The sequence below is a fragment of the Vreelandella nanhaiensis genome (assembly GCF_003990185.1).
In the GTDB taxonomy this organism is placed as follows: domain Bacteria; phylum Pseudomonadota; class Gammaproteobacteria; order Pseudomonadales; family Halomonadaceae; genus Vreelandella; species Vreelandella nanhaiensis.
Genome location: NZ_RZHF01000016.1, coordinates 171,759 through 226,266, shown reverse-complemented (window position 1 = coordinate 226,266; position 54,508 = coordinate 171,759). Strand labels below are relative to the sequence as shown.

General features: G+C 53.8%; 62 protein-coding genes (2 of these 62 only partly in view). 41 read left to right on the top strand and 21 right to left on the bottom strand.

Features of this window, described 5'->3' with window-relative positions; genetic code table 11:
• The 4 genes in view from ELY38_RS13350 to ELY38_RS13335 are tightly spaced (at most 26 nt apart) and all read left to right on the top strand, a layout consistent with a single transcriptional unit that may run on beyond the window.
• Nucleotides 1-200: the end of a TonB-dependent receptor domain-containing protein gene (locus ELY38_RS13350; RefSeq protein ID WP_127062770.1), read on the top strand. Its footprint begins 1,606 nt before the window's first position; the window shows 200 of its 1,806 coding nt (coding positions 1,607-1,806); its start codon lies beyond the left edge, outside the window; the stop codon is at nt 198-200.
• A complete protein-coding gene (locus ELY38_RS13345; protein ID WP_246009142.1) occupies nt 181-1,104 on the top strand; it encodes a cobalamin-binding protein in 924 nt (307 codons plus the stop codon). Before ELY38_RS13350 ends, ELY38_RS13345 begins: the two co-directional genes overlap by 20 nt.
• 26 nt (nt 1,105-1,130) lie before the next feature.
• Complete coding sequence (locus ELY38_RS13340) at nt 1,131-2,084, top strand: FecCD family ABC transporter permease (protein WP_185858984.1); 954 nt, start codon at nt 1,131-1,133, stop codon at nt 2,082-2,084.
• Nucleotides 2,084-2,860 (top strand): ABC transporter ATP-binding protein, encoded by a 777-nt coding sequence (locus tag ELY38_RS13335; RefSeq protein WP_127062768.1) that lies wholly within the window; start codon nt 2,084-2,086, stop codon nt 2,858-2,860. Before ELY38_RS13340 ends, ELY38_RS13335 begins: the two co-directional genes overlap by 1 nt.
• On the opposite strand, the gene ELY38_RS13330 is transcribed toward ELY38_RS13335, so the two are convergent.
• Complete coding sequence (locus ELY38_RS13330) at nt 2,857-3,621, bottom strand: ABC transporter ATP-binding protein (RefSeq protein WP_127062767.1); 765 nt, start codon at nt 3,619-3,621, stop codon at nt 2,857-2,859. The two genes, ELY38_RS13335 and ELY38_RS13330, sit on opposite strands and share 4 nt — an antisense overlap.
• Nucleotides 3,618-4,673: a FecCD family ABC transporter permease gene (locus tag ELY38_RS13325; RefSeq protein WP_127062766.1), complete on the bottom strand. Its 1,056-nt coding sequence runs from the start codon at nt 4,671-4,673 to the stop codon at nt 3,618-3,620. The genes ELY38_RS13330 and ELY38_RS13325 overlap by 4 nt, the downstream gene beginning before the upstream one ends.
• 407 nt (nt 4,674-5,080) lie before the next feature.
• On the opposite strand from ELY38_RS13325, the gene ELY38_RS13320 reads away from it, so the two are divergent.
• From ELY38_RS13320 to cobJ, 9 genes are read left to right on the top strand one after another with little or no spacing between them, the layout of a single operon-like run.
• Nucleotides 5,081-6,808 carry an AAA family ATPase gene (locus ELY38_RS13320; protein ID WP_246009149.1) on the top strand — a complete coding sequence of 576 codons (1,728 nt, stop codon included), beginning with the start codon at nt 5,081-5,083 and terminating at the stop codon, nt 6,806-6,808.
• Nucleotides 6,805-7,398: a cob(I)yrinic acid a,c-diamide adenosyltransferase gene (gene cobO, locus ELY38_RS13315; RefSeq protein ID WP_127062764.1), complete on the top strand. Its 594-nt coding sequence runs from the start codon at nt 6,805-6,807 to the stop codon at nt 7,396-7,398. Before ELY38_RS13320 ends, cobO begins: the two co-directional genes overlap by 4 nt.
• Nucleotides 7,398-8,762: a cobyrinic acid a,c-diamide synthase CobB gene (locus tag ELY38_RS13310; RefSeq protein ID WP_127062763.1), complete on the top strand. Its 1,365-nt coding sequence runs from the start codon at nt 7,398-7,400 to the stop codon at nt 8,760-8,762. The genes cobO and ELY38_RS13310 overlap by 1 nt, the downstream gene beginning before the upstream one ends.
• A gap of 11 nt (nt 8,763-8,773) precedes the next feature.
• Nucleotides 8,774-9,874 carry a cobalamin biosynthesis protein CobW gene (cobW, locus tag ELY38_RS13305; protein ID WP_127062762.1) on the top strand — a complete coding sequence of 367 codons (1,101 nt, stop codon included), beginning with the start codon at nt 8,774-8,776 and terminating at the stop codon, nt 9,872-9,874.
• Nucleotides 9,874-13,704 (top strand): cobaltochelatase subunit CobN, encoded by a 3,831-nt coding sequence (gene cobN, locus ELY38_RS13300; protein ID WP_127062761.1) that lies wholly within the window; start codon nt 9,874-9,876, stop codon nt 13,702-13,704. Before cobW ends, cobN begins: the two co-directional genes overlap by 1 nt.
• A complete protein-coding gene (locus ELY38_RS13295) occupies nt 13,701-14,861 on the top strand; it encodes a cobalamin biosynthesis protein CobG (RefSeq protein WP_127062760.1) in 1,161 nt (386 codons plus the stop codon). Before cobN ends, ELY38_RS13295 begins: the two co-directional genes overlap by 4 nt.
• The gene (locus ELY38_RS13290; RefSeq protein ID WP_127062759.1) at nt 14,851-15,480 is read left to right on the top strand and encodes a precorrin-8X methylmutase; all 630 of its coding nucleotides are present in this window, start codon (nt 14,851-14,853) and stop codon (nt 15,478-15,480) included. The genes ELY38_RS13295 and ELY38_RS13290 overlap by 11 nt, the downstream gene beginning before the upstream one ends.
• A complete protein-coding gene (locus ELY38_RS13285) occupies nt 15,477-16,214 on the top strand; it encodes a precorrin-2 C(20)-methyltransferase (RefSeq protein WP_127062758.1) in 738 nt (245 codons plus the stop codon). The genes ELY38_RS13290 and ELY38_RS13285 overlap by 4 nt, the downstream gene beginning before the upstream one ends.
• A complete protein-coding gene (gene cobJ, locus ELY38_RS13280) occupies nt 16,211-16,960 on the top strand; it encodes a precorrin-3B C(17)-methyltransferase (protein WP_127062757.1) in 750 nt (249 codons plus the stop codon). The genes ELY38_RS13285 and cobJ overlap by 4 nt, the downstream gene beginning before the upstream one ends.
• Here the strand turns inward: cobJ and ELY38_RS13275 are convergent.
• A complete protein-coding gene (locus tag ELY38_RS13275) occupies nt 16,949-17,689 on the bottom strand; it encodes a cobalt-precorrin-6A reductase (protein WP_127062869.1) in 741 nt (246 codons plus the stop codon). The genes cobJ and ELY38_RS13275 overlap by 12 nt on opposite strands.
• On the opposite strand from ELY38_RS13275, the gene cbiE reads away from it, so the two are divergent.
• The 9 genes from cbiE to rho all read left to right on the top strand — a co-directional run bounded on the left by cbiE (nt 17,688) and on the right by rho (nt 25,737).
• A complete protein-coding gene (gene cbiE, locus ELY38_RS13270) occupies nt 17,688-18,896 on the top strand; it encodes a precorrin-6y C5,15-methyltransferase (decarboxylating) subunit CbiE (protein WP_127062756.1) in 1,209 nt (402 codons plus the stop codon). The two genes, ELY38_RS13275 and cbiE, sit on opposite strands and share 2 nt — an antisense overlap.
• Nucleotides 18,893-19,300 carry a cobalamin biosynthesis protein gene (locus ELY38_RS13265; RefSeq protein WP_127062755.1) on the top strand — a complete coding sequence of 136 codons (408 nt, stop codon included), beginning with the start codon at nt 18,893-18,895 and terminating at the stop codon, nt 19,298-19,300. Before cbiE ends, ELY38_RS13265 begins: the two co-directional genes overlap by 4 nt.
• On the top strand, nt 19,297-20,097 hold the full coding sequence (gene cobM, locus ELY38_RS13260) for a precorrin-4 C(11)-methyltransferase (protein WP_127062754.1): 801 nt from the start codon (nt 19,297-19,299) through the stop codon (nt 20,095-20,097). Before ELY38_RS13265 ends, cobM begins: the two co-directional genes overlap by 4 nt.
• The gene (cobF, locus tag ELY38_RS13255; RefSeq protein WP_127062753.1) at nt 20,094-20,858 is read left to right on the top strand and encodes a precorrin-6A synthase (deacetylating); all 765 of its coding nucleotides are present in this window, start codon (nt 20,094-20,096) and stop codon (nt 20,856-20,858) included. Before cobM ends, cobF begins: the two co-directional genes overlap by 4 nt.
• A gap of 79 nt (nt 20,859-20,937) precedes the next feature.
• A complete protein-coding gene (locus ELY38_RS13250; protein WP_127062752.1) occupies nt 20,938-21,378 on the top strand; it encodes a YtoQ family protein in 441 nt (146 codons plus the stop codon).
• Nucleotides 21,379-21,925: 547 nt separating this feature from the next.
• Nucleotides 21,926-23,236, top strand: a complete 1,311-nt coding sequence (locus ELY38_RS13245; protein ID WP_127062868.1) for an SIR2 family NAD-dependent protein deacylase — start codon at nt 21,926-21,928, stop codon at nt 23,234-23,236.
• Between the two features lie 94 nt (nt 23,237-23,330).
• Nucleotides 23,331-24,236: a toll/interleukin-1 receptor domain-containing protein gene (locus tag ELY38_RS13240; protein WP_127062751.1), complete on the top strand. Its 906-nt coding sequence runs from the start codon at nt 23,331-23,333 to the stop codon at nt 24,234-24,236.
• A 59-nt stretch (nt 24,237-24,295) separates the two neighbouring features.
• Nucleotides 24,296-24,694 carry a GFA family protein gene (locus ELY38_RS13235; protein WP_127062750.1) on the top strand — a complete coding sequence of 133 codons (399 nt, stop codon included), beginning with the start codon at nt 24,296-24,298 and terminating at the stop codon, nt 24,692-24,694.
• Between the two features lie 86 nt (nt 24,695-24,780).
• Nucleotides 24,781-25,737 (top strand): transcription termination factor Rho, encoded by a 957-nt coding sequence (gene rho, locus ELY38_RS13230; RefSeq protein WP_127062749.1) that lies wholly within the window; start codon nt 24,781-24,783, stop codon nt 25,735-25,737.
• Between the two features lie 114 nt (nt 25,738-25,851).
• Here the strand turns inward: rho and ELY38_RS13225 are convergent, their stop codons facing one another.
• The gene (locus ELY38_RS13225; protein WP_127062748.1) at nt 25,852-27,048 is read right to left on the bottom strand and encodes a DEAD/DEAH box helicase; all 1,197 of its coding nucleotides are present in this window, start codon (nt 27,046-27,048) and stop codon (nt 25,852-25,854) included.
• Between the two features lie 299 nt (nt 27,049-27,347).
• On the bottom strand, nt 27,348-27,806 hold the full coding sequence (gene soxR, locus ELY38_RS13220) for a redox-sensitive transcriptional activator SoxR (RefSeq protein WP_127062747.1): 459 nt from the start codon (nt 27,804-27,806) through the stop codon (nt 27,348-27,350).
• A 95-nt stretch (nt 27,807-27,901) separates the two neighbouring features.
• Here soxR and ELY38_RS13215 point away from each other — a divergent pair, with 95 nt between their 5' ends.
• The 5 genes from ELY38_RS13215 to ELY38_RS13190 all read left to right on the top strand — a co-directional run bounded on the left by ELY38_RS13215 (nt 27,902) and on the right by ELY38_RS13190 (nt 31,659).
• Nucleotides 27,902-28,327 carry a VOC family protein gene (locus tag ELY38_RS13215; protein ID WP_127062746.1) on the top strand — a complete coding sequence of 142 codons (426 nt, stop codon included), beginning with the start codon at nt 27,902-27,904 and terminating at the stop codon, nt 28,325-28,327.
• A gap of 365 nt (nt 28,328-28,692) precedes the next feature.
• Nucleotides 28,693-29,586 carry an MBL fold metallo-hydrolase gene (locus ELY38_RS13210; RefSeq protein WP_246009141.1) on the top strand — a complete coding sequence of 298 codons (894 nt, stop codon included), beginning with the start codon at nt 28,693-28,695 and terminating at the stop codon, nt 29,584-29,586.
• Between the two features lie 185 nt (nt 29,587-29,771).
• Nucleotides 29,772-30,530 carry a class I SAM-dependent methyltransferase gene (locus ELY38_RS13200; RefSeq protein ID WP_127062745.1) on the top strand — a complete coding sequence of 253 codons (759 nt, stop codon included), beginning with the start codon at nt 29,772-29,774 and terminating at the stop codon, nt 30,528-30,530.
• A gap of 123 nt (nt 30,531-30,653) precedes the next feature.
• The gene (locus ELY38_RS13195; protein WP_127062744.1) at nt 30,654-30,977 is read left to right on the top strand and encodes a DUF7709 family protein; all 324 of its coding nucleotides are present in this window, start codon (nt 30,654-30,656) and stop codon (nt 30,975-30,977) included.
• 220 nt (nt 30,978-31,197) lie between these two features.
• Nucleotides 31,198-31,659: a GNAT family N-acetyltransferase gene (locus ELY38_RS13190; protein WP_246009140.1), complete on the top strand. Its 462-nt coding sequence runs from the start codon at nt 31,198-31,200 to the stop codon at nt 31,657-31,659.
• A gap of 12 nt (nt 31,660-31,671) precedes the next feature.
• Here the strand turns inward: ELY38_RS13190 and ELY38_RS13185 are convergent, their stop codons facing one another.
• Nucleotides 31,672-33,180: a mechanosensitive ion channel family protein gene (locus ELY38_RS13185; protein WP_222845159.1), complete on the bottom strand. Its 1,509-nt coding sequence runs from the start codon at nt 33,178-33,180 to the stop codon at nt 31,672-31,674.
• A 393-nt stretch (nt 33,181-33,573) separates the two neighbouring features.
• Here ELY38_RS13185 and ELY38_RS13180 point away from each other — a divergent pair, with 393 nt between their 5' ends.
• From ELY38_RS13180 to ELY38_RS13140, 9 genes are all read left to right on the top strand, one after another.
• Nucleotides 33,574-34,452 (top strand): class I SAM-dependent methyltransferase, encoded by an 879-nt coding sequence (locus ELY38_RS13180; protein WP_222845158.1) that lies wholly within the window; start codon nt 33,574-33,576, stop codon nt 34,450-34,452.
• A gap of 123 nt (nt 34,453-34,575) precedes the next feature.
• Complete coding sequence (locus tag ELY38_RS13175; protein ID WP_127062741.1) at nt 34,576-35,631, top strand: MerR family transcriptional regulator; 1,056 nt, start codon at nt 34,576-34,578, stop codon at nt 35,629-35,631.
• Between the two features lie 357 nt (nt 35,632-35,988).
• Nucleotides 35,989-36,489, top strand: coding sequence for a GNAT family N-acetyltransferase (locus tag ELY38_RS13170; protein WP_127062740.1), 501 nt, complete (start codon nt 35,989-35,991; stop codon nt 36,487-36,489).
• 211 nt (nt 36,490-36,700) lie between these two features.
• Nucleotides 36,701-37,126: an N-acetyltransferase gene (locus ELY38_RS13165; RefSeq protein ID WP_127062739.1), complete on the top strand. Its 426-nt coding sequence runs from the start codon at nt 36,701-36,703 to the stop codon at nt 37,124-37,126.
• Nucleotides 37,127-37,188: 62 nt separating this feature from the next.
• Nucleotides 37,189-37,623, top strand: coding sequence for a GFA family protein (locus ELY38_RS13160; RefSeq protein ID WP_127062738.1), 435 nt, complete (start codon nt 37,189-37,191; stop codon nt 37,621-37,623).
• Between the two features lie 261 nt (nt 37,624-37,884).
• Nucleotides 37,885-38,307 carry a tetratricopeptide repeat protein gene (locus ELY38_RS13155; protein WP_127062737.1) on the top strand — a complete coding sequence of 141 codons (423 nt, stop codon included), beginning with the start codon at nt 37,885-37,887 and terminating at the stop codon, nt 38,305-38,307.
• A gap of 84 nt (nt 38,308-38,391) precedes the next feature.
• Complete coding sequence (locus ELY38_RS13150; protein WP_127062736.1) at nt 38,392-38,877, top strand: YehS family protein; 486 nt, start codon at nt 38,392-38,394, stop codon at nt 38,875-38,877.
• 168 nt (nt 38,878-39,045) lie between these two features.
• Complete coding sequence (gene fos, locus ELY38_RS13145; protein WP_127062735.1) at nt 39,046-39,444, top strand: fosfomycin resistance glutathione transferase; 399 nt, start codon at nt 39,046-39,048, stop codon at nt 39,442-39,444.
• Nucleotides 39,445-39,526: 82 nt separating this feature from the next.
• Nucleotides 39,527-39,931: a DUF4019 domain-containing protein gene (locus tag ELY38_RS13140; RefSeq protein ID WP_127062734.1), complete on the top strand. Its 405-nt coding sequence runs from the start codon at nt 39,527-39,529 to the stop codon at nt 39,929-39,931.
• Between the two features lie 49 nt (nt 39,932-39,980).
• Here ELY38_RS13140 and ELY38_RS13135 read toward each other — a convergent pair whose 3' ends face one another.
• The 4 genes from ELY38_RS13135 to ELY38_RS13120 form a co-directional block, all read right to left on the bottom strand.
• Entirely contained in the window at nt 39,981-40,724 is a 744-nt protein-coding gene (locus ELY38_RS13135) for a class I SAM-dependent DNA methyltransferase (protein ID WP_127062865.1), read from the bottom strand.
• Between the two features lie 225 nt (nt 40,725-40,949).
• On the bottom strand, nt 40,950-41,138 hold the full coding sequence (locus ELY38_RS13130) for a YrhK family protein (protein ID WP_127062733.1): 189 nt from the start codon (nt 41,136-41,138) through the stop codon (nt 40,950-40,952).
• Entirely contained in the window at nt 41,138-41,590 is a 453-nt protein-coding gene (locus ELY38_RS13125) for a carboxymuconolactone decarboxylase family protein (protein ID WP_127062732.1), read from the bottom strand. The genes ELY38_RS13130 and ELY38_RS13125 overlap by 1 nt, the downstream gene beginning before the upstream one ends.
• 51 nt (nt 41,591-41,641) lie before the next feature.
• On the bottom strand, nt 41,642-42,445 hold the full coding sequence (locus ELY38_RS13120) for a helix-turn-helix transcriptional regulator (protein WP_127062731.1): 804 nt from the start codon (nt 42,443-42,445) through the stop codon (nt 41,642-41,644).
• A gap of 206 nt (nt 42,446-42,651) precedes the next feature.
• Between ELY38_RS13120 and ELY38_RS13115 the strand changes: the two genes are divergently transcribed.
• Nucleotides 42,652-43,074, top strand: coding sequence for an MAPEG family protein (locus ELY38_RS13115; RefSeq protein WP_127062730.1), 423 nt, complete (start codon nt 42,652-42,654; stop codon nt 43,072-43,074).
• Nucleotides 43,075-43,175: 101 nt separating this feature from the next.
• Here the strand turns inward: ELY38_RS13115 and ELY38_RS13110 are convergent, their stop codons facing one another.
• A complete protein-coding gene (locus ELY38_RS13110; protein WP_246009139.1) occupies nt 43,176-43,331 on the bottom strand; it encodes a hypothetical protein in 156 nt (51 codons plus the stop codon).
• A 195-nt stretch (nt 43,332-43,526) separates the two neighbouring features.
• On the opposite strand from ELY38_RS13110, the gene ELY38_RS13105 reads away from it, so the two are divergent.
• Nucleotides 43,527-43,844 carry an antibiotic biosynthesis monooxygenase family protein gene (locus ELY38_RS13105; RefSeq protein ID WP_127062729.1) on the top strand — a complete coding sequence of 106 codons (318 nt, stop codon included), beginning with the start codon at nt 43,527-43,529 and terminating at the stop codon, nt 43,842-43,844.
• A 34-nt stretch (nt 43,845-43,878) separates the two neighbouring features.
• Here the strand turns inward: ELY38_RS13105 and ELY38_RS13100 are convergent, their stop codons facing one another.
• The gene (locus ELY38_RS13100) at nt 43,879-44,481 is read right to left on the bottom strand and encodes a YqaA family protein (RefSeq protein WP_127062728.1); all 603 of its coding nucleotides are present in this window, start codon (nt 44,479-44,481) and stop codon (nt 43,879-43,881) included.
• A gap of 9 nt (nt 44,482-44,490) precedes the next feature.
• Nucleotides 44,491-45,306, bottom strand: a complete 816-nt coding sequence (locus ELY38_RS13095) for a DUF1206 domain-containing protein (protein WP_127062727.1) — start codon at nt 45,304-45,306, stop codon at nt 44,491-44,493.
• A gap of 234 nt (nt 45,307-45,540) precedes the next feature.
• Here ELY38_RS13095 and ELY38_RS13090 point away from each other — a divergent pair, with 234 nt between their 5' ends.
• Nucleotides 45,541-46,332, top strand: a complete 792-nt coding sequence (locus ELY38_RS13090) for an AraC family transcriptional regulator (RefSeq protein ID WP_246009138.1) — start codon at nt 45,541-45,543, stop codon at nt 46,330-46,332.
• Here the strand turns inward: ELY38_RS13090 and ELY38_RS13085 are convergent.
• Entirely contained in the window at nt 46,318-46,911 is a 594-nt protein-coding gene (locus ELY38_RS13085; protein WP_127062725.1) for a LysE family translocator, read from the bottom strand. The genes ELY38_RS13090 and ELY38_RS13085 overlap by 15 nt on opposite strands.
• 147 nt (nt 46,912-47,058) lie before the next feature.
• Here ELY38_RS13085 and ELY38_RS13080 point away from each other — a divergent pair, with 147 nt between their 5' ends.
• Both ELY38_RS13080 and ELY38_RS13075 read left to right on the top strand, forming a co-directional pair.
• On the top strand, nt 47,059-47,922 hold the full coding sequence (locus tag ELY38_RS13080; protein WP_127062724.1) for a methylated-DNA--[protein]-cysteine S-methyltransferase: 864 nt from the start codon (nt 47,059-47,061) through the stop codon (nt 47,920-47,922).
• A 19-nt stretch (nt 47,923-47,941) separates the two neighbouring features.
• Nucleotides 47,942-48,454 (top strand): O-acetyl-ADP-ribose deacetylase, encoded by a 513-nt coding sequence (locus ELY38_RS13075; protein ID WP_127062723.1) that lies wholly within the window; start codon nt 47,942-47,944, stop codon nt 48,452-48,454.
• Here ELY38_RS13075 and ELY38_RS13070 read toward each other — a convergent pair.
• The 7 genes from ELY38_RS13070 to ELY38_RS13040 all read right to left on the bottom strand — a co-directional run.
• Nucleotides 48,435-49,265, bottom strand: a complete 831-nt coding sequence (locus ELY38_RS13070) for a phosphodiesterase (protein ID WP_127062722.1) — start codon at nt 49,263-49,265, stop codon at nt 48,435-48,437. The genes ELY38_RS13075 and ELY38_RS13070 overlap by 20 nt on opposite strands.
• Nucleotides 49,258-50,349, bottom strand: a complete 1,092-nt coding sequence (locus ELY38_RS13065; protein WP_127062721.1) for an ABC transporter ATP-binding protein — start codon at nt 50,347-50,349, stop codon at nt 49,258-49,260. The genes ELY38_RS13070 and ELY38_RS13065 overlap by 8 nt, the downstream gene beginning before the upstream one ends.
• Nucleotides 50,350-50,401: 52 nt before the next feature.
• Nucleotides 50,402-51,190: an ABC transporter permease gene (locus tag ELY38_RS13060; protein WP_127062720.1), complete on the bottom strand. Its 789-nt coding sequence runs from the start codon at nt 51,188-51,190 to the stop codon at nt 50,402-50,404.
• The gene (locus tag ELY38_RS13055; RefSeq protein ID WP_127062719.1) at nt 51,187-52,077 is read right to left on the bottom strand and encodes an ABC transporter permease; all 891 of its coding nucleotides are present in this window, start codon (nt 52,075-52,077) and stop codon (nt 51,187-51,189) included. Before ELY38_RS13055 ends, ELY38_RS13060 begins: the two co-directional genes overlap by 4 nt.
• Nucleotides 52,078-52,079: 2 nt before the next feature.
• On the bottom strand, nt 52,080-53,096 hold the full coding sequence (locus tag ELY38_RS13050; protein ID WP_127062718.1) for an ABC transporter substrate-binding protein: 1,017 nt from the start codon (nt 53,094-53,096) through the stop codon (nt 52,080-52,082).
• The gene (locus ELY38_RS13045) at nt 53,093-54,130 is read right to left on the bottom strand and encodes a substrate-binding domain-containing protein (protein ID WP_127062717.1); all 1,038 of its coding nucleotides are present in this window, start codon (nt 54,128-54,130) and stop codon (nt 53,093-53,095) included. Before ELY38_RS13045 ends, ELY38_RS13050 begins: the two co-directional genes overlap by 4 nt.
• Before the next feature lie 222 nt (nt 54,131-54,352).
• Nucleotides 54,353-54,508 carry the final stretch of a glutaminase gene (locus tag ELY38_RS13040; RefSeq protein WP_127062716.1) on the bottom strand. Its footprint extends 765 nt past the window's final position, so 156 of the gene's 921 nt are visible here — the last part of the coding sequence; its start codon lies beyond the right edge, outside the window — the gene reads right to left on this strand; its stop codon occupies nt 54,353-54,355.

Here is a 54,508-nt window from a genome sequence, read left to right as displayed (position 1 = left end):
ATGCACAAAACCAGGATCGGCTAAGTGGTTATGGGCTGGTAAATCTGCGCGCCGGCTGGCAGTTTGCTCCACTGTGGAGTGCTCGCCTTTCATTAGAGAACGTTTTGGATCAGGATTACGTGACCACGCGGTCCTTTGACGGTGCGGACTATTTAAATGCAGGACGGGCAGGCTTTCTGAGTGTTCATTTTGGTCAATAAGATGCATAACCTGGCGCGAGCGGCGCTAATTCTCATGCTGTTAGTGCCTGCGGGTATGGCGCAGGCGCATCATCACGCGCGCTGCGTGGTGGATGATCGCGACCGCGAAGTCTGCCTGTTCAACCCAGCCCGGCGCATCGCCACGCTGTCGCCGGGTGCTACCGAGCTTACCTATGCCGCCGGTGCGGGTGAGCAGGTGGTGGCGGTGGTCTCCTATAGCGATTATCCGCCCGAGGCAAAGCAGGTTGCCTCGGTGGGCAGCCATACCCGTATTGATCTTGAAGCATTGGTAAGTCTGGCGCCAGACCTGGTTATTGGTTGGGTAACCGGCAACCCGGCCGAGCAGTTGGAAACGCTGGAAGCGCTGGGGATGCCGGTGTTTTATATCGAACCCCGCACTATCGAAGGCGTGGCGAGCGCTATTGAGCGTCTGGCGCGCCTGGCGGGAACCGAGGCGGCCGGTCAGCAGGTGGCGGATAGCTTTCGCCATCAGATGGCGCAGCTAAAAACGCGTTACGCCGAGCGCGAGCCGGTCACCACCTTCTATCAGGTATGGGATGAGCCGCTAATGAGTGTGAATGACCAACACCTTATTGGCCAGGTGATGCAGCTGTGTGGAGGGGTTAACGTAGTGGGCGAGCAGTCCCGCCTGGTGCCACGCCTGGATGATGAGGCCGTTCTGGCCGCCAATCCCGAGGCGATCGTGGCCGGTGGAATGGGCGAGGAGAACCGCCATTGGCTGACCCACTGGGAACAGTATCCACACCTTTCGGCAGTGGCCAATAATCACCTGTTTTTTGTGCCGCCTTCACTGATTCAGCGCCCAACGCCACGCTTGGTTGAGGGCACAAGAATTCTCTGCGAACAGCTGGATAGCGTTCGCCAACAGCGTGAAGCCCTGTGATGAGCCAGAGGGGCGGTCGTTCCAGCATGCCATTAGGGTTGCTTGCGTTGGCCGCGTTTATTGCCCTTTTGCTTGCACTAAGTGTGGGCAGTGCTTCGCTTTCCATTGCTCAGTTATGGGCGGTCGCCCAAGGGCAGGGCGAGCTTTTGGCCAGTACGCTGGTATGGGAGTTGCGTTTGCCCCGGGCGCTTTCTGCGTTTGCAGTCGGCGGCTTGCTGGCGGTGGCGGGGGCGCTGATGCAAGTATTGCTGCGCAACCCGCTGGCCGACCCTTACGTGCTGGGGCTTTCCGGCGGGGCCTCCATTGGCGCGCTGGCAGCCATGCTGGCCGGCCTCGGGAGCCTGCTGGTATCAAGCGCGGCCTTTGCAGGGGCGCTCTTTTCGACGCTGCTGGTGTTTGGCCTGGCGCACGGGCGCGGCGGCTGGACACCGGCTAGGCTACTGCTCACTGGCGTGGTAGTAGCTTCGGGCTGGGGAGCGGTTATAACCCTGATGCTGGCAATGAGTCCGGCCGAGCGTTTGCCGGGCATGCTTTACTGGTTGATGGGGGATCTCTCCTACGCGCGTGCGCCTTGGCCACCGCTGTTTCTCCTTTTGGCGGTAAGTTTAGTCTTGATGCCGCTAGGGCGTAGCCTGAACGTACTGGCCCGTGGCGCACCCCAGGCCGCGGCACTTGGCGTTAACGTGCGCCCGCTGGAATGGGGTATCTATATTCTTGCCAGCCTGTTGACGGCAGCGGCAGTCACCACCGCAGGCAGTATCGGATTTGTAGGCCTTGTGGTACCCCATATGTTGCGTTTGCTGCTAGGCAACGACCAGCGGCTTATCCTGCCCGCCTGCGCACTGGCGGGTGGCACACTGCTGGTATTGGCCGATACCCTGGCGCGCACCATGATTGCTCCGGAACAGCTGCCGGTTGGGGTCATTACCGCATTATTGGGCGTGCCCACGTTTCTGTTTTTACTGCACCGGAGCCGCTGATGAGCATACTGAGTACTCAGCAGTTGGTGGTTGACGTGCCCAACCGCCCAGGCGGCACGCCGCTAAATTTAGCCATTCAACCGGGGCAGGTGTGGGGCGTGCTGGGCCCCAATGGGGCGGGCAAAACTACGCTTCTGCATACCCTGGCGGGGTTGCGCGCGCCGCGCTCTGGGAGCGTTCATCTCAACAAAACTCCGCTTGTCAGCTTACGCCGCCGGCAAATTGCTCAGATATTAGGAATTGTATTTCAGGAGCGGATGGACAGCTTTCCGGCCACGGTGCTGGAAACGGCACTGATTGGCCGCCATCCGTTTCTTTCCGCCTGGCAGCGGGAAAGTAGCGCTGACTACGCTCTTGCTGAGCAGGCATTGGCCCGCCTGGATATCGCCTCTTTAAACGAGCGTTTGGTCAGCACGCTTTCCGGCGGTGAGCGCCAGCGCGTTGCTCTGGCTACAGTGCTTACTCAAGCTCCCGCTATCTGGCTTGTCGATGAGCCGACCAATCATCTGGATCTCCGTCACCAAAGTGCAGTCATGGCATTAATGGCCGAGCAGGCGGCAAGCGGTAGGAGCGTGGTGATGTGCCTGCATGATCTTAATTTAGCCGCGCGGTGGTGCGATCAGATACTGCTTCTATACCCCAATGGGGAAGCCCGCTGGGGGCCACGCAGTGAGCTGTTGGTGACTGATGTACTTGAGCCGCTTTATAACCAGCGGCTAGCCGTTGCCGAGATCGACGGTGCACCTGTCTTTGTTCCCGTCCATCAGCGAGCCTAAATAGCGCTTCTAAAACGCATGATTCGCTTGCCATCAATCGGATCATCCAGCACATGTGCATGCACGCCAAACGTTTCCTGCAGCCGCTGAGCGGTTAACACATCATGCGGCTGGCCGCTGGCGATTAGTCGCCCGCCGTCCATCACGCCAATACGGTCGCACTCCATGGCCTGATTCAGATCGTGCAGAGAAATCACAACGGTGATGGGCAGCTGCCTGACCAACTCAAGAATCGACAGCTGGTGGCGAATATCCAAGTGGTTGGTGGGTTCATCCAGCAGTAGAATTTTCGGCTGTTGGGCAAGCGCCCGGGCAATATGCACGCGCTGGCGCTCGCCGCCGGAAAGCGTGTGCCAAAGCCGGCCCGCCATATGCGTCATATCCACGTCATCCAGCGCCTGATCCACAATCGCGTCATCGTGAGTAGACCAGGGGCGAAGCGCCGAAAGAAAAGGCGTGCGGCCAAGTGCCACGACTTCGCGCACATAAATTCTATCGGTGGTTTCCGCCTGCTGTTCAACCAGCGCGACTGACTGGGCAATATGTCGCTGGCGCATTTTGGCGAGGGGCTGGCCGTCGATACGAACGTGGCCCTTTTTGGGTTTGTTCAAACCTGCCAGCAGGCGTAATAGCGTGGTTTTACCGGAGCCGTTTGGGCCAATCAGGCCAAAGGTCTGGCCGGGCGCAACGTCAAGAAAAACGTCTTCTAATAGTGTTCGCCCATGAACGCTCCACCCCAGCTGTTCGGCGGTTAATTTCATCGGGTCCTCGTACCGCGAACAAGAATAAGCGCAAAGGCCGGAGCGCCAATCAGCGAGGTAATCACTCCAATCGGCAGCACTTGGCCGGGCACGAGCGTGCGCGAAAGAATATCCGAGCCAATCAGAAACACTGCGCCGGCGAGCGCCGAGGCGGGTACCAGGCGCGTGTGCTGGGTACCCACGATAAAACGCATGGCATGAGGGATGACCAGGCCCACAAAGCCAATAGCGCCCACTATCGACACCATAATGGCCGTGACCAGCGCCACCGCGATAATTAACAACCCGCGAGTCGGGCGCACGGAGATGCCCATGGAAGCCGCGCTGTCGGCGCCAAAGGTAAAGGCATCCAATGCGCGGCGGTGCCAGAGGCAAATCAGCAGGCCGCCCAGGGCCGCAGGGAAGGCGATGGCTACATCACTCCAGCGTACGCCGGAAAGATTGCCCAGTAGCCAGAACATAATGCCGCGCGCCTGCTCGGCGCTGGCGGACTTGGTGATGATAAAGGCGGTCAGCGCGTTAAACAGCTGAGAGCCTGCGATACCTGCCAGAATAATGGCCCCGGCCGCCTGATTGCTGCGTCCACCGCCGGTCCCGCTACTGGCCGCATGGGCAAGCAGTACCACCAAGCCAAATGCAAGTCCTGCACCTGCAAATGCCCCGGCAGATAACGTGAAAGCACCCGCGCCAAGGCCTGCCACCGTGACCGCCACAGCTCCGGTTGAGGCACCGGCCGAAATACCCATCAAGTACGGGTCAGCCAGAGGATTGCGCAGTAGTGCCTGAAGCACGACTCCGGCCAGAGCAAGCGCAGCACCACAGCAAGCCGCGACGATGGCGCGGCTTAGCCGGTAGTTCCAGATAATCCCTGCATCGATTCGGTCAACGGCGTAGTTGGCCCCCAAAAGATGGTTGGCCAATACCTTGAGAATCGTATCCACGGGTATCGACGTTTCACCAATCGCCGTGCCGGCAAGCAGCGCGATCAGGAGCACCAAGGGCGCAAGCCAAAGCCAGTGCGCCTGGGTGCGCGCCATTGGGGTGCTGTGCATGGCGATAGCTTTCATTGTGTGAAAGACGTATTAAATAGGGCGGGGGCGAACTTCATGAGATGGTGTTCCGGGTACCGATGGACATAAAGCTCGACAGACTGCTGAAGATGCAAGGATAAAGCACTAAAAACCTTTGAAATTGACGACTTGCTGAAGTGGCGAGGTGGCTTCCACCTGGTGCCATCCTCTATAATGCGCGGTTATTGTAGCCATTTTCGCGGCGTTTGGCTCTATCGTTATTCTCTTGTCAGTGATGAATAACTTTCACGTGTATGGCAGTGTCCTTGCGCTGCTTAATGTATTAGTTTTACCCGCTTGTAAAGAATGAGTTTTACGCGCTTGGTGCGGCTCTCAGTCGCTGATTATCTCCTTGTTAAATCAAGTCAATGTTCCTTTTGCCCATGGTGATGCCTGTGGTCGAGTTTCCCTTTACCGCCGTCGTCGGCCAGGCATCGCTTAAAAAAGCGCTGCTTTTGAACGTGATTAATCCGCGCATTGGCGGGGTCCTTATCAGCGGCCCGCGGGGTAGCGCCAAGTCGACCCTCGCCCGCGCGCTGGCGGCATTGCTTCCAGAATCTGACAAGGGCGGCAAGTCGCCGTTTGTGACCCTGCCGCTAGGCGCTAGCGAAGATCGCCTGACCGGCAGCCTGGACCTTCAAAAGGTATTGAGCGAGCGCGAAGCCACTTTTCACGAAGGGCTTTTGGCCAAAGCCCATGGCGGCGTTTTGTACGTTGATGAAGTCAACTTGCTCGCCGATACCCTAGTCGACCTGCTGCTGGATGTTGCCGCAAGCGGGGTCAATATCGTCGAGCGTGACGGTATCAGCCACTCCCACGCGGCGCGTTTTAGCTTGATTGGTACCATGAATCCGGATGAAGGGGAACTGCGTCCGCAGCTTCTGGACCGTTTTGGCCTCTGCCTTGAACAGCCAGCTTCCATGAGTATCGAAGAACGCATCGCCATTGTGCAGCAGCGCGATGCCTTTGACCGCGACCCCGAGAGCTTTATCGCTGACTACGCCGCTGAGCAGGTAGCCCTGCGTGAGCGCATCGAGCGTGCCCGGCATGCGCTTGCCACGGTAACGGCGCCTGCCTGGGTCTACGCGCATATCGCCCGGCGCTGCGAGGAGTCAGGGGTCGAAGGTCTACGTGCCGATGTCACCTGGCACCGTGCAGCCCAGGCTCATGCCGTCTGGCGGGGTGGCGATACGATCAGTCAGGAAGATGTGGATACCGTTGAGCCTTGGGTATTGGCCCATCGGCGTACGCGTGAAGAAGCGACACCGCCATCAACGCCGCCATCTTCTCCGCCGCCTTCATCCACGCCAAATGAAAAACCTTCTGGCGGCCAGTCGTCTGCCGATAGACGTTCAGACGAGCAGGGGCAGTGGGGCGCCATGCCGCCCTTGGCGCAGAACATGCTGGATGGCCAGCCGCTTGACCTCCCCGCGCTACGCCTGCCTACGCCAACCAACCGGCCTGCGGCTAAGCAGCCGCTATCACTCGGCGGTACGCGCAAGGGCGGTGAATTGGGCCAGGGGCGAGCTAATGCTGCGCTTACCTCGCGGCCGGACTGGTTTTCCACGCTGATCGCCAATCGCGGCCAGTGGCCCTGGCGGCAGCTGCGCTATCGTAAAGCGCGCGCCGGGCAGCCGGTACTGCACTTGGTGCTGCTGGATACCTCCGGCTCGACGCTGGGTAAGCGCCTGCTGGGCCAGGCCAAGGGCTGGGTGGATAACCTGACCCGACAGGCGTATGTCGCTCGGGAGCAGATGGCCGTGCTGGGTTTTGGCAACGATGCGGTGACACCGCTACTAACCCGCCAGCGTGCACCCAAAAGCCTGGAGGCCACGCTGAATAGCGCCGATGGCGGGGGCGGTACACCGCTGCGTAAAGCGGTCGCCCAGGCGGGGCGGTTGATTCGCCAGTGGCAGCGGCGTGAGCCCGGCCTGCATATACGCACCTACTTGATCACCGACGGGCGCACCCGTGAATCCGTTTCAGACCTGCCGAAGCTCGGCGACTGCGTGGTGATGGATACCGAACACTCATTTGTAAAACGCGGCCAGGCGGCGCGCCTTGCCCAGCAGCTGGGCGCCTTGTATTGGACACTGCCCACCCAGGAGTCAGCATGAGCGATAGCAATCACCAAAACCGCATGCAGCGCAAAAAAGAGGTGGTCGATGAGCGCATCAGCCGCGCCACCGAAGAGCGTGGGGTGTTAATCCTGCTCAAAGGCAATGGTAAGGGCAAAAGCAGCTCCGCGCTGGGTACGCTGGCGCGCTCGCTGGGTCATGGGCAGAAAGGCGCAGTCATTCAGTTTATTAAAGGGCGACGCGAAACCGGCGAATACCTGTTCTTTCGCGATCACCCAAGGCTTGACTGGCACATCATGGGCCAGGGCTTTACCTGGGAAACCCAGGACCGCGAGCGCGATATACAAGCCGCCGAAGCCGCCTGGGAAATCGCCAAGGGGCTTTTGGGAGACCCGGCCTATAACATCATCGTGCTGGACGAAATGAGCTACATGTTCAAGTACGGCTATCTGGACGCGGTGCCGGTGGTGGAAGCACTCAAGAACCGCCCGGCACACCAAAACGTGATTATTACCGGGCGTACCATGGCCCAGCCGCTTCAGGAAATCGCCGACACCATCAGCACCGTGCAGGATGAACGCCACGCGTTTCGCGGCGGCGTCAAAGCCCAGGCAGGGATCGAATACTGATGAGCACGCCTTCTGCCAGCTGCCCCGCGCTGTTTATCTCGGCACCCGCATCAGGCCAGGGTAAAACCACCGTAACGGCCGGTCTTGCGCGACTGCTGCGTAACCAGGGCAAGGTCGTCCGGGTATTTAAAACCGGCCCGGACTACCTGGACCCGCAAATACTCGCCCAGGCCTCCGGCCAGCCGGTCGACCAGCTCGACTTATGGATGGCAGGCGAAGCCTACTGCCGCCAGCGCTTTTATGAAGCCGCTATTGAGGCCGATTTAATCCTCGTGGAAGGCGCCATGGGCCTGTTTGACGGCGAGCCTTCCAGTGCCGATTTAGCCGCGCTATTTGGCATTCCCATGGCCATCGTGATGGATGTCAAAGGCATGGCCCAAACCGCCGCCGCGCTGGTAACGGGGCTGGCTGGCTTTCGTGACGACATTCAAATTGCCGGGCTGATTGCCAATAACTGTGGCTCGCAGCGCCACCGCGAGCTGATTGAAGGCGCGTTGCCTGCAACCATTCCGTTTTTGGCCGCCGTACCACGAGACCCAGAACTGGCACTTCCCGAGCGTCATCTGGGCCTGGTGCAGGCGGAAGAAATCCGCGACGACTTGGAGGTTCGTTTTGAAGCCGCGGCGCAGGCGCTGGAGACTGCGGGGCTGCTGGAGGCGCTCGCCACGCTTTCGCCGGTCAGTTTTAGTGCTTCTACTGAAGCGCTTCCTGCTGTGCCGCAGGCACTGGCCGGGCAGACGATAGGTGTTGCTCGCGATGCCGCGTTCAGCTTTATCTATCAGGCCAACCTGGATGTACTGGCGCAGATGGGCGCACGTTTACGCTTTTTCTCACCGCTGACCGATGCTGGCTTTCCTGAGTGTGATGCCCTTTGGCTACCCGGCGGCTACCCGGAGCTACATGCGCAAACTCTGGCAGAGAACACCGCCATGCGAGATGCCATAAAGGGCTTCTTTAGCACAGGCAAGCCTATCCTCGCCGAGTGTGGCGGTATGCTGTATAGCCTGGAAACTTTGACCGACTACGCCGATAACACCCACACCATGCTTGGCTTACTGCCCGGGCAAGGCGCGATGCGTGGGCGCCGTGGCTGCCAAGGGATGCAGACCGCAGAGCTGCCTGAAGGCTCAATTCGTGGCCATGCCCACCATCGCTCCATGGCCGAGCAAACACCTGAACCCATCGCGCACGGCCGCCGACAGCGCCATCCCGCACCCGGTGAGCCGATCTACCGCGAAAAGCGCCTGACGGCGACGTATTTACATCTATTTTTCCCGAATAATCCTGCCGCGGTGGCGCGCTTGTTTGCCAACGATTCAGCGCTGCCCGTGCCAAGTCCCCAGATTGAGGAATCTATCCATTGAAGAACTCAGCCATGCAGTTAAATAAAATTCCCGCTACGGTCGTGACTGGTTTTCTGGGCAGCGGCAAGACCACCTTGCTTGCCAATATTCTGCGTCAGATTACCGGTAAGCGGATTGCGGTTATCGTCAACGAGTTCGGCGAGCAGGATATCGATTCAAGCCTGCTGCGTAGCTGTGCACTTGATTGTGAGGAGGGCGAGCAAGTCGCCTCCGGTGAAGACGGCAGTATTTATGAGCTGGCCAATGGCTGTATCTGCTGCACGGTAGAAGAAGAGTTTCTACCGGTGATGAAAAAGCTGGTTGAGCGGCGTGATGATATTGACCACATCCTGATTGAAACCAGCGGGCTAGCCTTGCCAAAGCCGCTGGTGCAGGCGTTTAACTGGCCAGAAGTACGTCAACACTGCACCGTGGATGCGATTATTACCGTGATCGATGGACCTGCCGTAGCCGCTGGCCGGTTTGCCAATGACGAAGAAAAAGTCGCCGCCCAGCGCTTGGCCGACGACAGCCTTGATCACGACCCCAGCCTGCGCGAGCTGCTGGATGACCAGCTAAGCGCCGCGGATTTAGTGCTGGTCAGCAAAACCGACCTGCTTAACGCCGACGAAAAAGCCCGTGTTGAAGCGCTGGTGCAAGCGCGGGTGCCCGCATCGGTGAAAACGCTGTTTATTGACCAGACGCTGGCCACCGACACGGCTCAGCTGGAAGCCTTGATGGGCATTGGTGCGGCAAGTGAAGAGCATATCGACAAGATTACCAACCATCACGACAAGCACCATGCCGAAGGCGCCCACCACGATCACGCCCACGATAACTTCGACTCCTGCGTAATTACGCTGGGTGAAGTCGATGGCGATGAGCTGGCGGCAAAGCTTCAACATCTGCTGAAAACCCAAGAGATCTATCGCGCCAAGGGCTTTGCGGCCATTCCGGGTAAACCCATGCGCCGGGTTATTCAGGCCGTAGGTGAGCGCCTGGACGGCTATTTTGACCGTTTATGGCGCCAGGACGAGCTGCGCCAGACTCAGCTGGTGATTATCGGTAAAACGCTTGATCGCGATGAGATTCATGCAGCGCTCGCCAGCGCTGAGCGGTTGGTAAACGCCTAATGCATCTTTTCGCCGCCAAACCGGGGGGCTTTGTTGATGATGAAGGCATCATCGACCTGCAGCAAAGCCCCGCTGAGGTTGTGATTATGTCCGCCGCTGACAGTAATTTGTCGGCGTTGGCTCAGGCGGTTGATCGCTTGGGCGATGACTACCCCTCGGTGCGACTGGCGAACTGGATGAACCTGGTGAAACCGGCGGCCTTTGATCTTTACGAAGGCCGCGTGCTGGAAAAGGCCCGCGTGGTGGTGGTATCACTGCTGGGCGGCAAGGGGTACTGGCAGTACGGCTACGAGCGGCTTCTGGCCTGGGCCGCAGCGCAACCCGAGCGCCAGCTGATTCTGGTACCCGGCTGCGACGCCCCGGACGATGCCCTGCTAGAAGACTCCAGCATTGCCTTTAACGATGCCTACCGCGTATGGCGCTACTTGCGCGAAGGTGGCGTGGATAACGCCGAGCAGCTGCTGCGGTTTATCGGAAGCGAGTGCCTGGCGCATGAGTATTCGTGGCAAGAGCCTAAAGTGATTCCGGCGGCGGTGATTTACGCACCCCAAGCGAACGGCCAGCAGGCAGTCAGCCTAAGTGAGTGGCGCGAGCAGCGTGTTGCAGAGCGCCCGGTGTGCCTGCTGCTGTTTTATCGCAGCCACCTGCAAGGCGCGAATACCGCTGTGCTCGACGGCATGATCGACGCGCTTAAAGCCGAAGGACTTGAGCCGTTAGCCGTTGCGGTGGCCTCACTCAAAGAAGGCCCCTGCATTGCGTTTGCCAATCACCTCATCGAGCAAACCGGCGCCATGCTGGTGGTCAATACCACCAGCTTCTCGGTAAACCGCACGGCTGATAAAGCCAATGCCACAGATGAGCTGGGCAGCAACCTGCAGGAAAGCCTTTTTGTGGGGCGGCCCGTGGTGCTACAGGCGATACTCGCCAGCAGCACCTTGGATGACTGGCAGGGAATGGCTGCCGGGCTGCATAGCCGCGATGTCGCCATGCAGGTGGTGCTGCCCGAAATGGACGGGCGGATTATCACCCGGGCCGTTGGGTTTAAAGCCGAAGCGCACTACAACGCTCGTGCCCAGCTCTCAGTCACGCACCACACGCTGCACCCCGAACGTGCCTCCTTTGTGGCCAAACTGGCCCGGCGGTTTTGCGCGCTGCGTCAAACGCCCAATGCTCAAAAGCGCATCGCGCTAATTATGGCCAACTATCCCAATCGCGATGGGCGTATCGGTAACGGGGTGGGACTGGATACACCGGCCTCTACGCTGCAAATTTTAAATGCCATGCAGAATGCCGGTTATCCGATAAGCGAATTGCCTGAAAGCGGCGATGAGCTGATTCGTCAGCTTCAGGACGCAGTCACCAACGATCATGACAGCCTGGATCAGCGTGCCTGCTGGCAAAGTATCAGTGTTGACGACTATCTGGCCTGGTTTCAAACCCTGCCCGCCGCGCTTCAAAAAACGATATGGACGCGCTGGGGCGCGCCTCAAAACGATCCCAAGTGCCGCCAGGGGCGGCTGATGATCTCAGGTATTCGCTTGGGCGAAACCTTTGTAGGCATCCAGCCCGAGCGCGACTTTATTGATGACCTTACCCAGTCCTACCACGATATGGAGCTGGCGCCGCCGCATAGTTACCTGGCGTTCTACCTCTGGCTACGTGAGCACTATCAGGTCGAGGCGGTGATTCACGTGGGCAAACACGGCAATCTGGAGTGGCTGCCGGGCAAAAGCACCGCGCTAAGCGCCGAGTGCTGGCCGGATATCGCGCTGGGGCCGTTGCCGCATTTCTATCCGTTTATCGTCAATGACCCCGGTGAAGGCGCCCAGGCCAAGCGCAGAAGCCAAGCGGTAATTATCGACCACCTGATGCCACCGCTGGCGCGCGCCGAACTCTACGGCCCCATGGCCGAGCTTGAAGCGCTTACCGATGAGTATTATCAGGCGCTGGATATGGACCCTAAGCGCGAGGCGCTGATTCGCGAGCAAATATTAGCCCACCTGAGGGCAACCGGCATCGACCAGGAGCTTGCTCACGCGGTGGATAGCAGCTGTGACAGCGAAATTCTCAACGAGCTGGATACATTCCTGTGCGATATCAAGGAAGCCCAGATTCGCCACGGCCTGCATGTGCTGGGTGAGCTTCCGCCCGAGGAAAAACGCGCGGCCACGCTGGTCGCGCTGCTAAGGCTGCCGCGTGGCGAAACCGTGGCAAGCCGGGGCCTCCTGCATAATCTTGCCGCCGATCTGGCGCTGGATGAACACTTCGACCCGCTGGCGGCGGGTAGCGAGCCTTGGCTTGGCCCTAAACCGGCCGTGCTAGCAGGCAAACTAACCGCTGCCTGGCGAACCGGCGCCGATACCCGAGAGCGGCTGGAGCTTCTCGCCGAGGAGCTGGTGGCCAACTACGTATTGGCCCAAGGCAATCTGGCAACGCTGGCCCGAGATTACCCCGCCACGGCCGAACAGCTTAAATTTGCCCGCGAGCAGCTGTGGGCCGCTATGCAGCAGGGCGTGAAAATGGAGATTGGCTCGCTGCTGGATGGGTTAGAAGGGATTTTCGTACCCGCCGGGCCCAGCGGCGCGCCCAGCCGGGGGCGGCTGGATACGCTGCCCACCGGGCGCAACTTCTTTAGCGTGGACAATCGCTCGATCCCATCGCCTGCTGCTTGGACGTTGGGCGAAAAATCCGCCCAGGCGTTTGTCGAGCGTTACCTGCAGGATAATGGCGACTACCCGCGCCGCTTGGGACTCTCCATCTGGGGTACCGCGACTATGCGCACCGGCGGCGACGATATTGCCCAGGCCTTTGCACTGATGGGCGTGCGGCCCAAATGGTCGCTGGGTTCTCAGCGGGTGATCGATTTTGAAGTGATCCCTTCAATGCTTCTTAACCGCCCACGGGTGGATGTCACGCTGCGGGTATCCGGATTCTTTCGCGATGCCTTCCCCAACGTGATTCGCCTGTTTGATGCCGCAGTGCAAGCGGTTGCCAACTATGCCGAGCCGGGGGATAGCAATACCATTCGTGCCGCCGTGCTTGAACGCAAGCGAACCCTTGAAGCGCAGGGGTTAAGTTCCGAAATGGCCGCTCAGGAAGCGAGCTACCGTATTTTTGGCAGCAAACCCGGCGAGTATGGCGCGGGCCTGAACCGGTTGATTGAAAACCGTAGCTGGGGCGATGCCGATGATCTGGCCGAGGCCTACCTGGGCACCGGTGCCTACGCTTACGGGCAGTTTAAGGAGTCGGGCACTGCCGCACGCGGCGCCTTTGAGCAGCAGATCAAAGGGCTGGATGCGGTGATGCAGAGTCAGGATAACCGCGAGCACGATATTCTCGATTCCAACAGCTATTACGCCTTTCAGGGAGGTATGGCCAACGCCGCTCGCGCGCTAAGCGGGCAGGCGCCGGTGATCTATCACGCTGATCATGCCAACCCCGCCGTACCCAAAATTCGCACGCTGAAAGAGGAGTTGGCTCGGGTAATTCGCTCGCGGGTGCTCAACCCCAAGTGGATCAACGCTATGCGTGAACACGGCTACAAGGGCGCGTTTGAGATGGCCGCCACAGTGGATTACCTGTTTGCTTACGATGCCACGACTGACCTGGTCGCGGATTATCAGTACGCCCAGGTGAGCGAAGCGCTGGTGTTGGATAAGGCCAACCAGCAGTTTTTACGTGACCATAACCCGGCAGCGCTGGAAGAAATGGCCGAGCGGCTACTGGAAGCCGCCCAGCGCGGTATGTGGCAGGAACCCGGCGAGCACGGCGACGTGCTGCAAGACCTGCTGCTGGAAATGGACGAAGCCAGGGAAACCGGCAGTCTATGAGCACTGGCCCACTGACTAAAGGCTGGTGCCCCGGTGCCTGGCGGCCCATGGAAACCGGCGATGGCTGGCTTGTGCGCGTGCGCCCGCCGCTAGGCCAGCTTTCCAAAGCGCAGGTAGTCGCTCTATGTGATGCAGCGGAAACCTATGGCAACGGACTGATTGAGCTAACCAGCCGGGCCAATATTCAGCTGCGTGGCGTTACGGAAACCACGTGGCCACCGCTAATGGATTTTTTGGTCGCACACGAATTGGTCAGCCCGGATCCGACCATTGAGCAGCAGCCCCAGTGTCTGCTGGCGCCCGGCTGGCAGGCGGGCGATGACACGCATCAACTCGCCTGCTTGTTACTGGCGCGAGGCAGCGAACTGGCTACGATGCCCAGCAAAGTTGGTATTGCCATTGATGCTGGTGAATTAGCGGTGTTGGGTGATACGTCCGCTGATTTTCGAGTTGAGCGTTCAATAGACGGCAGTCTGATAGTGCGCGCCGAAGGCCATGCCTGCGGCACGCCGGTGGGCTCTATTGAGGCTGCCGTTGAGCATTTAATACGCCTGACGCACTGGTTTGTGGAAAGTGGCGGAAATGACGTCGGGCGGATGCGACGGCATAAAGTGCCGCTTCCCGCGTGGTCACCTGCTAAAATGCGCCCCGCGGTAAGTGCGGGTGAAATGCCAAGCGCGGCGCTGGCGCTTGGAGAACACCAAGCGGGCATGGTTTATGGGCTGCCGTTTGGTCGCGCAGCCGCTACTGCGTTGCGGGCAGTTGTTACGCCTGCGCCGGTGAGCCATGTACGCGTAACGCCGTGGCGGCGTTTATGGGTCAAGGGCGCAAGCGGGCCGGTTGAAGGATTAATCAATGATAACCAGGATACGCGTTTATTGATGGATGCCTGCCCCGGCGCGCCTTACTGCGCTCAGGCAAACGTTGCCACCCAACCGCTCGCCAGGCGGTTGGTGCCCGAAGTTAAAAGACATAGCGTTCATATATCCGGCTGCGCCAAGGGGTGCGCCCGCCGTTCATCGGCCGACGTATGCCTGGTCGGTCAGGCAGGCCGATTTAATCTTATTGTTAAGGGTGGTGCGCAGAGCACGCCCGTTAAGACAGGCCTCAGCGAGACTGAGGTCGTCGAATATTTGGAGAGTTTGGGTGCCCTATAAGTACGAAACAAGCGGCCCGGCGATTTACCGGGAATCCTTCGCGATTATCCGCAGCGAGGCCGACCTTGCGCGCTTTTCTGCCGAGGAAGAGACCGTTGCGGTGCGCATGATTCACGCCGCCGGGCTGGTGGAGCTTGCCGCGCATATCCATTTTCAAAATGACGCGGTCAATAAGGCACGTTCAGCACTCGAACGCGGCGCGCCGATTCTTTGCGATGCGCGCATGGTCTCTGAAGGCATCACCCGCAAGCGCCTACCGGCCAATAACGAGATCATTTGCACCCTGAACGATGAGCGCACGCCACACCTCGCTCAAGAAATGGCCAATACCCGCTCGGCCGCAGCGCTTGAATTATGGCGCCCGCACCTGGAAGGCGCCGTGGTGGCAATTGGCAACGCGCCCACCGCGCTGTTTCATCTTTTGAACATGCTGGAAGACCCAAACTGCCCGCGCCCGGCAGCGGTGATTGGCTGCCCGGTAGGTTTTGTAGGGGCCGCCGAATCCAAGGAAGCGCTCTGGGCGACGCCTGAAATTCCCAGCTGCATCGTACGTGGCCGTTTGGGCGGCAGTGCGGTAACGGTCGCGGCCATCAACGCCATGGCGGACCGCGTCGAATGACACAGGCATCCACACAGGGCACTGTTTACGGCGTTGGCCTGGGGCCGGGCAGCCAGGACTTGATGAGCGTGCGTGCCGACCGGCTGATTCGTGGCGCCACACATATCGCCTATTTTCGTAAGAAGGGCCGCAAGGGTCATGCGCGCAGCATTGTTGAGGGGCTAATCGCACCCGGCGCCATCGAGCTGCCCATGGAGTACCCGGTCACCACGGAGATCCCTTTTGAAGACCCGCAGTACAACGCGTTGCTCTCAGAGTTTTACTCGCGATGCGTGACCCAACTGATCGAGATAGCCAACGCCGGTTGCAACGTGGTCGTACTCTGCGAGGGCGACCCCTTCTTCTATGGCTCGTTTATGCACCTCTACACGCGGCTGCTGAACCAGGTGCCAGTGTCCGTAGTGCCGGGGATTACCGGCATGTCGGCCGCCTGGACGGCTACCGGACAGCCCATCACCTGGGGCGACGATATTCTCACCGTGCTAATGGGCACGCTGCCCGAAGAGATGCTCGCTCAGCATATCGCTGATACCGACGCGCTGGTGGTCATGAAGATTGGGCGTAACCTGAAAAAGCTGCGCCGGGCGCTTAAACAGGCGGGCCGGGAAGATCAGGCGTGGCTGATCGAGTACGCCGCCATGGAACAGCAGCGCGTGCTGCCGCTTGTGGAGGTTGGCGAGAGCGTGCCTTACTTCTCGATTGTGCTGATTCACGGCAACGGGAGGCGCCCATGAACGGCTGGCTTAAAATCGTCGGCTTGGGGCCGGGGGCGGAGGCGATGATTACCCCCGAAGTGTCCGCCGCGCTTTCGGATGCCACCGACGTTGTGGGTTACGTGCCTTACGTTAACCGTGTAGCGCCGCGCTCAGGCCTGGTGCGCCACGGCTCAGACAACCGTGAAGAGATTCGCCGGGCCGAGCAGGCCCTGAAACTGGCACTTGAAGGCCACCGAGTCGTGGTGGTTTCCTCCGGCGACCCCGGTGTATTTGCCATGGCATCCGCGGTGTTTGAAGCGCTGGAAGCGGGCGATGCCGCGTGGCGAACGCTGGATATTCAGGTGCTGCCGGGGATTTCTGCGATGCTCGCGGCCAGCGCCCGAGCGGGCGCACCGCTGGGGCACGACTTCTGCTGCATCAATTTATCCGACAACTTAAAGCCCTGGGCGCTGATCGAAAAACGTCTGCGCCTAGCAGTTGAAGCCGATTTCGCCATGGCGTTTTATAACCCGCGCTCCAAGTCACGCCCGGTAGGGTTTGAACGCACCTTGGAAGTGCTGCGCGAAGCGTGTGAGCCTGAACGGTTGATCATCTTCGCCCGGGCGGTTTCAACGCCTGAAGAGTCGATCCGCGTAACGGCATTAAAAGATGCCACGCCGGAGATGGCGGATATGCGCACGCTGGTGATCGTCGGCTCCCGGCAAACGCGGTTGATTGATCGAGATGGCGAGCCGCTGGTTTATACGCCGCGTTCAGCCTCGTGAATCATTAAGCCAGGCCAGCACCTCATTAACGCTATACACTTCATGGCGAGCGGGCAGCGCCGGGCGGTCAATCATGATGACTGGCACGCCGAGCGCGCGGGCGGCGTCAAGCTTGGAACTGGCACCTTCGCCGCCGGCGTTTTTGCACACGATGTGCTCGATACGCTGGGTTTTAAGCAGCGCTAAATCGCCTTCCAGGGTAAACGGGCCTCTATCCACCGTGGTGGTGAAGTGGGCAAGCGGCGGCGGGGCGGTCGGCTGGTCGACCAAACGAAGCACATAGTGGTGTTGAGGCTGCGAAGAAAACGCGGCCAGGTGCATGCGGCCAATAGCGAGCAGCACGCGCTGGGGCGGGCCCTCAAGGGCGCTAACCGCCTCTTCAATACTCGTCACATGTTGCCAGTTATCATGAGTAGTGGGCACCCAGACAGGGCGCGTCAGGGCAATCGCCGGTACGCCGGTTTGCAGGGCGGCGGCCAGCACATTGCGGCTCATCTGGGAGGCAAACGGGTGGGTTGCATCAATAATATGGGTGATGTTTTGTTGAGTGATAAAGGCCGCCAAACCCTCGGCGCCGCCAAAACCGCCCACGCGGGTGGGCAGCGGCTGCGCTTTAGGTGCTTTAACGCGGCCCGCATAGCTGAACATGGCCGGAATGCCGCGCTGGCTAACGGCGCAGGCCAGCGCGCTGGCCTCACTCGTACCCCCAAGAATCAGGACGTTTATCATGGCTGAGGTTAACAAGGCTCCGTGGCTCACACTATTAGGTTGGGGGGAGAGTGGCACAGCGGGCCTGACAGCGGCAAGCCGCGAGCAGCTTGAACGTGCCGAGATCGTGTTTGGCGCTCGCCGCCACCTGCGCCTGCTTCCCCCGTTAAATGCGGATATTCGCGAGTGGCCGGTACCGTTTGCTGACGGCATTCCCGCACTTCTCAACGAGCGCGGCCGCCGAGTGGTCATGCTGGTCTCCGGCGACCCGTTCTGGTTTGGGGCGGGCACCAGCCTTGCGCGCCACCTGGAAGCCAGCGAATGGGTCGCCGTGCCATCGCCCTCGACCTTTAGCCTGGCGGCGGCCCGCTTGGGCTGGGGGCTTGAGCGCTGCACCTGCCTGGGCCTGCACGCCAAACCGCTCACCCGCATTCGGCCTTACCTGCAAAGCGGCCGGCGCTTGCTGGTGCTGTTGCGCGATGGTGCCGCCGTGGCTGAATTGGCTTCGCTGGTTAACAAATTCGGCTTTGCGGATTCTCAACTAAACGTGTTGGAAGCCCTGGGCGGTGCAGAGGAGCGCATCCGCACGCTGCGTATGGATGACGCGCTACCCGACGATATCGCCCACCCGGTGGCGGTGGGCATTGAAGTCGCCGGCAACGGCCCCGCGCTTCCCTTAACGTTCGGCTTGGCCGATAGCTTTATTGAGCACGACGGGCAGATCACCAAGCAGGCCGTGCGCAGCCTGACGCTTTGCGCACTTGCCCCCCGGCCAGGCGAGCGGCTGTGGGATATCGGTACTGGCTCTGGCTCCATTGCCATCGAGTGGCTGCTGGCCCACCCGGATAACCAGGCCACCGGCTTTGAGCAGCACCCGGAGCGCGCCGCGCGGGCACGACGTAATGCGGAAAACCTGGGGGTTGATTGGTTGGAGATAAGCGAAGGCCGCGCCCCGGAGGTGCTTGAGAATGCACCGCTGCCCGATGCGGTGTTTATCGGCGGCGGGCTTTCCCAAGCGCTTCTGGATCTTTTATGGCAGCGCCTGCCTCGCGGCACGCGAGTAGTGGCCAACGCGGTCACGCTGGAATCCGAAGCGTTGCTGGCGCACTGGCAGCAACAGGCGGGGGGGGAACTGCTGCGCCTGGAGCTGGCCCACGCAGCACCAATGGGCACGCGCCGGGGCTGGAAGGCCAGCTACCCAATTGTGCAGTGGCGTGGCGTTCGATGACTAAGCAAACAGTGGCTAGGCAGGCGTTGAAAGTCACAGGCTTTGGCTTTCGCCAGCAGGCAACGCTTGAGTCGCTCGAACAGGTGTTGGATCAGTTGATTGCCCAGTACGGCCCTATCGACCGGTTGGCAGCGGCTCGCAGTATGCTGCCACTGGTTGAAGCGCTGGGCAGCGCCCGCAACATCCCTGTAATAAGCGTAGCGGATGCAGAGTTGGCAAGCGTTACCACGCTGACTCACTCCGCCTACAGCCTGCGCGAAAAAGGCACCGGCAGTGTGGCAGAAGCCGTGGCGTTTCTGGCCGCGGGTAGCGGGGCGCGGCTTCTAGGCCCGCGCACGGTTTCAGACGATAGAAAGGCCACGGCCGCGTTGGCAACCACAGCGGCGCAAGGAGTTGGATTATGACAGTTCATTTTATTGGTGCAGGCCCCGGCGCGCCGGATCTTTTGACGCTGCGCGGGCGTGATTTAATTGCCGCCTGCCCGGTTTGCTTGTATGCAGGGTCGCTCGTCCCCGAAGAAATTCTCAAGCACTGCCCGAAAGGCGCGCGCATTATCAACACCGCGCCGCTGTCACTTGATGAAATTATGCAGGAAATTCAAACCGCCAACGCCGCAGGGCAGGACGTCGCCCGGCTTCACTCCGGCGATTTATCAGTGTGGTCCGCCATGGGCGAACAGCTGCGCCGCCTGCGCGAGCTTGGTATTCCTTACAGCGTCACCCCCGGCGTGCCTTCCTTCGCCGCGGCGGCGGCAACGCTTGGCCAGGAGCTCACGCTACCTGGCGTGGCGCAATCCGTGGTGCTGACCCGCACGCCGGGCCGCGCCAGCGCAATGCCGGAAGGTGAAACGCTTGCCAACTTCGCCCGCACGGGCGCCACACTTGCTATTCATCTCTCCATTCACAACCTGGCCCAGGTGGTGGAAAGCCTGACGCCCCATTACGGCGAAGAGTGCCCAGTGGCGATTGTATGGCGGGCCAGCTGGCCGGACGAGCACGTGCTGCGCGGGCGCTTATCCACGGTGGAATCGCTGATCGACCACACGCTCCAGCGCACGGCGCTGATTCTGGTGGGGCCGGTACTCGAATCCGAAGATTTCCAGGAAAGCAGCCTGTACGCGGTAGGCTACGACCGCCGCTTTCGTCCCCAGTCCGCCGACTCGCCGTTTGCCAGCAGCACGGATGAAGAGGGCGGCGCATGATCACGCTCTCGCTGATCGGCATTGGCACCGGCAACGTTGACCACGTAACGCTCGCGGCAGTGCACGCACTCAACGAGGCGGAGGTGATTCTGCTACCCCGCAAGGGCGAGGCGAAATCAGACCTTATCGACCTGCGCCGCGTACTGTGTGAGCAGCTGCTTAATGACACGGCCAGCACACGCATCGTCGAGTTCGATTTACCCACCCGCGATGCCGAGCGCCAATACCTAAACGCGGTAGACGAGTGGCATAACGCCATTGCCAGCGTGTGGGCAGAGCTGATGGATAAGCACCTGCCGGGCGGCGGCCGCGTCGGTATGCTGGTATGGGGCGACCCCTCGCTTTACGACAGCAGCCTGCGCATCGCCAAGCGCCTGACGGACAGCGGCCGCGCCGTTGAGGTCAAGGTGGTGCCCGGCATCACCAGCCTGCAAGTGCTCACCGCCGAGCATAAAATCCCGCTTAATGCGCTCGCCGAACCCATCCAAATCACCACCGGTCGCCGCCTGCGCGAACGCGGCTGGCCTGAAGACGCCGCAACGGTAGCCGTAATGCTCGATAGCGGCGGGGCGTTTACCACGCTGCCGCAAGATGACACCTACATCTGGTGGGGTGCGTACCTGGGCATGGATAAGCAATGCTTGATCAAAGGATCGCTAAGCGAGGTGAGTGATGAGATCATCCAACGCCGAGCGGCGCTGCGTGAAACGCACGGCTGGATTATGGATATCTACCTACTTGCCAAACAGCCGCTCATCTAGCGCCGGTATTAAGTTGGAATATTTTTCCATAAAATGGCGCTACCGAGTTACCTGATAGTCAGCATTCAAGGAGCAAGCCATGAGCTTTTACGTCTACCTTTCCGGCGAGATCCACACCGACTGGCGCGACGAAATTCAGCGCGGCGCAGAAGCCGCAGGCCTGGATATCGTCTTCACTGCCCCAGTTACCGACCACGACGCCAGTGACGCCGCCGGCGATCACCTGGGCGAGCAGAGCAACCAGTTCTGGCGCGACCACCAATCCTCCAAGGTCAACGCCATCCGCACCCGCACGTTGATCGAGCAAAGCGATTTGGTCGTCGTGCGTTTTGGCGACAAGTACAAGCAGTGGAACGCTGCGTTTGATGCAGGTTACTGCTCCGCGTTGGCCAAGCCCTACATCACCCTGCATAGTGAAGATATCGTTCACCCGCTCAAGGAAGTGGATGCTGGCGCCCAGGCATGGTGCACCACTACCGAACAGGTCGTTGAAACCCTCAAGTACGTGCTGAAAGCATAACGCAAGCCACCACTTTGCAGGCCAACTCGGCCTGCCCCTCCTTTCCTTAGGACTGCTAAAGGCTGGTTTTGTCGGAGCCCGCTTTAGCGCGCGAAAGATTCCGCCTCAATAATCATCACCCCGTAGCGCGGCGTAACGATTTGGCGAGGCGCGAGCCAATGAGGCACCCGCGAAGGGCAGCACTAGCTGCCCCGATCTCGCCACAGCTAACAGAACTAGCACAGAATCTAGCTGTAGCCAATCTCGTTTAACTTACTCCTAAAATACTTTTCTCATGAGTCCTAAATGGGTCTACGACCTATTGCTGACCGCTGTCATGAAATTACCACGTGACCAAAGGTAAATTTGTAAATAGAGTATAATTGAAACAGGCAAAACGAGCGGGCACGCGAATAATGAATATGCTGCCTGATAGTTTACCGAAACTATATAAAATAGTTAATTATGATTTATATGCAGTCTGTATAATATCAAGGAATGTGCTGACGCGATTATTGATGTTATGTGGCTGGGCGTATCATCACTGTTATGACTGAAGGAGGACATGTTGAGCGAGTACTTCGAAATCGCATATGCAGCTGCAACAAATAGATTGTGCCTGTTTACTGGTACTGGGTTTTCTAAAGCTATCTCTGATAATGAAGCTCCAAGTTGGCAAGGATTATTGGAAGAGTTATGTGACCTATTGCCTAATTCAGAAGAAATCAAGGAATCTCTATTTCCTGAAAATAAGTCAGCGCAACTTAGTTTAGAGGAGGCTGCTCAGGTCATCTCAATCAAGCTTTCCGCAATTGGTAAAAATATTCATGAAGAGATAGCCGGGTTAATAGGGGAAGTAGACCTTGATGATGAAATAGAAGAAATCGAAGAGTTTTTCTCTAGTAGATCTTTTAGGGTTATCACTACTAATTATGACAAGCTGGCTGAAAAGCTGACAGGTGAGAATAGCTGTCAATCGATTACACCTGGAAAACCTATACCTAGGTCCTCTGCTAATGTAAAAATTTACCATGTACATGGTTCAGTCGACTCCCCTGAGAACATGGTAGTTACATCTGAAGACTATTTCAGATTTATAAACGGCGATTCTTATTTTTCAAGAAAGTTGAGTACGGTACTACACGAAAATACGGTAGTAATTTTGGGCTACTCACTTGGTGATACTAACTTAAAGGCAATAATTAGTGATTACAAAGGTTTTTCTAAGAGCCATGTGATTGGTTCAAATATTTTTTTAGTTTCTAGGTCTGCTGTAGATCAACACGTAAAAGATTACTATTCACACTGCTATGGTATTCGAGTTATCGATGAAGTTAATACAGATAGGTTCTTTCAAGAATTAAATGATAAGATACCAAAGGTATCTGGAATCGCAGAGCGTTCACTGAAGAGTATTAGGAAAGTTATGAATGACGGCTTTCATTTTAAAGAAGCCTTTTTAAAGTTAGATGACTCATTCTACAGAATCATTTCTTCGCTATCGGCTGAAGGGCTGAGCCTAAATGATGCAAGAGTTGTTGAAATGCTGGGTGAAGTTGTTGAGTCAAAGAGAGAGCTAACTTTAGAACATAACGCTTGGGAACAATACGAGCACCTTGCAGGTTGGTTGGTGTACCTTGCATCAATAATGGAGATTCAAGGGACTTCAATTGAAGAACAGTTTTTAAAAGCAACTCTTCGGTCAATGACTACGATGCGAAAAGAGTATTACATAGGATATTCTTGGCATGCTTATAAGGTTTGGAAAAAGCGTTGGCCAACAGTTGTTGCATCCAATCGCGCATTGATAAAAAGGCACATAGAAGATAATACCAGCTGGTCGGATGCTTTATCACTTGTAAACAGTATTGAGTCATAATAAGCGCATGTTATCGGACTAGTTTTCCGCTGCGCTCCAAACCAGCAGCGAATACGGGCGTTAATTCTTCTCAACGAATTAAAAAGGAGTTTAAATGTCAATTTCAACAATAAGCAGTTCTATAACAAGAATTCAAAAGGAAATAGCAGACCTTCACCACAAGATCAGCTTGGAAACAAAGAAAGAGAGTGGCTTGGGTAATCAAATTGGACAGATAAACCGAAGCATTACTAAAAGCACACCGGCATCTACTTTGAAAAGCAAAGCTGCTGAAGTTGAACGAAAAAATAGTGAAATAGCTAAAGTTCAGGTTAAAAAATCTGATTTTTATAAGAAGCTATCAGATAAAGAAGGTCAGTTATTAAAGTTAAAGCAAGACCTTCTAAAAGAAGAAGAGCGGGAGAGAAAAAAGCAGGCGGCTATAGATGACCGAGAAAGGAAAAAAATAGTAGATTTGGAAAAAAGGCAGCAAAGAGAACAGCTAGCTTATCAAAGGCAACTTCAGGATGAGGTTCGAAGAACAATTGAAATGGCTTCTAAAGCTCAAAGCCATGTCAGTGTTTTCAATGATTTGCCTGATACGGAGTATGACCTTTTCATATCTCATGCGTCAGAAGATAAAGAAGAATTCGTTCGACCGCTGGCTGAAACTCTCGAGAATATGGGTGTTAAAGTTTGGTATGATGAATTTACATTGAAAGTGGGTGATAGTTTACGGAAAAGTATTGATCACGGTCTGGTTAAGTCTAAATTTGGCACAGTGATCCTTTCTGCTGCTTTTTGTTCAAAGAACTGGACGCAGTATGAATTGGACTCAATGATTGCTAGAGAGATGAATGGGCATAAGATGATATTGCCGATATGGCACAAAATTTCTAAGGATGAAGTTATTAAATTCAGCCCAGCACTTGCTGATAAAGTGGCATTAAATACATCTATAAGTAGCATTCAAGAAATCGCTGGGGAGCTTTCTGAGGTTATCCTTGGTGCTAAGGATTAATAAAGCATTTCAGCAGACAAACCGCTGAATGCCGCGTTATAAAATAGCGAGTTTAAAAAATGACCCTATCAGGCAGCTGCCTCTGCGGCGGCATCCAATACGAAATAACCGGCCCACTTACCGACGTCTACCATTGCCACTGCTCAATGTGCCGAAAGCTTCACGCGGCCGCGTTTCGAACCTGCGCAAAAGTGCAGGCCAGTGACTGGCGAACAGTGAAAGGCGAAGCGCTGCTTAAAACGTTTGAGTCATCGCCGGGGGAGTTCAAGGTGTTCTGCTCGACCTGCGGGTCCAGCATTCATACCCGGTTCACGGAAAAGCCGGAGGTTTACGCGCTTCCGCTCGGCACTCTCGATACCGACCCCGGTGTACGTCCAAACCGCCATGTATTCGTGGGCAACAAGGCGCCGTGGTTCGAGATTACCGACGATTTGCCCCAGTTCACCGAAAATGGCTGAGGCAGTGTTGCTCGCGCTCGATACCATTTTCAAAGCCTAGCCATTACTCTATGAACCCAGCTTACCCAAGGCGATCCATCGATCTTATGACGAGAAAAATACTAGGCTTGAAAATCAAAAGGCAGCAAGAGGCCAAGCCCGCCGACGAAGTTGGAGATCAATTTCCGGATGACCCCGAAAAACGCTTTTTAAATGGCATCGCCATCCATCCTTCCCCCCGCATTCACCTGGAGCCTGGTTCCACCCAGCGCAGTGTGCGGGCGATGGATTTGATCACGCCCATTGGGATGGGGCAGCGCGGGCTGATCGTCGCACCGCCAGGCTCCGGTAAAACGACGCTGTTGAAACATATCTGCCAGGCCGTGGCCGAGGCGCACCCGGAAATAAAACTGTATGCCTTGCTGATCGATGAGCGTCCTGAAGAAGTGACGGATTTTAAGCGCAGTGTGTCGGCAGAGGTACATGCGTCGTCGTCAGACGCAAGCTACACCCATCATGTGCAAATGGCCGATAAGCTTCTTGAGACAGCGCGTAGGCAAGCCGGCGAAGGCCACGATGTGATGATCGTGATCGATTCGCTCACAAGGCTCGCGCGCGTTCATAACGCCGAGCAGCGGGGCAATGGCCGTACCATGTCCGGCGGGCTGGATAGCCGCGCGATGGAAATACCGCGAAAACTGTTTGGTGCCGCGCGAAAGATCGAAAACGGTGGGTCGCTCACGATTCTGGCTACCGTGCTGGTGGATACGGGAAGCCGTATGGATCAGGTGATATTCGAGGAGTTCAAGGGCACGGGCAATATGGAAATCGTGCTGTCACGCGACGTGGCCAATCAGCGGATTTTCCCGGCCATCGATATCGCCAAGAGCAGCACCCGCCGAGAAGAGCTTTTGATCGATGCTAAGGAGATCGAAAAAGTTCGCACACTGCGTCGCGCATTGACACAGCTCAAACCCATCGAAGGGGCGCAGAAGCTGTTTGAGCTATTGGAGAAATACCCGACCAATGCCGAGCTGCTGGATGCATTTTCACCCGCCGAGTAGTGAGAGAGCTCTGCTGGCCCGGGTGCTACCCATCGGTTGATAAACAGCTCGAATAGCAAAGCCATTAGAGAAGCCCACCGTTCGTTTATTCAGGCGGTGGGCTTCTCTGGAGTATTAACGTTTGCTTTTCTTTACGTGGTTCAAGTGTGAAACGGGTACTGCCTTCTGAACCGGGAAGCCCTCAATTTCCTTGCGCTCGATAATACTATTTAAGCGTTTTTCAATGGCGCAAAGGTTCTTGAAGTCACTGATATCGACCAGGGAGATGGCTTCACCCGTGGCGCCCGCACGGCCGGTTCGGCCAATACGGTGGATGTACTCTTCTGCCGGAAAGGGTAAATCGTAATTCACCACACGGCTCAGCTCCCCAATATCCAGGCCGCGCGCGGCAACGCCCGTGGCCACCAGGTACTTGAGTTCGCCGGATTTGAACTGACTCAATACCTGTTCGCGCATCGCCTGGCTTCTGCCGCCATGGATGGAATCCGCGGTGATGCCGCGCTTTTCCAGTTGGGCAACCAGCTTGGCCGCACTGTGTTTTTTCTCGACGAAAATCAGCGCCTGATCCCACTCATTCTCGTTGATCAAGTGGCTCAGCAGGGCGGACTTGGTGTCCTTATCGACCGTGATGAGCCATTGCTTGATGCTGGCAGCGGCGCGAACGTTAGGAGAAATGGAGATGTCCGCCGCCAGCTCGGCCTTCTTGCTGTCGGAAAAGTCAAAAGCCAGCGCCCGAACCTCATTGGTCATGGTGGCCGTGAACAGCAGGTTCTGACGTTTTTCCGGCAGGCGCACGAGGATCTTGTGAATGTCATCGACAAAGCCCATGTCGACCATTCTGTCCGCTTCGTCCAGCACCATGGCTTCAAGTTCATCGAAGTGCACCGCGCGCTGATGCGCCAAGTCCAGCAGCCTGCCTGGCGTGGCGACGAGAATATCGATCCCTTCGATCAAGCGCTCTTTTTGCGGTGCGGTATCCACGCCCCCGTACGCGGCCATGGACGTTAAATTCAGGTGTTTAGCGTATTGCGCTACGCTCGCTTCAACCTGAACCGCCAGCTCACGGGTCGGCACCAGAATCAGCGCACGGATGCGTTTGCCGCGTAGTTCGCCTGCTGTACTGAAGCGTTCCAGCAGCGGCAGAACGAAGGCCCCGGTTTTGCCCGTTCCGGTCTGGGCGGTGGCGACCAGGTCCTTGCCCGAGAGAATGACAGGAATCGCTTGTTCCTGGATGGGCGTGGGCGTGGTGTAGCCTAGTTCGGTAATCGCTTGAACCAGAGGACTGGATAAGCCTAGTTTTGCAAAGGGCATGGGAAGCTCTGACAGGGTGTCGTAAGGTGTGTCGAAAAGAAAAAGTGATGCAGTATAGCGTAAAAGCAGCCGTTCGTTGCTCGAATAGTACAATTGACTTGATAGTACTGAATGGCGATTTATGTAATAAACTTAAATCATTCATTACAATAAATTTTAAGTAATTTTTTATAGTGCTTTTTATAATCTTATTTGTTCATTCTGAGTGCCGTGTTGTGGGTCATGACCCAGTTTTATTAAATAGTTTTTTATGGAAGCAAATAAAGTATTTAAGCCAATATAAATAGATTTTTTATAGGCTATAAACGAGCAGTCTCCTCTGCCTGATCCAAAAGCACCGGTCCGCTACCCAGCTCAGCCAGTTGATCATCCGGGTTATAAAGAGGGCAACTGGTCATACTCAAACACCCACAACCAATACACCCGCTCAGGTTGTTGCGTAGTGTTTGCAGGTAGGCAATGCGGCCATCCAACATACGCTGCCAGTTTTTGGATAGTTGCTGCCAGTCTTCTACCGTGGGCGTGCGGTTATTGGGCAGTGACTCAAAAGCTATTTTGATCTCGTCCAGGCTGACGCCCACTTTTTGCGCGGCTTTGATCACTGAAATGCGCCTTAGCACTTCCGGTTTATAGCGGCGTTGGTTGCCTGCATTACGTGAGCTTTGAATCAGCCCTTGCTGCTCATAGAAGTGCAGGGCGCTGATATTAATGCCGCAGCGCTTAGCCACCTTGCCGACACTCCAATTTGCCTCGGCCATCCTTGCTCCTGTTTTTATCTGGGTTTAAAAAAAGCTTTACCTCAACTCAGGTTGAGGTTTTATCCTTTTCTCCGAACCCACGCAAGGAGAACAACATGTATTTAGAGCACGTTAATCTGGTTGTTGCAGATATGGATGCCATGCTGGATTTTTACCGCGCCGCTTTCCCACATTGGCGGATACGCGATGAGGGGCATGGCGAGTGGTATGGCAAACCGCGCAAATGGGTGCACTTTGGTGATGACCGGCATTACTTGGCATTAAGCGACCATGGCGAAGGGCAGAACCGTGCTTTGGAAGGCCATAGTGTTGGTTTGGCTCACTTTGCCTACGTGACCGATAACCTGGATGCCGTGGTGGCTAGGTTGAATAACGCGGGCTTTGCTGTTGCCAAACCGGGTGCCACCGAGCCGTTTCGTAAAAACGTTTACTTCGTTGACCCGGCCGGGTTTGAGGTGGAGTTTGTTGAGTATCTCAGTGATATACCGGCTGAGCGTAATTTAAATCGAGATGCGCTGTAGCCAGTAGTGGAGAAAGATAAATAGAAAAAAGAGGGCGGTTTAATGAAGGCCGCCTTTTTCATTTCGCAACGGGAAATGCTAAAAGCTTGTATACGCGGTTGTTCCTGGAGTGGTGCCGGTGTTCATAGCTGTTATTGTCAAGCCGCTCTCTCTATATGTCCGTTATTTAGCTAGGCAGCGCTACTCATGAGCTATTCAATAACTGATCCAAACCATGTCATAACTTCCAATAGTCATATTTAAGTCTAATGCCTGTCTGGATAAGCTCTTGCTAGCATGTAATTCGCAAAACGTATTTTTATTCGTAATGCGAACAATGATGATTATTACAAGGTGGAAAGGCAGTGATAAATAACAAGGAGCTCGTGCGGGCCGTATCTCTTGGTGTCGTCTTAACATTGCCCGTGGTGGCAAACGCAGGTACCGAAGTGGTCATGTTAGGCACGGGAACGCCTGTGCCCAATGGAGAGCGTGCTGGTGCAGGTATCGCTGTTATTCATGATGGCGAAGCCTATATTTTTGATATAGGCGCAGGCGTTATTCAGCGGGCGATTCAGGCGTATGAGCGGTACGATATCGAAGCTTTATATCCTCCTAAAATTAATCATGTGTTCCTGACTCATTTGCATAGCGATCACATCCTCGATTTTCCTGAGTTGCTAGGCACTTACTGGTGGCGTAGAGAAAGCCCTATTAACCTCTTTGGGCCAGTTGGGACTGAAGAAATGAGCGAGGGGGCTTATCAGTTTCTCACGCTCGATACTGAAACCCGCCTTAAGGACAAGAGTCCGGTTACCAATCCTGATGCGGCTAGAGCCAATGTGACCGAGTTTGATAGCCCCGGCGTCATTTTCGAGGAGAATGACCTGCGGGTTGAGGCGTTCCCCGTTTCGCATGGTGACTGGGATTTAGCTTATGGTTTCAAGGTGACGACCCCAGATAAGACCATCGTCATTTCTGGCGATACTTCCGCTAATAGCGAGGTAACCCGACAGGCCAAGGGCGCTGATATTCTAATTCACGAAGTGATCAGCCATGAGGGTTGGAGCGATCTTTCTGAAGAGTGGCAGGCCTATCATCAATACGCGCATACCCTGACGACCGAGCTTGCTGATATTGCCGCTGAGGCCAAGCCTGGCCTGCTCGTGCTTTATCACGTACTCCACTATGGCGCACCGATCGAAGGTGTTGTCGATGAGGTAAAGGCAGGCTATGACGGCGAAGTCGTTTTGGCTGAAGATCTGGATATCTTCAAGTAAGCCATAGGGCAGCTCTCCCAGGGGTTGCCTCATTTATCTCTAGGCCGGTGCACCTAGCTATAGGCCTAACTACCATGCAAGCTATTATGCTGCCTTTATTCTCGAATTGGATGGCTACAATACAGAGGCTGTTTGTCATAGGTAAGCATACCGCCAGCTAACAATCAGCTGCACAGGGAACACACATGGCCCAATACTTCACTGAGGTTGGCGCGGGGGAGCGGTATGATCAATATCGACCCAAAACCCATCAGGCTGTTGTTCAAAAAATGCAGCAGCATTTGAAGGGCAGGCACTTTGAGCGTGTGGTTGATGTGGCGTGCGGCACCGGTGATTCTACCGTTCCACTGCTGGCTATTGGCGAGGAGGTGATCGGTATTGATTCATCCGACGAAATGCTGGCCATAGCGCAGAATCGTGGCCTCTCTGTTAGAAAAGCGGACTACACTGACCTTCCTCAACAAGGTCGTTTCGATCTCATCTCGACGTGTATGGCGTTTCATTGGTTTAATGGCCTGCGGGCTGTTGCCTCCTATAAAGCCGCGTCCAACCCTGGGGCTTTCTGGCTCATCTATAATTTCGCATTCGCGGGCCATACCACTTCTGAAGCGTTTAATCATTGGCTTCGTGAAGAGTATTTTAAGCGCTATCCATCGCCGCCGCGTAATCGATTTGAAGATATGACGCTGGCAGATGATGAAGAGCTTTCCGTTATAGCAAATGAAAGCGGGTGGCTACCGGTAGAATTCACGCTTGAATCTTTGATCGGTTATTTATCCACTCAATCCAATATTGGAGAGGCAGCGCGTAAGGGGAGAACCCTTGATGCGATAGCTAGTGATTTATGCAAAGAACTTTCAGGTATCGATATCACAGGCGCGTTTAAGTATGCCTACTCTTACGAAATTCTGGAGTACGTTGCAATCAATAAAAGGCTGCTGTAAGTAGGGTATTGCATTGTTCATGTAAGCCCTCTTTCCTGCAATATTCTTTTATGATAATTACCATAAAAAATTCCTAGTGCTCTAACGCCATGGCAAGTGTTAGCTAACCAAGAGAGGTTTTTTATGAATAAAGATATTGAGAATACCGATCAGCTCGGGTCTATCAATCGTAAAATAGTCGCCGATGGAGAAAGCCTGCCAGCGGTTCAGCTTAAAGACGGCAGCCGTGTGCAAACAGGCACTGTGGCAACCATGTTGCATAACATTGCGCTATACAATGCGGGGGAGCGCGATGACATAGAGCGGGAACTGGAGTCAGCCATTCCAACACTCGTGAAAGTGGGGCTCTTTGATCTGTTTTCTCCAGACGAGTGGGTCCGTGGGAGCAATCCTGGGCGTAAGTTTGTTGGCGAGTGTGCAAAGAAATACTTGGGCAAGCAGAACTGAATATTTGAGTGTCTTCATGCGCGAAGATCGCGCACAACGGAGTTATCTCGTAAAGTCATAACAAACGATCAGCGACGGGCGGGTAACTGCCTTGTTCAGAACCTCCCTTTCGGTCAGGAGATGCTGCGTTTGAATATCGAAAAGTATTCTTATGCAGTTGTTTGCGGCTATGTCATGTTCTTTACTCGTCCAGAATTCAATAAAATCGGATGTTTTCAACGTGAACCAAGGCAACATGGATTATCAGGAAATCAATGCTAGAGAAGTGCCCATTCAGCTTTTACTCGAAGCAGATCCTTCAGAGCAGAGCATCGAGTCTTACCTTGATGACGCATGGTGCTTTGTGGTCAAGCGTAATGGAAAAATTGCTGGAGTTTGTGTCGCAAAAGCTATCAGCGACAACATCGCTGAGATATTTAATGTTTCGGTATATCCAGAGTTTCAGCAACAAGGCCTTGGCTCTGGCCTGCTGCGGTTTGCTTTAGCCGAACTCAAAAACAAAACAGTACAGCGGGTGGAGTTAAGTACCGTCACCTTTGGGTACCAGCTTACCTATTACCAGCGCCATGGATTTAGGGCCGAGCGGGTGATTAAAAACCATTTTCTAGATAATTACTCTGAACCCATTATTGAGAATGGCATACAACTTCAAGATGCGCTGCGGCTGTACGTCGAGTTTTAGCTTAAATCATGGTTACTCTCGCGGAGAATTCTTATTCAATAAGTCGGTTTCATCAGAACTGTCAGCAATTTCCTGTTCTACCTTTTTCATCAGCTTCTCGTCGGGGCGGGCATTCAACACCTCATCCGCTTCGTGGCCTCGTAATATCTGCTTCGCACGCGCTTTGGCCTGCTGTTTGTCTCTATCGTCAATTGTATTAGGCCGAATGGCTGTTTGAGAATTAGGCGTGGTCGGGGGTAGCGTCATATCGGGGGTGAGCGAACCCGCGCTTTCGCCCTGAAAGCATCCCAACCCTTGTTCAAGCTCCGGGTTAAAGCGTAAGCGGTAGATCGGTTCAGGTAAGCTGAACCCTTGGTTTTCTAATGCATGCTTGGTTTCGCGAATAGCAATGCTGCGGGCTTTGCCAAAGTCCGTTCTTGACTGATCTACCCATATTAGAAACTCCAATACGATGTTGGAATCGCCTACGTGAGTGATGATGGCAATGGCCTTGGGCTCAGCTAACACAAAGTCTAATTGGTTAATCGCATCAAGACCCACCTTGATGGCCGCTAAGGGGTCGTCATTTGCATCAACCCCTAGCTCAAAAGTAAAGCGGCGCTCTGGGTTCTGGGTGTAATTGAGGATAATGCCTTTGAATACATCAGCGTTGGGAATACGTAGCTGATTACCATCCAAGGTCATGAGAATCGTGGCGCGCGAGGTGAGGCGCACCACGATCCCTTCTCGATCATTGATGACCACATGATCTCGTGCCTGGAAGGGTTGGCGAATACTAAGCATCAATGAGGCAATGTAATTTTCAATTGTGTCTTTGACGGCAAAACCAATGGCAATACCGATCACCCCTGCACCGCCCAGCAGCGTACCTATAATCGTTTCAGCGCCTATCAGGCTTAACGCCAATATTAACCCTAAGATAATAAAAATGACTTTGATGGTTTGTGCCAATAATTCTGCTACGAATGGGTTAGGCGTCAGTCGTTGCCACAGGCTTTTCCGATGAGACAGCCAAGCGCCAAACCACGCGACTAGCCCAAACAGTAAGAAGCCGACCATTAATAGGGGCAATGCCTTGAGCAGGTTTTGGCCCTTGGTCCTTAGGCCTTGATAGGCGGTCGAGACATTGTCTTGCACGTCCAACGTACGGTTGATGTGGTCATCCACCGTTACCACGTCGGTCAAACGGTTGGCTAAATTGATGGCTTGCTGGGCTTTTCTTTCATTGGCCGTTTCACCCGCTAATGTAACGACGCCTTGGGAGACGCTGACTTCAACCGCGCCCAGCCCATCAATTTCAGAAAAAATTCCGCTAATGCGCTGACGAATTTCATTGTCTTTGAGCGGTGAAGGGGTGGTTTCGATCTGCGCATTATTAGTGCTCTCGCCTCTTATGGTTGGTGATGAGTGCGCTGTTGTGTCCTCTTCTACGCCATTGGCTGTAAGGGGGATGTTGATGTCTGAAACATTTTCCTCTGCAGCCTGGACCGATAAGCCCAAGAGCATACTCAGCAGTAACACTAACTGCCCCCACGCTCGTAAAGACCGACGTGCACTTGAAGGGGGTAAAAAAGCGGCCATAACTATCCTTGTCATTGTCTATTGATAGGCTGAGTCTTACTCAATCTAACGCGCCTCCTATATAGCGCGCTCTATGATGATAGCTTCAAAATCTCGCTACGGGCCTCAATCAGTGCGGCCGTTTGTTCGTCGGTCTTGTCGACTTTTACGGCCTTTACACATTTGGTCAGGCTATGCGCCGAAGCCCTGAGGAGCTTTTCTCTTATGCTTCAATGGTATCTCGGGAGTGGCCCCTGAATACGGGGCGATTCATTAGTTCGTTCGGAGATGTTGACCTTCACGCAACGTGAGGCTTTAGAGTTCGCTCATTGTTCAAAAACGATGGAGATAGCAATGCCGGATCCGATGACGACTCAAACCCCAAAGGCCAATCCCAACGACTCTGCCCATCGCGTGGCGATTGCCCGTGCAGTGCATCAGCTATTGGACGAGCCGAGAGTGTTAGATGATCCTTTGAGCTTGTCCCTCCTTGGCTCGGAGCTCAGTAAAGCAGTGAGTACTGACCCATTTGCTTATAACGACTCTAGCGCCCGCTCCATGCGAGCAGGCATTGTCGCCCGCAGCCTGCTTTCAGAAAATACACTGAACGCCGCTGTAGCCAGAGGTGTGTCTCAGGTAGTGAGCCTCGGTGCTGGTTTGGATACCTACGCCTTGCGTTATGGTGCAAGCTTGCCCCAAGTAAACCTGTATGAGGTGGATCAGCCAGAAATGCTGAACCTCAAACAAGATCGGGTGGTGCAAGCCGGATTGACGATACCCGCGAGAGTTCAGTTTGTCGCAGCTGACCTGACGCGGCAAAATTGGCTTGAAGCGCTGGCCGGGTCGGGTTTTGATTGCACTCAGCCTGTTGCTATTAGTTGGATGGGCGTTAGCCCTTATCTAACACCGGAGCAGGTGTGTAACGTGTTGGCATCGGTGGCTGGCCTGGCCCCAGGGGCGGTTATCGTCTTTGACTATCGTGTGGCTACCAACTTGCTCAACCCCATCGAACAATCGATAGTCGCTGTTTCTGAGCAGATATTCGCCGCTATGGGAGAACCTTGGCTTTCGCAATTCCATCCGGAAACGTTGGTGGAGGAATTGCACGGAATGGGCTTCGCCCAGATTGATAATAATGATGCCGCTGACCTCAACCAACGATACTTTCACCGTCGTAAGGACGGGTTGCAGATTGCTGGTAGTGGATTCAATTATATTGTTGCTCTGCGTTAAACCTTAGGCATGACCAGGAGGCCGCATCGGGTCAAATGGCTCAGTTACTAACATGAACATGCAACGAGCAAAATCAACGCAACCAAGCATCGAGGGAAAAGCTAGAGGGGGAGGGCATAGCTAATGAAGCAAAGTAGAAGCGACGATATCACCAAGCCTATGCAAGCGGGTGAGCTAGCTCGGCGCGCTGGTATAACCGTGCGTACCCTGCATCATTACGACGCTTTGGGACTCCTCAAGCCTTCGGGTCGTACCGAGGCTGGCTATCGTCTCTACAATGTTCGGGATATTACTCGCCTTCAGCGTATCCAACTGCTTAAGAACCTGGGGTTTACCTTGGCGGATATCGCCTCACTTCTGCAAGATGATACCCGCCACTCCATCAAGAGGCTTGTGGACGACAACATCACAGCACTAGACATCCAAATCGATAACGCTACGCGCTTGAGGGATCAGTTGCAGCAACTGCGTAATACACTCGCTGGGGAGGCGGAACCCAGTACGGAAGTATTTCTCAATACTCTGGAATTGCTGGAGGCTTATAGTCGCTATTTCTCTAGGGACGAACTTCAAGATCTGCGTTTTTACACACGACAGCGTGCCACGCGGGCTCAATGGCAACTGCTGCTCGATGAATTAAACACTATCCAAGCCGAAGGCGTGAAGCCGTGCACTCCTACAGCCCAGGATTTAGCGGTGCGCTGGATGGAGCAACTGGAACAGGATACTGCTGGTAACCCTGAGCTACTTCGAAAGCTAAGCCTGATGGCCGAGCGGGAGCAGGCGCTGCAGGACTATCTGGGCGTCGAAAAGGAGCAGGTGAACTTCATCCAACAGGCTTTTCTGGAGCACAAGCTAGCCATCTTCCGTCGCCACCTGAGCCCGTCAGTCTACACCTATCTGGCTAAGCGGTATGGCGACTATATGAAACGTTGGCCACCTCTACTTAGGCGTATTAACCAAATGCTGGAACAAGGTATTAGCCCCGAAAGCAAAACCGGTAGAGAGGTAGCTCAGGAGTGGTTGGCCATCTTCCAGGGCTATGCTGGTCAGGATCCAAAGGCGCATGCAGAAATACGCAAGGTGCAGATGAATGAGCCAGAGCTTCGCCGCGGTACTTGGCTTCAGGACGGACAACTCGCTTTTCTTCAGCGCGCAATGGCTACTTTGAAGCACTAACACTGAGCTGCCATAAGGGCTTTGCAATGTCTTGTGGCAACTGGGGTGGTATTGAATTCAAGCGCTTCGTCTAGCTGGCCTGCTCCCAGCGTTTAAATTCAAAAGAATCTCAGTAGCGCTCATCACTTTAAAGGATGATGAGCATGGGAAAGCGATTCACAGAGAAAATTACCCCATTATGAAAGCCTTTAAGGAAGAGAGCGTCCGGCTCAAGAAGCTATTGCCGAAAGGAATTTAAACCTTCATTATCAATAATAAGCAGAGTAGCTCCATAGGGTATTCTGGCCAACAATAAATTATATTTTATTAGTAAAATTAAAAGTTATTTACAATGGTTGCTAGGTTTTGGAGTTTTTAATGAGGGTTGAAACTAAAAAAGAGGTATTGGAGAGTGAGTGGCGTTATTTAACCCAGTGGAAGGAAAGGGTTTTCCCCGAAGAGGGACGTGGTAAAGAGTGGACGCCTGTTTCCTGGCATTCCATTGCTTACTCGGAAGCCAATGATCCTATTGGCCACATTGGCTTTGATAGTTTTGAAGTCTTGGTCGATGACGTCCCACGTTTAGTGGTTGGTATTGGCGGTGTTGTTGTACGGCCAGAATATCAAGGAAAAGGTATTCCAGCCTTGCTGTTTAATGAAGCACATGCTCAGGCGATCAAAAATTTGGGGATTGGGGTGTTTACCCTCTTTTGCCCGTCTCGCTTAGTCGCTTATTACGAAAAGCAAGGTTACCAGCGTTATAGGGGGGCTGTTTATTTCCTTCAGCAAAGTGAGAGAGTGCTTTCTACCTTCGAGTTTATGCATTATGGAGATTTAGCTACAGATGGCGAAGTGCTATTAAAAAGCGAGCCTTGGTGAGCTGTAGTTTCTTAATTGGTGTATAGAGTAGATGAAAAAAGCACTATTCAAAAGTGTAAATGATGGAGTCTTGATTTACATGTAAAGAATCCGCTCTCTTCAAGTCTGAGTGGATTTCTGATTAACTTCGTTCGTTGCTGCACAAAAAAATTTATCAAATGGTTCTCTGTGATGCCATTGGCGCAGTTGACCAACAGTTAGGAACAACCAGATGATACGCAAATACCGAGAGACTGATATTGATCAAGTGTTGGATATCTGGCTTTCAGCGTCGATTAAAGCGCATGCTTTTATTGGGTCAGCGTTTTGGCAGTCAACAGTTAGTGAAATGCGTGATACCTATATTCCTGCATCGGAGACCTTTGTATGTGAATATGAGGGTCAAATAGCTGGATTTTACAGCCTATACGGAAACACATTGGCTGCAGTTTTTGTGTCTCCAGGCTTACAGGGTAAAGGTGTGGGATCAGCTATGCTTGATGATGCAAAAACCAGAAGGGAGTGCTTGCAGTTGACGGTCTACAAAGAGAATGCTCCAAGTATCAATTTTTATAAGAAGCATGGATTTATTTTATTAAAGGAGCAAATTGATGAACGAACTGGTCATCCAGAGTTAGTGATGGAATGTTACTGTTAACAGTACATAGCAATAACCTACTGTTTGTGGCTGCTTGACGTAAAGCATTAAAGGAATATTCGATGAACGGTGAATGTCTCTGTGGAGAGGTTAAGTTCGAAATAGAAGGGGAGTTACCGAACCTCTATCAATGCCATTGTTCTCTATGCCGTAAAGCAACTGGATCTACATCAAATACGGCCACTTTTGTAAAAGCGGATAGCTTCCACTGGGTTTCTGGTCAATCCAAAATCAGCGCTTTTCAGAAGCCAACCGGTTATCGGAATGATTTTTGTTCGGTTTGTGGCAGCCTAGTACCTAATAAATTGAGAGATACTGGTTTAGTGTGGGTTCCCGCTGGCTTGCTGAATGATATAACAGCATCTCAAATATCTATTCATCTTCACCTATCTTCATCGGCTTCTTGGGCGACAGAAGCCGATGGCTGCGTTCGGTTGGGTGGTGCCCCTGATAGTTTGGAATCGCTTAACCAGGCATTGCAGAGGACAGGCCGTTGAATGTGGACCGAACTCTTTGCCTCTGACGGCTGAAAATGCCCTCCCATGCCTCTAATGGCGCGAGCAGATAAAAACGATCTTGCCGAAAGCAACTAAGCAAAACATAACATCCCCGCCACAAAAACCGTAAAATGATCGCCCATAGGCCATCCCCAAAGGTATAGCATTACCGGCCACGGTGGGCGGCTGCTTTGCAAACGTCGATGTTTAGCAGGCTTATTTGCTTGTTACTATTTTCAAATAGAGAAAAGGTAGTTGTTCATGATTAACACTAAAATATACAAGGCGGTTTACGAACTCGCTGAAAAGCTCATGAAAGCTGCCGATAAAGAGGATAGGGAAGCTTTCGATGCGCTCTATGCGGAGTTGGAAGCTATCTGCATTGAACACGAAAATACCGATAAAGATCACCCCGAACAGTGGGAAACGCTGGCGGACTTTACCGAGGAGTTGGAAGATGCGCTGGCGATCTATGAAAAAGCCATGAAAAAAGCCGTGGCCGCCAATTCGAAAGACCATATGTCCTCCATCGGTTTTTCCATGGCTACCATGCAGGTTGAACTGGGCCAGACGGACGCGGCGATCCAAAACCTTCAAAATGCCCAAATAAGTGCCAACAAGATTGAAGATAAAGAGCTTAAAGCTGAAATCGATGAATTGCTTGAACAGCTGACGGCGGGTTAGTCAGCTGCGTGGTAAACATGGAAATATCCGTGATAGATGTAACAATTGACCGTGTTGGGTTTCCCTAAGACTAGGAGCTGTATTTTGACCAATAATGATATTCTGCGCCGCATACGCTATTGCTTTGATTTAAAAGATAATGCCGTGTTGAAAATTTTCTCTCTGGCAGAGTTTGATGCGACCGCTGAGCAGGTATCTGGGTGGCTGAAGAAGGAGGAAGACGAAGGCTTCCTCAAGATGAGAGATAAGGAGTTGGCCGCGTTTCTTAATGGTTTTATCAGCTATAAGCGTGGGAAACGTGACGGCGAGCAACCCGCGCCTGAAAGCAAGTTGAATAACAATATGGTTTTCCAGAAGCTGCGCATCGCCTTGAATTTAAAGGCGGATGATATTTTAGGTATATTCGAGCGGGCAGGCTTTATTATCAGTCAGCATGAGTTAAGCGCGTTTTTCCGCAAACCCAGCCACAAGAACTATCGCGAGTGTAAGGATCAGGTGCTTCGCAATTTTCTGATGGGTCTTCAACATCAGTTACGTCCAGACGCTAATAACTCAGGTTCGGCATCCTGAACTTATAGAACTGCACACAGCAGCAGCCGATAGGAAAGGCAAGGGGGGTTGCTATTTGCCTTGCTGGGCCAGTAATGCAATGTGGGTACTGGCTTCAACGCTATCCATGTTGTACCTGAATGGCCTACCGCAAAGCTGAGTCATGGTTAAGTGATAAAAGAGATGTCGATGATTACCGGACTGAACCATATCACCCTTGCCGTCAGTGACCTGGAGCGCTCACTGCATTTTTATATCGAGATGCTAGGTCTGAAAGGCCATGTGAAATGGGAGGATGGCGCTTACCTGTCGGCCGGCGATTTATGGCTGTGCCTCTCATGCGATGAGCCATGTCCGAAAACTGACTACACCCACCTTGCCTTCGCTATCGCGGCCTCGAATTTTGATGCCTTCTATACACGTTTGAAAGATGCTGGCGTGCCACAGTGGAAAGTGAATCAAAGCGAAGGGCGTTCGGTGTATATACTGGACCCTGATGGCCACAAGCTGGAAGTGCATGTGGGCGGCCTGAAGAGCCGCTTGGAGGCTCTAAAATCAAAACCGTATAGCGGGCTTGTCTGGTTGTGATGATTTACTCCTAAAGAAATTTCTCCTGGTTCCGATAATTACTTAAGCCCATCAACTTTCTGATCGCCGCTAAGAGTTATCCATGCCAAAAACGTTGACCTGTTTCATCACGACTCTGCTACTGCTAGCGCCCTATGCCCAGGCGAACTCCGACGCGGCAGAAGCCGCAGTGCTGGCATGGCTTGAAGCAATTGACAGCGGCGAGTATGAATTGGCTTGGGAAGAAGCATCACCTCTGCTTCAACGCCCGCTATCACCCAGCATGCTGGAGCGGACCATAAGCGCGGCACGCCGTGATTTCGGGGTGGTGGAATCGCGGCGGCGCACACGGGTCATCAATGAAACCTCCATGCCCGGCGCGCCTAAAAACGATTACAGAGAGTTCACTTATCATACGCATTTTTCCAATAAGCCGAGCATCACCGAAATCATTACACCACACCTGGAAGAGGGCGTTTGGAGAGTAAGCGGCTATTATGTCAAATAACTGGGCTCAATAATTATATTGAATAGCCACGTGAAGTTACTGCGAAGTATTAAATCTTCACGCAAACAAAAATGGCGTTTCCTGAGATGTTGTTCCAGGGCGTGATAGCTTCAAAGTTGTGCTCAAATACATGAACCTCAAAGTAAGGCTCAAGCAGGGTAATTAGCTCGGTAAAGCTAACCGCTACCATGGGATGTTCGTCGTTCCATACCTGGGTATCGCAAGTGTTGGTTTTTTCGATGCTGAGTTTGAGGGCCTGCTTGTCGCCGCTTCCGCTGTAATACCACCCCGAGCGAAACGTGAACAGATCGTCGGCTTTTTTAGCGGTGTGTTTTACAAATAGATCGTTATCGATTTTGTCTTTATCGACCGCGTTAAAGCAGAAAACCCCACCACGCTTTAACGCATTGTGTACGCTAGCAATACACGCCTTGAGCTTTTCAATCCCGTCGCTGTAGTGAATTGAATACAAGAAACAGGTAATCAGATCTTGCGGGTCGTTAACCTGGAAGCTACCCATATCCTGGCATGTAAAGTGGGCTTCCGGGCAGCGCGTGGCGGCGATATCCAGCATGGGCTGGTTGATATCCAGGCCGCTACTCAGGTAGCCATGATCAATAAAATGACGAACGTGGGGACCGGTGCCGCAGGCGAGATCAAGGTGAGCATTGCCGCCGTTACCGAAAATTTGATGAAGCCTGCGAACCGCATCACTTTGCGCCGGGTAGTCGATGTCTTCGCACATCAAATCGTAATAGCCTGAAAGATCGGTATAGAGTGCGTTAAAGGACATGGCGGCCTGGGTAGCTTGGGATTGAGGGTGGCGCATAGTAAACGAGTGGGGTGGCTTTGAGAAGTAACGCGCCTTGTTGGCTTGGCGTGTCATGATTAAGCGGGTATTCAAACGTCAGGCATGAAACCGGGCCTGACTTTGAAAAAGCGCATAGTGAATGGGCACTATGCGCTTTTTTCTTTATTACAGCTTTGCATTTGTAATACCGTGCAACTTGAAGCGGGCTTACTGACCATCTTTTATATTCATTAGGTAGATGGTAAACATAATCAGTGACCCCGCCACAAAGCACCAGACGCCGGCGGTTGCGTAGGCTGCAAACGCGGGCAGGAACAAAAAGCTGCCAAAGAAGAAACACAAACTGGAGAGAATGCCCAGCAGGTTAGGTAGTTGTTGGCGCAGCGTTATCACCATCAGTTTATCTCCGGTGTAAACTGAAAGCTGACCGCTATCCGGTTCCAGCTATTAATCTCCAGAATAACGCTGGTGAGTTCCATCAGCCCTTGTTCGCCAAACGCGGTAATGGCGTTTTTATAATCGTCATCACTGACCATTTTCTGGCTAATAAGGGTGAGGGCTTCTGCCCAGGCAAGCGCGGCACGCTCTTCAGCAGAAAAGCACGGCGCTTCTCGCCAGGCGGGCAATACATCCAGGCGCGCCTGACGCTCGCCATCGTTTCGAGCCTCTTGGCTGTGCATATGCTGGCAGTAACAGCAGTGATTGATTTGTGAGACGCGTAGTTTAACCAAGTGAATTATTGTTTGATTAACGGTTGAACCTGACTCGACCTTGCCCAAGGCAAGAAGATGCTTAGGCAGGCGAGGGCACAGACGGTAAACGGATTCAGGTGATAGGCGTTGCAGCATGGGAATGCTCCGGTTGATAAGTTGAAATATGAGCTTAAAACCGGGAAACCTTCACGCCTTGTAAATTTGCGACAATTTGCGCTTTCGATATGCCGCCGGAGTTTCATAGGTGAATTTATGAAAGGCGTGAGAAAAATGCGCTTGGTCGAAGTAGCCACACTGTAGGGCTATCTCCGCGAGGGGAAGATGACTAGTAGCTAATAGCTGGCGAGCATTATACATCCGGGCGTAACCCACTAAATGGCCGGGTGAAACACCTACCTCTTGCTTTAATTTGCGCTCCAGCGTGCGCCGAGTAAATCCCAGGTTGGCTATTAGCTGCTGCGGTGGGAGTTGCAGTCGGCTAATTTCGTAAGCCAGTTTTTGAATACGGCTATTATTGGGTGATTGGCTTTCCAGCCGACTAAACAGCCAAGCCTCTAGCAAGGCAAGGCCCTTTACTGCATTAACTTGGTAAAGACGTTCGACCACAGGCATCAGGCTATCCAACCAAGGAGGTTTTTCATCAATGCCCAATGAATGATGGGTATCGGAAAACTGCTGTGGCTCCAGGCCCAGCAAAGCGTAGGCACCTGCCGCTTTGAATCGAATGCTTAAACAGATTTCCGCTGGGTTGAACGTTTCAATCAAGGTGCTTTTATTAAAGCAAAATGTGATGGTTGGTTGGGTGCTGGCAAGTGTGATCGTAAGGCTGGAGCCAGCATCGGGATAGAGCTTTTCTGTTTGAGGTGTAACAACGCCGCCTTGCCCGGCCATGGACCACAGGCATTGCACCCACGGGCGAAGGCGCTGATCGGGTAAGCGCTGCTGCAAGTTCAAACAAGCGGCGTTGCTGGGCAAGATAATTAAGGCCATGGCGTCAACCCGCGATCATTGATGAAAAAGGCTTCATCGCATGGCCTTTATTAAACCTTAAAGACACGAGCCGGGAAAGTGTGACTACACTCGCACAGTCTGTGAGACGGTCACATCCAAGCAGCTGAAAGTTGGCTATGCTTGGGCAGTGAAGCTCTCAATATGCAATAACGCGTTAATCAGGATTGAATCTTACCGGAGGCATTATGGATGAGGCCGTTTATTGGTATGCACTGGCGACGGTGCTGCTGTTTGCGAAGATGTTCGCTACGTCTTTATATCAGGGGTTTCACCGAATCTCGAAGATGACCTTTAAAACGCCGGAGGATGCGGCACTGGCAGGCAAGGCGCCTGCGCAAGAGGAGTTGCCGCAGGTACAAAAGGCCAGCAAAGCCTGGTCGAATGATCTTGAAAATATCCCCATTTTTCTGGGGCTGGGCGTTGCTTACGTTCTGGTGGGCGCTTCTTCAGGGCTCGCCATGTGGCTCTTTATGCTATTTACCGCTTCGCGCTACTGCCACACGCTATGTTATCTGAACGCGCTTCAGCCTTGGCGTACGATTTCCTACGGCGTGGGAATCGTATGCATGATCATTATGTGCATTCAAATTCTGGTTGCGCTGTTCTAATGATTGGCGGTGCGCGCCGCCCTTATTGGGTTACGCTTTTTCTATAGGCGCTCAATTAAACCGACATGGTTAGCTGGGAACGGCGCCAAATGCTGGGCGCTTCATGCAGTATCTGCACAACGGGTATTTGATTGGCCTTCGCCGCGTTTAATAGGACGCGTTGGTTCGGCCGCAGCAAGCGATTCTACCCAATAATCACGCACGGGAAAGGAAGACTGCACGTCGATCATAAGTAGCGCGGTGTTCGATAGTGACATGGTAAGCCTCAATGGCAAGGAAGTGAGGCTACAGCGTAGAGGGTTTAGGCCACGCTAACGATGCGCTAAGCGGTCACGAACCGGTCAATATCGGACATCCTTGATTTGATAAGTGAAAGCCCATTATTAATATAGAGTCCGTCAATCCATCTACGGTATGCTTATCAAAACAGCTTTCAGCTCAAGAGAACTTACATGCCACTTATCGCTACTACCCCGGAGCCACCTTACTACGCGGTGATTTTTACATCAGTACGTACGGATATCGATGATGGCTACGATGAGATGGCGGCCAGAATGGTTGAGTTAGCCGCGCAGCAGCCGGGATTTTTAGGCGTTGAATCGGCTCGGAATGAAGTAGGCGTCACTGTTTCCTACTGGGCTGATTTGGAGTCGATTAAAGCGTGGAAGGCTCATGCCGAGCATCAAGAGGCACAGAGGCTTGGGCATCAGCAGTGGTATCAGCACTTTAAAACCAGAATTACCAAGGTTGAGCGGGATTACGGCATATAGCATATGCTTTTTTTAGCCTCCAAATTCCAGCTGTTTACATCACTTGGCTCGTCAGCACTTGTAGTCCCAGTACTATCAGCAGCACTATTACACCGCCTACCACGCTAGTCAGTAATGCATGACGCTTCCATAGCATCAGGACGCGATGACCAAACCGGCTTACCAGCCAGGCTAATCCGTAGTAGCGAAGGCCACGGGCGATCAAGACGGCCAGAGTAAACAGCAGAACTGAATAGCCTGAAAGCCCCGCAGTAATCATGGCTATCTGGAAGGGAATGGGTAGGATGCCGATGGCTAAAATAGCGGCAAAGCCATACTGATTAAAAAAGGTTTGAAAGAATTGGTAGCTCTCCTGCCAGCCCATTAACTCGATAAACCACATGCCTATGGACTGGAATAGCAACATGCCCACGCCATACCCAACCAGCGAGGCGATAAGACAACCTGCCGTGGTAACGGTGGCCAGCAGCCAGATACGCTGCCTGTTAGCCGCCATTAGCGGGATGAGTATTAGCTCAATAGGAATGGGCAAAATGATGGTTTCAAGAAAGGAGAGCGTGCCGAGTAGCCATAGCATATTCTTTGAGCCGTTAATGCGCTCAAACCATGCTTTAGAGCTTTTTGAGGTAATGGCCATGGGCGAGGTCTACATCGCTGGATTAATACGGCGATAAATAGCGGCTAATACACTATAGGCGCCAAACGCGAATAGCCCAATAGCAACGAATGCCAACAGCCACTGGCCATAGGCCTGGCTTCGCAGTGCACTGAATACCTCTTCTGTGCCGCCTGCCTCGCTAGGGCTTACTTGATAGGCCGCAATCAGAAAAAAACTGCCCACAACTACGAACACCGAGCCGCGGACAACAAGACCGAAACGACAAACCGGATAGGCCCAGCGCTGAATATGTGTTGGCATATCGAAATTTTTATCAAATTTGGTTTTTAGGCCCTTTATGCCATGGGCAATGCCTGCACCAATAATAACTAGACCCACCGCACCTACCAGCCAGCGCCCGAGAGGCTGTTGCAACAGCCAGCTTACAACGCCCTCAGAACCACCAGAACTATCAGAAGAGCCGCCAAGGCGAAAGATCAGGCTGGCGGCGTAGAAGGCCAGCAGTGTATGGGTGATTGCACTGACTAAGAGGCCTGCTCGAATGGCAAGCCCTTTTGCCTCAGTGCCGTGATGATCAGCATCCTTGACTGCCTGGATGGTGCGCCACATCGCATAGCCAATAAGGCCCAGGGCAATGACAGCCAGTAGAATCTTGCCGAAAGGGGCGGTTAGCACGATTTCCAGGGCGCCACGGCTGCCCTCGGTTTGCCCCCCTTCGCCCAACGCGGCAAGGGCGGCAAGGCCGCCGACCAGAAGGTAGACAACGCCGCGTGCCGCGTAACCCATACGGGCAAACAGGGTAATAGCGTCCCGATGATCATGCACAGGTGTTCGGTTGGCCATGGTGTCCTCCTGACTAATATGGCGTTTTTCAATATCCGTATAAGGTAGTTATCCATATTGGGCTGGTCGCATGTTATTGTCTAGCGTGAGTGATGCAATCAACGATGCCAAGTCGTTAGTGGCTATCTTTAGTGGCTATCTTGTTATTCATGATTCACCTCATTGGCTCGGATATAACGTATGCCTCCAAGCTCTCCTCCTCTAGCGGCTCCTCTTTTTTGGCGTGACCCCCGGATGCCGTATATCGAGCTGCGCAAAATCAGTGATGCGCGCCGCGTATGTTATGCGCCGCATAGCCATACGCACTGGTCGTTTGGGGCGGTCACCGCCGGTAAAAGCACGTTTCGTTACCGTGATACGCCTTATCAAATTAGCACGGGCGATTTAGTGTTAATGAACCCACATTGGGTACATGCGTGTAATCCCATTGAAAATGAGCCTTGGGCCTACCTGATGCTGTATGTGGATACAAATTGGCTTACCGACTTGCGTTATCAGGCAGGGCTGCTAGCTTCACCACGCTGGGAAGACATTGCAACGGCGGTAATATCAAAGCCAGCGTTTTATAACGCTTATCAGGCGATGGCCGCTTGCTTACTGGATAACCAGCGCAGCCTGCTTGAGAAGCAAACGTTGGTGGTCGAATACTTGCTGGAAGTGTTGCAATGGCTTGCTCAAGGGCCCCGTCAGCCGCGACAGAAAGTGCCCGATGAACTCCTGGCAGTGGCCGCGTATCTAGATGCATATGCGTTAAAAGAGCTACCTCTGCAAGAGCTTTGCGATTACTCCGGATATAGTGCTGGGCATCTCATTCGTACGTTTAAGCAACACTTTGGTTTGACGCCCCATGCGTATCTTGTTAACCGCCGAATCCAACTCGGCCAGCGTGAGCTCAAGCAAGGCAAATCAATCGTTGAAACAGCCTTGAAGGTAGGCTTTAACGACCAGCCTCACTTTCAAAGAACTTTTAAGCAGTTGGTTGCAGCGACTCCCAATCAGTATCGGCAATCGCTAGGCGAGCAATAAGAATAGACAGCTTGTGGCCAATAACACAGCGAGCAACCGGTTAATGGTTACTAACAGTCGAGGCGTTTGAATAGAGCGCTTTAAAAAAGCCCCGGCGTATACCCAGCTTGCTAGCGATAACCAACAAATGGGTAGGTACAGCGCTGCAAACATGGCAATTTGCGTCAGGTCGTTACCGCTTGTATAAGCACTAATGCCTGAAGCTGATGCAATCCATGCTTTGGGGTTTAGCCACTGCATGAGCGCGCCCGTCATAAAGCCAGGCGGTTTTGCTATTGCTTGCTCAGGCAGCGTGCCGTCATCCATTGCTAGCTTGATACTTAGATAAAGCAGAAATGCCACCCCAGCCCAACGTAGTAATACATCGAACAGTGGCACTGTAGTAAGCAAAGAGTAGAGTCCTGCTCCAATCCCTAGAAACAGCGCTATAAAGCCCAGTGTGGCACCGGTCACAAAGACTAATCCTTTCGCGATAGGGTAGTGGGTGCCGCTACTTAGGCACACTAGATTCACCGGGCCAGGGGAAATGGATGCTGCAAGGGCAAAGGCTGACATGGGTAGTAATAACGAAACGCTCATGGTGATCCTCCTAAACAGTAGGAGAAGTGTGCGATGAGGTTGGTACGGCGTATTGTATAAAATTGATATGCGCAAGATTCGGGTCGGCAGGCCGCTATGGAGCGCTTAAGCTAGAGGTAGCTTGGGTATCAATTAAAGGAGCCGACAATGGATGATTACGCGCGTATCGAGAAGGCGATGGCCTACATGGTGGAACTTGCGGCATTGCAGCCCAGCCTGGAGGAGGTCGCTGCCCATGTCCACTTGAGTGCCTATCATTTTCAGCGTCTGTTCTGCCGTTATGCCGGTATTTCGCCCAAACGCTTTTTACAGGCCCTGACCTTGGAGCGCGGTAAGCAGCTATTAAAAGAGCCGCGTGCGTTAGTTGATGTGGCTCATGAGCTTGGGCTGAGCGGGGGCTCTAGGCTTTATGATCATTTTGTGCAGCTGGAAGCAGTGACGCCAGGAGAGCATAAGCGCCAGGGGGAGGGCGTATGTATCGAGTACGGCGTGCATGCAACGCCCTTGGGTACCGTGCTGGTAGCGGTAACCCCGCGCGGCATTTGCCGCATGGGCTTTGTAGATGCTACCAGCGCTGATGAACTGCTGGCGCGACTTGCCAAGGAGTGGCCGCGAAGTACGCTCCATCATCGCCCTGAGGCGACGGCTTATGTGGTCGATGCGCTATTTGCAAGGGCTAAAGCCGAGCCCGGTACGTTAGCGCTTCACGTGACCGGCACTAATTTCCAGATTGCCGTATGGCGCGCACTGCTCACCATTCCTGAAGGCCAGTTGGCAAGCTATACGCATATTGCTCAGGCTTTGGGCATGCCTAAATCGTCGCGAGCCGTAGGTAATGCGGTGGGTGCTAACCCCATTGCGCTGTGGATTCCCTGCCACCGGGTTATTCAACAAAGCGGCGCATTAGGTGGTTACCGCTGGGGTCTGCCTAAAAAACAGATGGTGCAAGCGTGGGAGATCGCCCAGATACAGGTGGCTGAACCTGAAGCCGAGCTGTTAACCGCGCACTAGCTACTCACGGAGGTTATAAATGAACATTACCGCGATTAAAGCCGATATCACTACTCTTGACGTTGATGCCATCGTCAATGCTGCCAATACGTCGCTACTGGGTGGTGGCGGGGTGGATGGCGCCATTCATCGCGCGGCAGGGCCTGAACTACTTAAAGCGTGCCGAACGCTGGGTGGATGCCCAACCGGCGATGCAAAGCTAACCGAGGGCTTTAAGCTACCGGCGCGCTACGTCATTCATACCGTCGGCCCGGTATGGCACGGCGGTACTCGCGGCGAGGCTGAACTGTTGGCATCGTGCTATCAACGCTCCTTGGCGCTGGCTGCATCGGTAGGCGCGCGCTCGGTGGCGTTTCCAAGCATAAGTACGGGTATATACCGTTATCCTATTGAAGAGGCGGCGCGGATTGCCGTCTCAACGGTGAGTGAGGTACTGAAACAGGATACTACCGTTGAGACGGTTACGTTTTGCTGCTTCTCTTCCAAGGATTTGGCTGTATATGAAGCGTGCGTTAGTCAATTAGGCCGTTAGCGTCGTAAAACGGATAAGGGCCTGGGTACTGTTTGATAAAACCTTGGTGCGTCACCATGCCTGCTTCTGCTGACCATTGGTGCAGCAAATACCCTGGCGGCTCCAACTGAAAACGGGAAGGGCCGTCTGGGGTCAGATCCAGGCTGACATAATGCGAAACTCCAGGGCAGCTGATGGCTAACGTATTTCCAAATTGAGCCTGGATAGTGCGGTGTACATGCCCGCAAAGCACGCGTTCAACCTGAGCATGCTTGTTAATTACCTCGGCCAGCGCGTGGGGCTGCTTAAGAGGCTGACGATCCATATGATCAATACCACTGATAAACGGATGATGATGGAGCATCACCAGAGTCGGGGTTTGTGGCTGTTCGGCTAGGGTTTCATCCAGCCAGCGCAGGCTTTCCTCACTTAGTTCGCCATAAGGTTTTCCCGGCACGGAGGAGTCCAGCCCCACTAGGCGTACTGGATAGTCATCAATTACCCACTGTAAATAATGGGTGTCTTGAAAGAGATAGTTATGTTCGGGAAAAGCAGCACGTAAATGATGGCGGTCATCATGATTACCAGGGATCAGATAAACCGGCAGTGCCAGATCCACCAGAATCTGTTTGAACGTTGCGTATTCATCCGGGTGGCCAAAGTCGACCAGATCCCCGCTAATCAGCACCAAATCGGGGCGTGGCATTAGCTGATTTAGCGTTTGAATGGCCTGACGTAGGGCATTGGCAGTATCTACTTTACGGTAAGAAAGCCGGCCGCCAGCTTTGATATGCGGATCGCTGATCTGAGCAATAAGACAAGATTTACCCATTGGCCTGCTCCTTGGCGCTTGTGGTGGCTAGTTTTGAATGACTAAGTTCAGGATGAAAAAGCGCTTGAGGGGGTAGGGTCAAGCCAATAGCGGCGCCGGTGGGCCAGTGCTGGCGCGATGATGCTTTAACCTGAATCGGTGTAGCGCCGCCTGTATCAACCATTAACTGCTGCGATTGGCCTAGGAAAATACTTTGTAGAACGCGGCCCTTCACCTGGGCATCTGCTAGGGCCACCACTTCGATATCCTCCGGACGACAGTAAACGCTTAGTGCCTCTTGTAAATGAGGTGCGGTCAATTCACCGCCTGGTACGGTGAGTTGACCATCAGCCCCTTTACCGGTGACTACCAAGCGATTCACTGCGCCGATAAAATCGGCTACAAACGTATTAGCAGGCTGATGGTAAATCTCTTGAGGCGTACCCAGCTGTGCAATTCTCCCCGCTTGCATCACCGCGATACGGTCACCCAAAGCCATTGCCTCGTCTTGGTCATGGGTCACATAAACCGCAGTTGTGCCTAGTTTGCGCAGTAGCTGGCCGATTTCCAGACGCAGCCGGTCGCGCAACTTAGCGTCCAGGGCCGCAAGCGGTTCATCAAACAGTAGCACTTTAGGGCGAACAGCGATGGCCCGTGCCAGGGCAACGCGCTGTTTTTGCCCACCTGAGAGCGCTTCAATACGCCGCTCGCCAAAGCCCTCCAAGTCCACCATGCGCATGACCTCGGCAAGCCGTTGCTCAATCTCAGAACGGGATAAACGCCGGATCTTCAGGCCATAGGCAATATTGTCGGCAACACTCATATTGGGGAACAGGGCGTAGTTTTGAAACACCATGCCGACATCGCGCTTTTCAATAGGCAGAGTAGTCACGTCTTGTCCGCCAAACTGGACGCGCCCGCCCTGATCAGGACTTTCAAGGCCGCTGATAATACGCAGCGTAGTGGTCTTGCCACAGCCTGAAGGGCCAAGAAGTACAAGGGTCTCGCCTGCGTTAATGTGCAGATCTAGCGGTTGCAGCGCAGTATGGCCACCTGAAAAAGTGCGGCTGCATTGGGTAAGGATGATGTTGACGGATGAACTCATATCGGTCTCAGGGTTGTCTCTTCGCCGGGGGCGGATTAGATGTTCTGGCTGGTTAGCGGCGTGGGCTGGAAAGCCGTCCGGCCCATTGAATAGCCACTAGCAAGGGGACAATCATCACTAGAAAGATCAGCGTGTAGGCCGAACCCACTTCAAGGCGCATGGAGGCATAGCTATCGGCTAGCCCTACCGGGAGGGTTTTGGTAAGCGGGGTATGTAGCATCCAGGTAATGTTGAACTCACCAATCGATAAGGTGAAGACCATCAGCGCTCCCGCCAAAATACCGCTAAGACAGTTGGGAACCACTACGGCAAAAAAGCGCTGTCGAAAATTGGCACCTAGGCTTGCTGCCGCTTCTTCAAGTAGCGGGAGGCGTGCGGTCTGCATGACGGAAAGTACGGCACGAACCATAAACGGCAGGGTGAAAAGCACATGGCCTATCAGAATAAACAGCCAGCTCCCACGAAATTCGCGGTAGCTACCGTAGGCAAGGAGTAGCGCGAGCGCGGTGGCAAGGCCTGGCACTGCCACCGGCAACAGAAGCAGTTCCTCAATTGCATTGGCCCAGCGGCGGCGGCTGCGTAGCAAGCCATAAGCCGCAGGCACACCAATCAGCGTCGCAATCACCAAGCAGGCCAAAGCCAGCTTGATAGAAAGCCAGATAGTATCGGAGTAAAGCTGCCATACCTCATTTACCCAGCGCAGCGTTAAACCGCTTTTAAGGCCAACAAAGTAGTTCTCGGTCAGCCCGGCCATTACCGACATGGCCACGGGAATAATCATGAAGAGGCAAACCAGAAGAGTAAAACTCAGCTGGAGGATAAATCGGATGCGTGGATTCATACCGGGGCTCCCACATTGCTGCCCGCCAGCTTGCGTGCCAGGCTTAATGCAACCCAGGTGATCAGCCCAAGCACCACAGACAGGGCGGCTGCCATGGCGAAGTTGGCATAGTTGGTGAATTCGCCATAAATATTGAGGGGCAAAATGCTCAGCCGTGTGCCGAGTGTGAAAGCGGTACCAAACGCCCCCATACTGGTCGCAAAGCAGATAGCGCCGGTTGATAGTAAGGCAGGTGCAATACCCGGCACGATGACATCTTTGGTGACTTGCCATGAGTTAGCCCCCAATGAGCGGGCAGCTTCTTCAAGGCTTTGGTCTAAATTTTCACAGGCAGCCATTACCGTGGTGATAACCCGTGGTATGGAGAAATAGAGGTAGCCGATAAATAGCCCGGCAAGTGAATAGGCAAACATCCAACGTTCATCAAATAACCACAGACTCAATTGAGCCAGAGCCCCCTGACGACCGCCTAACATAATCACTAAAAAACCTACCACTACTCCTGGAAAGGCAAGTGGAAAGGTGAGAATCGCGACCAGGACCGATTTACCTATAAAACGATGCCGTGCCAAAAAGAAACCGGCAATGCCGGCAATACCCACGGCAACAAGTGAGACGGTAAAGGAGACGGTGACGGTGGTAACAAGACTAATTAAGTACTGCTGGTGGGTAAGAATGGTGAAGTAAGCACTGATACCGCTGCTTCGATCAGCTTCGGCACCCATGAGAATCAAACGAGAAAACGGCAGTAGCCAAAAAGCGAGAAATACGGCTAGTGCTGGCGCTAAGGCGAATATCGCAATGAGGTTTTTGCGCTTTGGAGCTTGGCTTATCGCTTGAGTTGCTGAATAAGCAGCCCCTAAGGGCTGCTTGGACGTTACTGCCATGATTAACGAACCTCCGAAAGATACCGCTCGGAGAAGCTGCGCTGGGCATTGGCCATGGCGTCATAATCTACCGTGACCGCGCGGGCGTAATCGCTATCGGGTAGAAAGACGCTACGAGCTTCTTCTGAGACAGCCTCTTCGCGTACCGGACGCAGGTAGGCATCTGCCCAAACCGCTTGCCCTTGATCAGAAAGCACGAAATCAAGCACCTGACGCCCGTTTTCCGGGTTGGGGCTATCTTTAACCAGGCTCATTACGTAGGGCACCACAACGCTGCCTTCTTCAGGAATCACAAAATCAATGTTGGCGCCATCACTATGACGGGCGCGGTAAGCGTTGAAGTCGTAATCGAGCAGAATCGGAATTTCACCGGAAAGCACGCGGGCGTAGCTGGTTTGTTTAGGAACGATGGGGGCGTTATCAGCGAGTTGGTTGAAGTAGTCGATGGCGGGGGTGAAGTCGTTAAGATCGCCGCCCATCGCCAAATTAACCGCGGTTGCACCTACATAACCAACAAAAGCGCTGGCAGGATCGAGATAACCCACCATGCCCCGGTACTCAGGTTTTAGCAGGTCTGCCCAGGAGGTAGGAACGGGGGCGCCATCCAAGGCATCAACGTTAACCATAAAGCCAAGCGTGCCTGAATGAATGGCAAACCAATTACCATCAGGATCTTTAAGGCCCTCAGGAATCTCATCCCAGTGTGCCGGCTGATAAGGCTCAACCACGTCGGCTTCCATCGCCTGGATACCAAACGTCACCCCATAATAGACCACATCAGCAACGGGGCTATTGGCTTCTGCCACTAGCTGTGCCAATGACTGACCGGAGTTTTTATTATCCTGTGGTACCCGGATGCTTGTTTCCTGCTCAATCAGGCGTAGTTGTGTGCCCCAGTCTGCCCACTCGGGTGGGCAGTTGTAGCAAATGGCGTTATCGCTGCTTTGGGCCATCACGCCGGTTGAGGCACTGATAAGTGTAGTCGCCAATAGCGCTTGATATAGATGCTTAACGTTCATGCGATACTCCTCGATGAAATACCTGATGGGGTCTTTCTGGTTGTCGGAGCTCCGACACTTTCGCCCTTTCGTAATACATAGGGCAGGGGTGTAAGAACGGGTCTTTCACCCCGAATCATGTTCAGCATCGTGTGAATGGCTGCACGACCAATATCCGCACGGGGCTGCTCAACGGTGCAGAGTGATGGGTAGACATATTTTCCCAGGGCAATGCCGTCAAACCCCATAACAGATAGATCGTCAGGTACCGAAAGCCCGGCTCGTTGAAGTTCGCCTATCAAGCTGATAGCGAGCAGATCATTAGTACAAATCAACGCACTGATCGCATTGTCGCCGTGTAAATGTGGCGCTAGGCTTTTCAGGTCTGCCTGGGTATGGCGCGGCATTTCAATGAGTGGGCAGGGCGCAAGCCCAGCCGCCTGCATGGCGAGGCAATAACCTTCATAGCGCTGTCGTGCACGGTCAGATTGTAATAATGGCCCTGCGACCATCCCAATTTGCTGATGACCTAGTGTAATGAGATAGCGGGTGGCGGCTTCGCTAGCGGCTTGGTTATCCACGCCGACAGAGGGAAAGCCGCTGTTGCCAGGAGGATTATAAACAAGCAGACAAGGAGTGGTTTCTTGATGTAGCTGAGTAAGCACAGCGCTTTTATCAGCTTCAGCCACTGTTAGCACCAAACCATCAACCCTCTGGCGTAGCATCTCTTCGACAATATCGTTCTCACGACTGGCATCGTATTCGCTCGTCGTGACGATTAGCGAATAGCCGCAGGCCCGGGCTGCCACCTCCATGGCTTGAAGCTGTTCAGCAAAAACCGGGTTATCAAGGCTAGGCACCATGACGCCAATCATTTGCGTTGCTTTTAAGCGCAACTGCTGAGCCACTTTGTTAGGCCTAAATGCAAGCTGTTGAGCCGCATGGAAGATCTTTTCCCGCGTTGTATCGCGTACTAAATCAGGTGTTGAGAAAGCGCGTGCGGCCGTTGCCCGAGAAACGCCGGCGAGTTTTGCCACGCTGAGTAAGTCTGCCATGCGAGTACCTGTTACCGGTGAAATGAGATCGATCTCATTAATTAGGTGCCAGCCTAACGAGGGATTGTGACGAACTGATGTCGAAAGGATATAAATTTGGCAGGAAATTGACGGCGGTTTTACCACCCACGAAATGTTATCTGGTTAGGAAGATAGGAATACTTATATTTTTAACCGCTAACCAGATTGTAAAAATGACTTGAGAGAGCAAAAGCTATCAGATCAATGCCCAAACACTGACCAGCCGGTACGCTGAACGAACATTTCAAGCGCTTTGGTACCCAGCAGGCTATTGCCGTAGTCATCCAGTCCCGGAGACCAGACGGCAAGGGCGCCTTGGCCTGGCGCAATCGCCAGAATGCCGCCACCCACACCACT

Excerpts from the sequence above, each read along its gene's own strand:
- ELY38_RS13155 (WP_127062737.1), top strand. The coding sequence starts at position 37,885 with ATGATTAACACTAAAATATACAAGGCGGTTTACGAACTCGCTGAAAAG.
- rho (WP_127062749.1), top strand. The coding sequence starts at position 24,781 with ATGACGAGAAAAATACTAGGCTTGAAAATCAAAAGGCAGCAAGAGGCC.
- ELY38_RS13045 (WP_127062717.1), bottom strand. The coding sequence starts at position 54,130 with ATGGCAGACTTACTCAGCGTGGCAAAACTCGCCGGCGTTTCTCGGGCA.
- ELY38_RS13325 (WP_127062766.1), bottom strand. The coding sequence starts at position 4,673 with ATGCACAGCACCCCAATGGCGCGCACCCAGGCGCACTGGCTTTGGCTT.
- cobM (WP_127062754.1), top strand. The coding sequence starts at position 19,297 with ATGACAGTTCATTTTATTGGTGCAGGCCCCGGCGCGCCGGATCTTTTG.
- cobF (WP_127062753.1), top strand. The coding sequence starts at position 20,094 with ATGATCACGCTCTCGCTGATCGGCATTGGCACCGGCAACGTTGACCAC.
- ELY38_RS13125 (WP_127062732.1), bottom strand. The coding sequence starts at position 41,590 with ATGCTGCAACGCCTATCACCTGAATCCGTTTACCGTCTGTGCCCTCGC.
- ELY38_RS13200 (WP_127062745.1), top strand. The coding sequence starts at position 29,772 with ATGGCCCAATACTTCACTGAGGTTGGCGCGGGGGAGCGGTATGATCAA.
- ELY38_RS13135 (WP_127062865.1), bottom strand. The coding sequence starts at position 40,724 with ATGTCCTTTAACGCACTCTATACCGATCTTTCAGGCTATTACGATTTG.
- fos (WP_127062735.1), top strand. The coding sequence starts at position 39,046 with ATGATTACCGGACTGAACCATATCACCCTTGCCGTCAGTGACCTGGAG.
- ELY38_RS13235 (WP_127062750.1), top strand. The coding sequence starts at position 24,296 with ATGACCCTATCAGGCAGCTGCCTCTGCGGCGGCATCCAATACGAAATA.
- cobO (WP_127062764.1), top strand. The coding sequence starts at position 6,805 with ATGAGCGATAGCAATCACCAAAACCGCATGCAGCGCAAAAAAGAGGTG.
- ELY38_RS13295 (WP_127062760.1), top strand. The coding sequence starts at position 13,701 with ATGAGCACTGGCCCACTGACTAAAGGCTGGTGCCCCGGTGCCTGGCGG.
- ELY38_RS13165 (WP_127062739.1), top strand. The coding sequence starts at position 36,701 with ATGATACGCAAATACCGAGAGACTGATATTGATCAAGTGTTGGATATC.
- cobJ (WP_127062757.1), top strand. The coding sequence starts at position 16,211 with ATGAACGGCTGGCTTAAAATCGTCGGCTTGGGGCCGGGGGCGGAGGCG.
- ELY38_RS13175 (WP_127062741.1), top strand. The coding sequence starts at position 34,576 with ATGAAGCAAAGTAGAAGCGACGATATCACCAAGCCTATGCAAGCGGGT.
- ELY38_RS13050 (WP_127062718.1), bottom strand. The coding sequence starts at position 53,096 with ATGAACGTTAAGCATCTATATCAAGCGCTATTGGCGACTACACTTATC.
- ELY38_RS13055 (WP_127062719.1), bottom strand. The coding sequence starts at position 52,077 with ATGGCAGTAACGTCCAAGCAGCCCTTAGGGGCTGCTTATTCAGCAACT.
- ELY38_RS13330 (WP_127062767.1), bottom strand. The coding sequence starts at position 3,621 with ATGAAATTAACCGCCGAACAGCTGGGGTGGAGCGTTCATGGGCGAACA.
- ELY38_RS13075 (WP_127062723.1), top strand. The coding sequence starts at position 47,942 with ATGAACATTACCGCGATTAAAGCCGATATCACTACTCTTGACGTTGAT.
- ELY38_RS13215 (WP_127062746.1), top strand. The coding sequence starts at position 27,902 with ATGTATTTAGAGCACGTTAATCTGGTTGTTGCAGATATGGATGCCATG.
- ELY38_RS13335 (WP_127062768.1), top strand. The coding sequence starts at position 2,084 with ATGAGCATACTGAGTACTCAGCAGTTGGTGGTTGACGTGCCCAACCGC.
- cobW (WP_127062762.1), top strand. The coding sequence starts at position 8,774 with ATGCAGTTAAATAAAATTCCCGCTACGGTCGTGACTGGTTTTCTGGGC.
- ELY38_RS13340 (WP_185858984.1), top strand. The coding sequence starts at position 1,131 with ATGCCATTAGGGTTGCTTGCGTTGGCCGCGTTTATTGCCCTTTTGCTT.
- ELY38_RS13320 (WP_246009149.1), top strand. The coding sequence starts at position 5,081 with ATGCCTGTGGTCGAGTTTCCCTTTACCGCCGTCGTCGGCCAGGCATCG.
- ELY38_RS13095 (WP_127062727.1), bottom strand. The coding sequence starts at position 45,306 with ATGGCCAACCGAACACCTGTGCATGATCATCGGGACGCTATTACCCTG.
- ELY38_RS13265 (WP_127062755.1), top strand. The coding sequence starts at position 18,893 with ATGACTAAGCAAACAGTGGCTAGGCAGGCGTTGAAAGTCACAGGCTTT.
- ELY38_RS13250 (WP_127062752.1), top strand. The coding sequence starts at position 20,938 with ATGAGCTTTTACGTCTACCTTTCCGGCGAGATCCACACCGACTGGCGC.
- ELY38_RS13090 (WP_246009138.1), top strand. The coding sequence starts at position 45,541 with ATGCCGTATATCGAGCTGCGCAAAATCAGTGATGCGCGCCGCGTATGT.
- ELY38_RS13160 (WP_127062738.1), top strand. The coding sequence starts at position 37,189 with ATGAACGGTGAATGTCTCTGTGGAGAGGTTAAGTTCGAAATAGAAGGG.
- soxR (WP_127062747.1), bottom strand. The coding sequence starts at position 27,806 with ATGGCCGAGGCAAATTGGAGTGTCGGCAAGGTGGCTAAGCGCTGCGGC.
- ELY38_RS13105 (WP_127062729.1), top strand. The coding sequence starts at position 43,527 with ATGCCACTTATCGCTACTACCCCGGAGCCACCTTACTACGCGGTGATT.
- ELY38_RS13120 (WP_127062731.1), bottom strand. The coding sequence starts at position 42,445 with ATGGCCTTAATTATCTTGCCCAGCAACGCCGCTTGTTTGAACTTGCAG.
- ELY38_RS13225 (WP_127062748.1), bottom strand. The coding sequence starts at position 27,048 with ATGCCCTTTGCAAAACTAGGCTTATCCAGTCCTCTGGTTCAAGCGATT.
- ELY38_RS13275 (WP_127062869.1), bottom strand. The coding sequence starts at position 17,689 with ATGATAAACGTCCTGATTCTTGGGGGTACGAGTGAGGCCAGCGCGCTG.
- ELY38_RS13085 (WP_127062725.1), bottom strand. The coding sequence starts at position 46,911 with ATGAGCGTTTCGTTATTACTACCCATGTCAGCCTTTGCCCTTGCAGCA.
- cobN (WP_127062761.1), top strand. The coding sequence starts at position 9,874 with ATGCATCTTTTCGCCGCCAAACCGGGGGGCTTTGTTGATGATGAAGGC.
- ELY38_RS13170 (WP_127062740.1), top strand. The coding sequence starts at position 35,989 with ATGAGGGTTGAAACTAAAAAAGAGGTATTGGAGAGTGAGTGGCGTTAT.
- ELY38_RS13115 (WP_127062730.1), top strand. The coding sequence starts at position 42,652 with ATGGATGAGGCCGTTTATTGGTATGCACTGGCGACGGTGCTGCTGTTT.
- ELY38_RS13195 (WP_127062744.1), top strand. The coding sequence starts at position 30,654 with ATGAATAAAGATATTGAGAATACCGATCAGCTCGGGTCTATCAATCGT.
- ELY38_RS13080 (WP_127062724.1), top strand. The coding sequence starts at position 47,059 with ATGGATGATTACGCGCGTATCGAGAAGGCGATGGCCTACATGGTGGAA.
- ELY38_RS13310 (WP_127062763.1), top strand. The coding sequence starts at position 7,398 with ATGAGCACGCCTTCTGCCAGCTGCCCCGCGCTGTTTATCTCGGCACCC.
- ELY38_RS13180 (WP_222845158.1), top strand. The coding sequence starts at position 33,574 with ATGCCGGATCCGATGACGACTCAAACCCCAAAGGCCAATCCCAACGAC.
- ELY38_RS13110 (WP_246009139.1), bottom strand. The coding sequence starts at position 43,331 with ATGTCACTATCGAACACCGCGCTACTTATGATCGACGTGCAGTCTTCC.
- ELY38_RS13130 (WP_127062733.1), bottom strand. The coding sequence starts at position 41,138 with ATGGTGATAACGCTGCGCCAACAACTACCTAACCTGCTGGGCATTCTC.
- ELY38_RS13240 (WP_127062751.1), top strand. The coding sequence starts at position 23,331 with ATGTCAATTTCAACAATAAGCAGTTCTATAACAAGAATTCAAAAGGAA.
- ELY38_RS13060 (WP_127062720.1), bottom strand. The coding sequence starts at position 51,190 with ATGAATCCACGCATCCGATTTATCCTCCAGCTGAGTTTTACTCTTCTG.
- ELY38_RS13065 (WP_127062721.1), bottom strand. The coding sequence starts at position 50,349 with ATGAGTTCATCCGTCAACATCATCCTTACCCAATGCAGCCGCACTTTT.
- ELY38_RS13100 (WP_127062728.1), bottom strand. The coding sequence starts at position 44,481 with ATGGCCATTACCTCAAAAAGCTCTAAAGCATGGTTTGAGCGCATTAAC.
- cbiE (WP_127062756.1), top strand. The coding sequence starts at position 17,688 with ATGGCTGAGGTTAACAAGGCTCCGTGGCTCACACTATTAGGTTGGGGG.
- ELY38_RS13070 (WP_127062722.1), bottom strand. The coding sequence starts at position 49,265 with ATGGGTAAATCTTGTCTTATTGCTCAGATCAGCGATCCGCATATCAAA.
- ELY38_RS13285 (WP_127062758.1), top strand. The coding sequence starts at position 15,477 with ATGACACAGGCATCCACACAGGGCACTGTTTACGGCGTTGGCCTGGGG.
- ELY38_RS13140 (WP_127062734.1), top strand. The coding sequence starts at position 39,527 with ATGCCAAAAACGTTGACCTGTTTCATCACGACTCTGCTACTGCTAGCG.